Source organism: Xanthomonas cissicola (assembly GCF_008801575.1).
Taxonomy (GTDB): domain Bacteria; phylum Pseudomonadota; class Gammaproteobacteria; order Xanthomonadales; family Xanthomonadaceae; genus Xanthomonas; species Xanthomonas cissicola.
On sequence record NZ_VZPL01000032.1, the window covers coordinates 1 to 50,622 of the forward strand.

Genomic DNA, 50,622 nt, shown 5'->3' on the forward strand with positions numbered 1-50,622 from the left:
ACTGTTCCGTCGCTTGAAAGGCTACCGCCGGATTTTCTCGCGCTTCGAGAAGCTGGATGTCATGTTCCTTGGATTCCTCAGCTTCGTCCTAGTCGTTGATGGGCTTCGGATGTGTTAACAGGCCCTAGGTAGCCTGGCCTACCCAGCCAGCGCGTAGACCGGCTCAATGCGCCCGCGCGCGCTGGCTGTTCAATTCCACCAGGTGTTCATGCAGATTAGCCGCGTCCTGCGCGCCCGGGTTGAGCACCAGGTAGCGCGAGAGATCGTGGCGTGCGCCGTTGCGGTGGCCCAGATGCAGATAGGCCATGCCGCGGTCGCGCAGGGCCTCGGGTTGGTCGGGCACCAGCTTCAGGATGCGGTCGGCGCTGCGGGCGGCGCGGTCCCAGTGCTCGGCATCGGCATAGACGCCGTGCAGGTTGCGCAGGATGCGGATCAAGATCGCGCGGTGCGGGGCGGGGTCGAGAATCTGCGCCAGCGCGCGGTCGTCGGGAATTTCGCCGCCCAGATGCGGGCGGGCACGCTCGCGCAGCTCATCCACGCCCAGCGGACGGCCGCCATTGAACGGGTCCATCACCAGCACGCCGTCATCTACCGGCAGACGCACCAGGAAATGGCCGGGAAACGACACCCCCGCCAACGGGATGCCCAGCCGGCGCGCCACTTCGATCTGCACCATCGCCAGCGAAATCGGATTGCCCAGCCGGCGCTCGAACACCTGGTTGAGGTAGCTGTTGCGCGGGTCGTAATACTCGTCGTGATTGCCCGAATAGCCCAGCTCGTCGAACAGGTAGCGATTCACCGCCGCCATCTTCAGCGGCCAAAGATCGATTGCGTCCACTTCCCGGCGCAGATGCTCGACGTGGCTCTGCACCAGCGTGTCGTACAGCTCGGCATCCAGCTGCGGATACTCGTCGCGCGCGATCAGCAGCGCGGTGGACATCAACGGCACCGCATCGTCGTCCAGGCTGGCGAGCGCGGTCCAATGGGGAAGTGGGAGCATGTCGACCATGCTGCCAAGAGTGTCGGCAAGCGGCGCAGGGTTCAAGTCCGGTACTTCCTGACAGGGACATGGGCCGCATGAATGCGTAACGCTGACAGGCGGCGCTGCGTCCGACGGCCGCAGGCGCCGTTCGGGAAGGTGACGCGCAGGTCTCAACCATCGGCAGGCCGCCATGCCCCTGACTGGCATGGCCCCAGAGCCTGCGCGCAGCCGCTTACTTGATGAGCGTCGAGATGTCCGGGCTGAAGCGCAGCGTGGCGCCATCCTTGAGGCCGAGCTTGGCGGCCTGGCCGGCATTTAGCTCCAGCACGTAGCGCGCGGGCTGCTTGCTGGGGTAGGGCGGACAGGCGTCGCCGGCCGAACACGGCGGCACATCGCGCTGCTGGGAAACCAGCCGGCGCTGTTCATCGAAATACAGGATATCCAGCGCGATGTTGGTGTTCTTCATCCAGTACGCCATCGGCTCCTGGCGGTCGTGGATGAACAGCATGCCGCGGTCTTGGTCCATGGCATCGCGAAACATCAGCCCCTTGGCGCGATCGGCATCGTTGCGCGCCAGTTCTACCTTGTAGCGCGTGCCTGCCAGTTCCACCCAGCTGTCGCCGCTGCTGGCGCAGCCGCCAAGCAGGACCAGAAGCGCAAGGATCATAAAACGAACACAACGCATGCGGCATACCAACTGGCAAGGATGCCGCACCATCTGCCAAGCGGCCGCGTGCGTCAAGCTGCTGCGGTGCGTTGTGCGGTTGCTGCAAGCGCAATCTGTACGACCCGCCATCGCTTCGCAATGCGGGCCGTCACTGCGCATGCGAAGGCCCGCACGCGATCCTCAGATCACCCGCAGTGGCTCGCCGCCCACGATCACCACGTCGGCCGGGCGCCGCGCGAACAAACCCACGCAGACCACGCCAGGAATCTGGTTCAAGCTGTGCTCCAGGCCCACCGGGTCGGTGATTTGCAGGTGATGCACGTCCAGCACCACGTTGCCGTTGTCGGTCACCACGCCATCGCGCCACACCGGCTGGCCGCCGGTCAGCGCCAGGATCTGCCGGGCGACCAGGCTGCGCGCCATCGGAATCACTTCCACCGGCAGCGGGAACTTGCCCAGCACCGGCACCTGCTTGCTCGGGTCGACGATGCAGATGAAGCGCTCGCTGGCTTCGGCGATGATCTTCTCGCGCGTCAGCGCTGCGCCGCCTCCCTTGATCAGGCAGCGGTTCGGGTCGCACTCGTCGGCACCGTCCACGTACAGCGACAGATTGCCGGTGTGATTGAGGTCCAGCACCTCGATGCCATGCTGGCGCAGGCGCGCGGTGCTCTGTTCGGAGCTGGACACGGCGCCCTTGATGCGATGGCCGATGCGGCCCAGCGCGTCGATGAAGTAAGCCACCGTCGAGCCGGTGCCCACTCCGACGATCATGCCGTCTTCCACGTAATCGATCGCTTTCTCGGCGGCCAGGCGTTTTGCTTCGGACATGGGTAAGAGCTCGGGATTCGTGATTGGGGAGTCGAGATTCGTCAAGGCGGTGCAACGCGGGCGGGCAGTGGGTCAATCTCCAATGCCCAATCCCGAATCACGGCTATTCCATCGCCAGCAACACTTTCCACTGCGCGGCGGTGACCGGCAGGATCGACAGGCGGTTGCCGCGCGCGATCAGCGGGAAGCCTTCGCCCAGCGCATCGGCCTGTTGCTTGATTTCGTCCAGCGAAATCGTGCGTGTGAGTTTGCGCTCGAACGCCACGTCCACCAGCATCCAGCGCGGGTCTTCGCGCGTGGACTTGGGATCGTGGTAGTCGGAGGACGGGTCGAACTGGGTGTCGTCCGGATACGCCGCGCTCGCCACCTTGGCGATGCCGACGATGCCGGGCACCTTGCAGTTGGAATGATAGAAAAACACGCCATCGCCCACGTGCATGCCATCGCGCATGAAGTTGCGCGCCTGGTAATTACGCACGCCGTTCCACGGCTCGGTGCCGACACGTTCCAGATCATCGATGGAGAACGTGTCCGGTTCGGACTTCATCAACCAGTAGCGCTTGCGGGCAGTCATTCGGAAACGGTGTCGTCTTTCAGGAAGGTGGCGTGTTCGGTACAAATGGCGTCGACCGCCACATCCCATGCTTCGGAGGGCAGGGCGGGCACCTGCTGCGCAGCGAAGCCAACACCGACCAGCCAGGGAGGCGGCGCCTGGCGATGCCGGAACGCGAAGCTGCGATCATACCAGCCGCCTCCCATCCCCAGCCGACGGCACGCCGCATCGAAACCGGTCAGCGGCGTGACCACCAGTGCCATCTCTTCCGGTGCCAGTGTGTCGGCGCGTGCCACGTCCGGCTCCGGAATGCCGTAGCGATTGCTCACCAGCGGCTGGCCCGGCCGCCACGGCGCAAAGCGCAGCACGCGCCCATGCAGTACCGGCAGGCAGTAGCGCACTCCCGCCGGCAGGGCCAGCTGCCAGCGATGCAACCCAATTTCCCCATCCATCGCCCAGTAGCCGGCCACGGCGCCGCCATGCGGTGCGAACGGCAGCGCCAGCAAACGCTCCGCCAACGCATCGGCTGCGGCCAAGCGCTGCGCCGCCGGCAGGCTGCGGCGGTGTGCGCGCAACTGCTGGCGCAACGTATCTCGGTCCTCGGTCATCGGTGTCTCGCAGCGCAATCGGTGTCGCATTGTCGAATGCGCGCACGCGCCTGCCTAGCGTGGCGTGCGATGCGGGCCGCAGCTGCGCCTGCGCTGCGGGGTGCCGATAGAGCCGTACGGTGCGCGCACTGCCGGACATGTCCCCTGCATCTGCATCTGCACATGCAGGGGCGATGCAGCACGCGGCAACGCCACCGACACAGCACCAGCGCCGCGACCGCGACCGCAACACACCGGCAGTGCAGCTTCAGCCAGCGCACGTCAGACCGTCAGACGCGCAAAAAGAAACGACGCCCGAAGGCGTCGTTTCAGATTTGCATTCTCCGCCGTGACGATGCGGGCGAAACGACCTTGAACCCGGGGTTCAAGTGGGGACGTTGTGAGGCCATCGGGCTTCCCGCTACAAGGCGGACTTGCACACCCGGCTTCGTCGCGCCCCCGTGGTCGTAATTAAGGGACAAGGCGAATGTTTTGCACGCTGTCGTTTACAGCAGAGAACGCAGGGGAATTATAGACCTCTGTGCCGCGATGGCTAGCCCACTCGTCGGTCAGCGGGCTTGAGGATTCATATTTGCGATGGCAGTGCGAATTCCACTCAGCGCGGTGTGTCGGCAACGCTGTCGAGACGGCGATTCAAGGTGTCCAGCGTATTGGCCAGCTCGCGATCGTAGAGCGCCTGCTGTTCGCGCAATTGCTGCAACTCATGCGCCAGATTGAGCGCAGCCAGCACCGCGACACGATCCACTGCCGCCATGCGATTGCTGCCGCGGATCTCACGCATGCGTAGATCCAACAGCCGCGCGGCAGCGGTGAGACTTTCGCGCTCGTCTGCCGTCACGCCCACCGTGTATTCACGATCCAGAATACGCACGCTAACCGGTTCGTTGTTGCTCACGTGTGCTGCTCCAATGACTTCAGGCGGGCGATCATCGCTTCCACCCGCGAGCGCGCCTGCTCGTTCTTGGTCAACAGTTGCGAGCGCTCGCCGATGAGTTGCTCCTGTTGATGACGCAAGCTGCGATTCTCGTCGGTGAGCCGTTGGGTACGCTCCACCAACGCCTCCACGCGGGCGGCGAGTGCGCGGATCTGAGCGAGGGCGGCAACGTTGTCCATGCGCTCACGATAGGGGCGCGTGCGCGGGGTGGTCAAGCGCCCACGCCTGCCCCGATTCCCAGCGTCAGCACAAGCCCTGCAAGGCCTGGCGCAGGATCCAGGCAAGCCGGCATCGCAGGCGTGGATGCGCACTGACATGCGCAGATCGCGGCCCACGCAGGCCGCCTTGGTACACTGGGAAGTCACATCGTCGGCCGTGCGCCGGCACCTTTCGCTCTTCAGCCTGGATGACCCAATGGATCTGCCCGACGTAACCGCTGTGCAACACGAAAGCCGCCAGCTCGCGCTGGCGTCCTCTGCAGCGGAGTTGCATGGCGGGCTGTGCGGGTGGCTCTCCGGCGGCGGCGCCGACAGTGCCGACTGGCTGGCGCGCATTCTGGCCGACAGCGGTCAGGTGGCACCCAAGCAGGGTGGGGCGCTGGATCAGCTGCGGCAGGCCACCGTGGCGCAACTGGAAGACCGCGATTTCGCCTTCGAGTTGCTGCTGGTCGAAGACGGCGCCCCGTTGCCGGCGCGCACCGATGCGTTGTTCGACTGGTGCCGCGCCTTTCTGGGCGGCTTCGGCCTGGCTGCGCAGCAGCGTCCGGCGCTGAGCGAAGAAGGCGAGGAAGCGCTGCAGGATCTGGCGCGTCTGGCGCAGGCCTCCAGCGACGACTTCGATACGGCCGACGAGGACGACACCGCATTGGCCGAGATCGAAGAATTCGTGCGCGTGGCGGTGCTGTTGCTGCATGGCGACTGCGTGATGGGGCCGCGCTTTCGCCAGCGTCTGAACTGACTGCCGGCATGAAGAAGCTCACCGGGATTGGCGCGGCCGAGTACGCGCGCCGGCGCAAGCAGCTGATGCAAATGGCGGGCGAGCAGGCGATTCTGATCCTGCCGGCCGCGCCTGAGCGCGTGCGTAGCCACGACACGCATTACCCGTATCGACAAGATTCGGATTTCTGGTATCTGAGCGGGTTTCCGGAGCCCGAAGCGGTGCTGGTGCTGGTGCCCGGCCGCAAGCATGGCGAAGCGATTCTGTTCTGCCGCGAACGCGATGCCGGGCGCGAAGCCTGGGATGGCCCGCGCGAAGGTCAGGAAGGTGCGGTGGAACGCTACGGCATGGACGATGCGTACCCCATCGACGATGTCGACGAGATCCTGCCCGGCCTGCTGGAAGGGCGTAGCCGCGTGTACTACCACTTCGGGCGCGATGTCGATTTCGATCTGAAATTGATCGGCTGGCTCAAACGCGTGCGCGAGCAGGTGCGCCACGGGGCGCAGCCGCCGCACGAATTCCTCGAGCTCGGGCATCTATTGCACGAGCAGCGCCTGTTCAAATCACGCGACGAAATCGCGCTGATGCAGCAGGCTGCCGACATCAGCGTGCGCGCGCACCGTGCAGCGATGCGGCTGGCGCGGCCGGGTGTGCATGAATACGAACTGCAGGCCGAGGTCGAGCGCGAATTCCGCGCTGCCGATGCATGGCCGGCATACGGCAGCATCGTCGGCACCGGCAGCAACGCCTGCGTGCTGCACTACCGCGCCAACAATGCGCGCAGCCGCGATGGCGAGCTGGTGCTGATCGATGCCGGTGCCGAATATCGCGGCTATGCGGCCGATATCACCCGCACCTTTCCGGTCAACGGCCGCTTCACGCCAGCGCAGCGTGCACTGCACGATCTGGTCGGTGCTGCGCAGGCGGCTGCGCTTGCACAGGCGCGCCCCGGCGCGGCGTACGAAGCCGGGCATCTGGCGGCGGTGGAAACCCTGACCGAAGGCCTGCTGCGCCTGGGGCTGCTCAAGGGCAAGCTCGAGCGCAACATCGACGATGGACACTACAGGCGCTTTTATCGGCACAAGACCGGCCACTGGCTGGGCCTGGATGTGCACGATGTGGGCGACTACCGGCTGGCCGGCGATTCGCGGCTGCTCGAGCCCGGCATGGTGTTCACCATCGAGCCGGGGCTTTACGTATCGGCCGACGACACTTCGGTAGAGGCCAAGTGGCGCGGCATCGGCATTCGCACCGAAGACAATGTGCTGATCACTGCCGATGGCCATCGCGTACTGACCGATGCGCTGGCGCGCAGTGCCGACGAGATCGAAGCGGAGATGGCCGGCGGCGCGTGAGCGCCGGCGCGGGTAGGTGGCAAGGACCGACACGACGTGGCGGGCGTCATGACGTAAGCCGCAGGCGCAGCGCAATTGCGGCAGTCGTGCCGTGGTGCACGCCGATTCCCGGCATCGGCTGCACGTGCCTGGCGGCTGCGCAGGCCTATGTTGGCTGCAGTTATTGGCCCAGCTGCGGCGCCTGCGTGCGTTCGGGCTGTCGCACTGGCTCGCTCGGCCCGCCGAGTTGACGCGCGCGCTCGAACGATTGCTCTTCCGGCGTGGCCAGCGCCTGTTCGGTTTTCATGTGCGCGCGCAGATGCGCCGGGTTGGCCGGATCGCCCTGCACCACGAACACGTTCTCGCCGCCGTGCACGCCGCGATTGTTCGCTTCGCTCATCAGTACATGATCCACGCGCGACAGCCCACCTTCCTTGGCCAGTGGCAACAAGGCGGCGGTGAGGCGTGCGCTGGTCTGGTCGGGGGCGCGGCCGTGCGCCGCATCGATCGCATGCACGCCGCGTTGGATCTGTTGATACATCGGGTGGTCCGGGTGCGAGCTCTGGCGGGGGTCGTTCATGGCGGTGTTCCGTGTGGTGGTGTCCGAACGTTGCGGGGCGTGATCGGGTGGTGGATGGCGCGGCTGATAGCCCCTTCAGGCGTTGGCCATGCCGGCCCGGGACTCCAACCGTGGCGTGGTCAGGCGCGCCTGATGCTCATGCGGCGGCGAAGACCGGGCGGGTCAGATTTTCCGCGCTGCCGTCGGTGCACACCACCTCATCTTCGATGCGAATGCCGCCGTATGGCTTGAACGCTTCCACGCGCTGCCAGTCGACGCTGGCGGCGTGGCCGTTCTTCTTCACTTCGTCCAGCAGCATGTCGATGAAGTACACGCCAGGCTCGATCGTGACCACCATGCCGGGCTCCAGCACGCGGGTCAGGCGCAGATACGGGTGGCCGGGCGGGCGTTCGATGCGGCCGCCGCGGTCGCTGGCGGCAAAACCGGCCACATCGTGCACTTGCAGGCCGATCAGATGGCCCAGGCCGTGCGGGAAGAACGCAGCGCTGACGCCGGTGGCCAAGGCCGCTTCCGGCGAGACGGTCAGGATGCCGAACTCCTTGAGGATGCCCATCAACGCCAGATGCGCGTCGATGTGCAGCTGCTTGTAGTCCACGCCGGCGCGCACGTTCTGGCCCATGCGCAGCTGGGCGGCATCCACTGCATCGATCAGCGCCTGAAAGTCGCTGTCGGGGTCGGCCGCGTAGGTGCGGGTGATGTCGCTGGCGTAGCCGTATGCGGAAGCGCCGGCGTCGATCAGGAAGCTACGCAGCGGTTGCGGCGGCTGCTGGCCCAGTTCGGTGTAGTGCAGCACCGCGCCGTGTTCGTTGAGCGCGATGATGTTGCCGTACGGCAAGTCATTGGCGTCCTGGCCCACTGCCGCGCAATACGCCATGTGGATGCCGAATTCGCTCTGTCCGGCGCGGAACGCTGCTTCCGCAGCGCGATGGCCGCGCACCGCCAGTTGCTGGGCGATGCGCAGCAATGCCAGCTCGTAGGGCGTCTTGAACGCGCGCTGGTATTCCAGGTAATCGAGCACCGGCTGCGGGTTGTTCGGCACATACGCACCGAGCGTGCTGTGTGGCTCGCCGAGGATCGCGCAGCGCTCAGCGTGTTTGGGCAGCAGCGCCAGCGCCTGGTCCGGGGTGCGGATGACGTGGATGTCGCAGTGATCGACCCACCAGCCGCTGGGCGCGTCGGGCACCACATGCCAGTAGTCGAACGGCTGATAGAAGATCACCGTCGGGCGCTTGCCCGGCGTGTAGACCAGCCAGCTGTCGGGGACCCGTGTCAGCGGTACCCAGGCCTTGAACTGCGGGTTCACCGCGTAGGGGTAATCGCGGTCGTCGAACAGCTGGTAATGCGTGCTGCCGCTGGGAACCACCAGATGCTCGAAACCGCCGCGTTGCAGCGCTTCGTCGGCGCGCGCGGTGAGGGTGCGCAGGTGGTCGGAGTACAGGCTGCTCAGGGAGGGCTGGGGCATGCGGGGCTCGATCGGCAATGCAAAGGCGATGCGCAGTTTGCCGCAATCCCTGCAATGGCGCTGTGTCCTTGCATGGCCGACAACCAAGGTGCAATCGTCAATGGGCGGCGGCTGGCCCGAAGGAACAACAGTGGGCGCATCGTGCCTGCTGCGCCACGTATCGGCAGCGCCCGCTTGGCCATTGCGCAGCCGTGTGCCGGCCGCGCTTACCCGGCCAGATGTTCTTCGGCGATCCAGGCGCGCAGGCGCTGCCGGTGCGGCTCGGACATGGTCAGGAAGCGGAAGCCCGCCCAGGCCTGTCCGGGGGCGTGTGCGGCTTCGGACCACAGCAGATGCACGCCGACATCGATCTCGGTCGCGCGGCCAACCCGCTCGGGCAGCGAAAAGCGCAACTGGTACAAGGCATCGTCGTGCAGGGGCACCGAGGCCAACAACAGCATGCCGGTTTCGGACACATTGCCGACCCGGCCGATCTGCGCCTCGCTGAGCGTGTCGATGACCGGCAGCAGGTCGGTCGGCTGGCGGCGCGGTGCGCGGCGGGTGTCCTGGATCATGGCTGGGCCTCGGCGACAGGCGACTGGCCGGCCAGGCCGCGCAGCGTGCGCACGGTGGCATGCCAGGCGCGATCGATCAGACGCGATTTTTCTTCCACCACCAAACGTGCCTGCCCACCGGCCATCAGCCGTGCCAGGCTGTCCAGCGAGTGCTCGCCCACCTTCTGCCCACGCTGATTCACGAACAGCGCGTTGCCGGTCATCGGGCTGTACCAGGACAGGCGTTGCCGGCGCAGGTCACCTTGCTGGTTGACCACGAATTCGAACCAGGTGCCGAACGGCAAGCTGCGCACCTGCAGGTAGCACTCCTCTTCGGCAGGCGTGCGCGGCGTGGCCGCCTGCTTGCGCGGAGCGCTGTCGCCCTGGTCGCCAAGCCGCGCGCGTGCCTTGAGTTTGGCGGCGAGCTCGGTGCGCGAGGTCACCTCGTCCTCGCCACCGGGCGTGGACAAGCGCCGTGCGATCGCTGCTGCTTCATCGTGGTGATACCCCACCTGCAGCAACGCGGTTTCCACCTCGGTGCCCAGCGCGATGTCGATGGGCTGGCCCTTGCTGCGACAGGTGGCCTCGCCAATGCGTGCGGTCAGCGCCTGGCGTTCGTCCCATTCGGGCGACTGCTCGCCCTGCCGCAGCAAGGTCAGCGTGAGCACGTCCGACCAGGCCTGGCGCAGCAGCGATTGCACGAAGCGCGGCGGCGCGCTTTGTTCGCACAGCTGCTCGATGCGCGATTCGGCCTGCTGCTTGGCAGATTCCAGCCGCTCCTTTCCGCGCGCAGCATCCACATGCCGTCGCTCGGCCACCTCGGCCTTGCGCGCGAGGGTGCGCAGATGCGCCTGAATATCGTCGTTGGCCGCGGCGAAAACAGCCTCGTCGCCTTGATAGTCGTTGACGATCTTGTCGACCGCGCTGCCCAGCTTGTGCAGCAGGTGCGGGTCGGCATCGTCCTCGCCCAGCCACACGGCACCGGACTCGGCCACGGTGTTGAGCAATTCGCGCACCGGGTGCTGGTCGCGCACGAAAAAATGCGCGTCGGCCAGCGCCGCGCGCACCACCGGCACCTGCAACTTGGCCAGCAACGCCTGGGCGGGAGCTTGCTCGCGCACTTCGCGCTGCATTTGCGCATAGAGCAGGCCGAGCAGGTCGAAGGTGTCGTTGTCCTGCGGCGATAGCGCGGCATCGGGGCCGTGCTGGCGGCGCAGCACCTCCAGCACCTGCCGCTGCACCGCATCGATGCCGGATGCCTGTGGCGTTGCTGCCGCCTGCGTGGCCAGCGCACCTTGCAGGCTGGCCAAGGCATCGCCAAGCGCCGCCTTGGGTAACGCAGCGGCGGCGCTGTGCTGCGATGCCTGGGCGACAGCGGCAAGCGAGGTGGGAGAGGGCGCCGTGACCTCGTGATGGGCGAGCGCCCCCGCGCCTGCGTGGCTTGCGTGCACCGCTGCCTGCGACTGCCGTGCCGATGCCATCAAGCCGCCCAGCGCCTGCACTGCATCGCTGAGCGCCGGCGACAGCGCCTGCGCGGGTGGGGCGATTGCCAGTGCTGGTGGCGCGGCAGCGGGATCCAGCAAGGCGCTCTGCCACGCCGTGGGTGCGGCTTGGCCTGCCCAGCCGGTGGCCGGCCGCGGCGTGCGCGGGCCCGCACCGGGCTTGTTCATTGCGGCAGCGTCTTTCGACCCAGGCGCCGCTGCCGGCGGCGCACGCCGCGTCTGCACCTGCGTGGGTTTGACCAGATACGGGTGATAGACCAGCCCCGGCAGGATGCCTTCCTGGGCCAGCGCACTGTTTGCACTTTCGAACAGGTCGCCCAGTCGGTCCATCACCTGGCGCTCGAACACCTTGTACAGCGTCAGCTGTCCATCCAGGCTCAGCCCCAGCGTTTCCCCGCACTGACGCACGATGCGGCATAGCGCGTACGGGCCAAGCGGCAGTTCTTCCAGTTCGAATTCGGGTGCCGCACCGATCACCGCCAGGCGCTGCGCCAGCAAGAGCAGTGCATTGGCGCGCCGCGATGTCTCGCGACGTGCGATCTCGCTCAGCACGATGTCGCGGTCGATATCGGTGTCTTCGACCAGGGTCAGCATCTGTGTTTGCGCAGACGTATCGGTCGATGGTGTCAGTACCGGGCGTTCACGCAGGCTGGCCAGCGCTTGCGCCAATTCCTGCAGGAATGCCTGCGGGAAGCGATCGATGTGATCGCGCAGGCCGCGCATCTGCGCGTAGGTTTCAGCCTGGATCTGGCTATTGCGCGCATGCTCGGCCTGATGCAATAGCTCGCGTTCCAGCTCGACCACGGTCAGCCGCAGCGGTCCGCCCAGCGCCTGCACGCACTGCGCGTGCAGCATGCCGAGCAATCGCCGGCCGCGCGCGGACACCGGCGCATCGGCAATCGGGCCGCTAACTGCAGGTTGTATGGGAGACACGTGCATGGACATCCAGGGGGAGGCTGGCTCGGTTCAAAGTGTGAGCTATGTAGCATGTTTTTTCGCTGGCCGCGCGGCACCGGCGCGCGCTGGCGCATCCTGCCCGCGCTGTCTCAGCCGGCGGTCATGCGGGTATGCGCCCCGGCCGTACGGCCGATCCACCGGCGATGCCGGGGCGCCCAGACCGCTCGCACGTCGCGCACGGTCGTCAGCCAGGCGTGGATGGCGCACTGGACGCACTGTGCGCAGGCGGTACATGCCGATGCCAAGCGCCCGGCCACCCCGACCTGGCAGTGAGCGCAGTCGCTCGCTGCGCCTAGACCAGGAACAACTCGACCACATCATTGGTGAAACGCCGTCCCAGCTCGGTCGGCACCACGCGCCCGTCTTGCTGCCTCATCCAGCCCTGTGCCACTGCGCGCGCCAGCGGCGCCTCGATGGCGCAGGCCGCAAGGCCAGTCGACGCCTCGAAATCGCTTAGCCGGAAGCCCTCATGCAGGCGCAGCAGATTGAGCATGTATTCGAACGGCAGCCGTTCGCCCGGTACGATTTCATCGCCGCCGATGGATGCAGCAGTGCCGGCGCTGGCCAGATAGCTCTGCGGATGCTTGTGCTTCCAGCGCCGCAGCACGTGCGCTTCGGCACCGGAGCTGATCTTGCCGTGCGCGCCCGCGCCGATGCCCAGGTAATCGCCGAACCGCCAGTAGTTGAGGTTGTGCGCGCACTGCCGCCCCGGCTTGGCATATGCGCTGACTTCGTACTGGGCGTAGCCGGCGTCGGCCAGCAGGCCTTGGCAGTGTTCCTGGATATCCCAGGCGGCATCGTCGTCGGGAATGCCCTTGGGCGGCCGCGCGAAGAACACCGTGTTCGGCTCCAGCGTGAGCTGGTAATGCGACAGGTGCGCCGGCTGCAGCGCGAAGGCGCGCTCCAGATCGTGCTCGGCCTGCATCAGCGTCTGCTCGGGCAGTGCGTACATCAGGTCGATATTGAAATTATCGTAGCCGGCGTCCTGCGCCAGTTTGATCGCGCGCTCGGCTTCGGCGCTGTCGTGAATACGGCCGAGTCGCTGCAGCGCCACGTCGTCGAAGGTCTGCACACCGAAGCTCAGGCGGTTCACGCCAGCAGCGCGGTAATGCTCGAAACGGCCATGCTCGGCGGTACCGGGATTGGTTTCCAGGGTGATCTCAAGATTCGGGGCAAAACGCAGCCGCGCCGCCGCTGCCTGCAGAAAGCGGTCGATCGCCTGCGGCGGAAACAGGCTGGGCGTGCCGCCGCCGAAGAACACCGAATGCACCACGCGGCCCCAGACCAACGGCAGGTCCGCATCCAGGTCGCGGATCAGCGCGTCCACGTACGCCTCGAACGGCAATGCGCCCTTTGCCGCATGCGAGTTGAAATCGCAGTACGGGCATTTGCGCACGCACCAGGGCAGGTGCACGTAGAGCGACAGCGGCGGTGGAATCAGCTGGGGCATTGCGCGAGGCGTGCCTTACAGCGACATCGCATGCAGCTTGTGCTGCAGCGTGGCCAGGGCGACCGCACGATGGCTCAGGCGGTTCTTCAACGCGGTGTCCATCTCCGCCGCGGTCAGGCCATACACCGGATCCAGAAACACCGGGTTGTAGCCGAAGCCGCCATCGCCGCGCGGTTGCGTGGTGATCACCCCTTCCCAGCTGCCTTCGGCGATCAGCGGCTGCGGATCTTCCGGATGCCGCAGCAACACGATCACCGCATAAAACCGCGCGCTGCGGCGATCGCTCGGAACCTCGCGCATCGCGTCGAGCAACTTGGCGTTGTTGGCCAACGCGTTGGTCGGGCTGCCGGCATAGCGCGCGCTGTACAGACCGGGTGCGCCATCCAATGCATCCACGATCAGCCCCGAATCATCGGCCAGCGCCGGCAAGCCGGTCACTGCGCTGGCATGGCGCGCCTTGATCAGGGCGTTCTCGACGAAGGTCAGGCCGGTTTCCGGAACATCTTCCACGCCAAGCTCGCCTTGCGCGACGACGCGCAGCGGCAGGCCGGCCAGCATGGCGCGCAGTTCTTCCAGCTTGCCGGCGTTGCCGCTGGCCAGGACCAGTTGTTTCATTGCTTTGGCTCCAGTAGATCCCACTTGGTGCCGTACAGATCGCGGAAGATCACGACCGTGCCGTACGGCTCTTCGCGCGGGGTTTCCAGAAATTCCACGCCGAACGCCTGCATGGCCGCGTGGTCGCGCCAGAAGTTATCGGTGTAGAGGAAATGATCCACCCGTCCACCGGTCTGGTCGCCGATGCGTGCGCGTTGCGCGGCATTGGCCGGCTGCGCCAGCAGCAAGGCAGCATCGTCTGCGCCGCCCGGTCCGATCACGACCCAGCGCTTGCCGTCATCGAGCGGGCGATCCTGCAGCACGCCGAAACCCAGCGCGCCGGTGTACCAGGCAATGGCCGCATCGTAATCGGCAACCAGCAAGGTGGTCAGGGCGATACGACGGCTCATCCGGCCAGCGCAGCGCGTTGCAGTGCGAACAACTCGCCCATGCCTTTTTCGGCCAGGGCGAGCAGCGCGTTGAGTTCGTCGCGACGGAAGGCGTGGCCTTCGGCCGTGCCCTGCAGTTCGATGAAGCCGCCGCCGTCGTTCATCACCACATTCATGTCGGTATCGCAGTCGCTGTCTTCCGGGTAATCCAGATCCAGCACCGGCTCACCACGATAGATGCCGACCGACACCGCAGCCACCGCGCCGATCAGCGGGTGCTTCTTGATGTCGCCGCGCTTGATCAGCAGGTTCACCGCATCGGCCAGCGCCACGTACGCGCCGGTGATGGCCGCGGTGCGGGTGCCGCCATCGGCCTGCAGCACGTCGCAGTCCAGGGTGATGGTGCGCTCGCCAAGTGCATTGCGGTCCACGCAGGCGCGCAGCGCGCGGCCGATCAGACGCTGGATTTCCAGCGTGCGGCCGCCCTGCTTGCCGCGCGCGGCCTCGCGGTCGGAACGGGTGTGGGTGGAGCGCGGCAACATGCCGTATTCGGCGGTGACCCAGCCTTCGCCCTTGCCGCGCAGGAAACCCGGCACGCGGTTTTCCACGCTGGCGGTGCACAGCACGCGGGTGTCGCCGAAGCTGACCAGCACCGAGCCTTCGGCATGGCGGGTGAAGGAGCGTTCGATGCGCACCGGGCGCAGCTGGTCGGCCGTGCGGCCGCTGGGACGGGAAAAGGTCATGCGATGAGTCCGGAAGTCGGGAGGTGGGTCTGGCGCCACTGCGCAGCGTGCAGGCAGCCGGCGAGGGCGGCTAGGGTACCATTCGCGCTTTGACGGCACGGGATTGACGATGATCCGAAGCATGACTGCGTTTGCTGGCAGCGAACGCATCACACCCTGGGGCACGCTCGGTTGCGAGCTGCGCTCGGTCAACCACCGCTTTCTGGAAGTGGGTGTGCGTCTGCCCGAGGAATTGCGTGCGCTGGAACCGCTGCTGCGCGAGCGCGTGGCGGCAAAAAACAGCCGTGGCAAGCTGGATCTGACCCTGCGCCTGCGCGCGCCCGACAATGCGCAGACGCTGGCGGTCAACGAATCGCTGCTACAGCAATTGGGTGCGCTGGCCACGCGGCTGGATGGCGTGTTCCCCAAATTGCAGGTCGGCTTCACCGACCTGCTGCAGCTGCCCGGCGTGCTGCAGGTGCAGGACGTGGACGCCCCCGCGCTGCAGGCGCAGGCGGTGGCGTTGCTGGAGGAAGTGGTGGGCAGCTTCGTGATCGCGCGCGAGCGCGAAGGCGCCAAGCTGGCCGAGGCGATCAGCGAACGGGTGGATGCCATCGAACGCATCGTAGCGGAGGTGCGCATCCTGATTCCGGTGATTCGCGAAGGTCAGCGCGCCAAGCTGGCCGCCCGCCTGGCCGACCTGCCGCATCCGGTCGACCCGGGCCGTGCCGAGCAGGAACTGGTGCTGTGGCTGCAGAAGCTCGATGTGGACGAGGAGCTGGACCGCCTGTCCAGCCACATCGCCGAAATCCGCCGGGTGCTCAAGCAGCGCGAGCCGGTCGGTCGCCGCCTGGACTTCCTGCTGCAGGAGTTCAACCGCGAGGCCAATACGCTGGGCTCCAAGTCGGTGGACAGCCGCACCTCCAATGCCGCCGTGGATCTGAAGGTGTTGATCGACCAGATCCGCGAGCAGGTGCAGAACATCGAATAGCCGGGAATAGGCAATCGGGAATGGGGAATCGTCAAAGCGGGTACGATGCATCCCCTCGGCCTGCTTGCTTGGCGCGGTGCCCCATTCCCTATTCCCGACTCTCTATTCCCTAAAAAATGCGCGGCACTCTCTATATCGTTGCGGCCCCCTCGGGCGCCGGCAAGAGCAGCATCGTCAACGCTACCCTGGCACGCGACCCGAAGATCGCCCTGTCGATCTCGTTCACCTCGCGCGCGCCGCGGCCGGGCGAACGCCATGCCGAGCACTACCATTTCGTCTCCGCCGACGAGTTCCAGGGCATGATCGAAGCGGGCGATTTCTTCGAATACGCGCTGGTGCATGGCGACTGGAAGGGCACTGCGCGGCAGTCGGTGGAGCCGCAGCTGGCCGCCGGCCACGACGTCTTGCTAGAAATCGACTGGCAGGGCGCACGCCAGGTGCGCCAGAAGGTGCCCGATGCGGTCAGCGTCTTCATCCTGCCGCCCTCGCGCCAGGCGCTGGACGAGCGCATGCGCAAGCGCGGGCAGGATAGCGAGGTCGTCATGGCGCAACGCCTGGCCGCCGCCCGCGAAGAGATGCTGCATTTCGAAGAGTTCGATTACGTGATCATCAACGAGACCTTCGATACGGCGGTTTCGGAGATGTGCGCGATCTTCACCGCCAGCCGGCTACGTCGGCAGGCGCAACAGCAACGGCACGCCGGATTGATCCAGGCGCTGCTGGATTAAGCGCCGCTGGCAAGGCTGCGCTGATCACCGACGGGCGCAGCCGCCGCGCGAGGCGACATCTATCCGCTTGCACTGCGTTCAGAACGCGCCGGCCGCACCAGCGACGGCTCAGGACGATTTCCTGGTGGCTCAAAACGGCTCAAACTGCTGATTCCAAAGGAAACTGAATGGGTGGCGGTTGCTGCGACGCCGGCCGGAGCGTACACTCCACCCCCTTTCCCTCATTCGATGCGCGGCCGTTGCTGGTCGCCGGGAGCCCGCATGGCCCGCATTACCGTAGAAGATTGCCTGGAAGTCGTGAACAACCGTTTTGAGCTGGTCATGATGGCCTCCAAGCGCGCCCGTCAGCTCGCCAACGGCGTGCAGCCGCTGATCGAGAATGCCGACGCCAGCGACAAGCCCACCGTGATGGCACTGCGCGAGATCGCCGCACGCCGGATCGACAACGCGCTGATCGATGAAGTCGAGAAGGCCGAACGCGAGCGTGCCGAGCGCGAAGCGCTGGAATGGGCCGCTGCCGAAGTGGTCGCCGACGAAGACATGTCCAAGAACGACGATTGATTTCCGGCATCGCTGCGATCGATCAGAACAGCCCGCCTCGACGCGGGCTGTTTTCGTTTTCGGTCCCGGCAATACGCCTGCGTGTGCAAATGTTTGCCGAGACTGCACGGCTGGCATAGTCTTCCGGCATGAACCCAGGCCCCACTGCCCAGGCGACCGTCGTGACGTCTCCGTCTTCCGACCAGGCCATCCCCGACTACGTCCTGCATCTCGAACGCGCGGCCAGCTACCTGCCCAAGGAGCAGCTGCCGATCCTGCGGCGTGCCTGGGAAGTGGGTGCCACCGCGCATGCCGGGCAGACCCGCAAGTCGGGCGAGCCGTACATCACCCACCCGGTGGCGGTGGCTGGCGTGCTGGCCGAGCTGGGCCTGGACATGGAATCACTGATCGCCGCGATCCTGCACGACACCATTGAAGATACGCCGCTGACGCGCGAAGAACTGGCGTCCGAGTTCGGCGAAGCAGTGGCCGAGCTGGTCGATGGCGTCACCAAGCTGGACAAGCTCAAGTTCCGCGACCGTCAGGAAGCGGCGGCGGAAAGTTTCCGCAAGATGCTGCTGGCGATGTCGCGCGATCTGCGCGTGATCATGATCAAGCTGGCCGACCGCCTGCACAACATGCGCACGCTCGGCGCGCAGAGCACCGAGGCGCGCGGCCGCATCGCACGCGAGACGCTGGAGATCTACGCACCCATCGCGCAGCGCTTGGGCATGAGCCTGATCAAGTCCGAATTGCAGAATCTGGGCTTTCGCGCGTTGTATCCCTGGCGCCACGCCATCATCGAAAAGCACATCCGCAGCCAGCCGGTGGTGCGGCGCGAATCGATGGCGCAGGTGGAAGTGCAGCTGTCGCAGCGGCTGGTCAAGGAAGGGCTGGAGCATCGGCTGGTCAGCCGCATCAAGACGCCGTGGAGCATCTATTCCAAAATGCACGAAGAGAACAAATCCTTCGACCAGGTGATGGACGTGTTCGGTTTCCGGCTGGTAGTGCGTTCGGTGGCCGATTGCTATCACGCGCTGGGCGCAGTGCATGCCAGCTTCAAGCCACTGGATGGGCGCTTCCGCGATTTCATCGCAATCCCTAAGGCCAATGGCTACCAGTCGCTGCACACCGTGTTGTTCGGACCGTACGGCTCGCCGATCGAAGTACAGATCCGCACCGAAGAGATGGACCTGATCGCCGAACGCGGCGTGGCGGCGCACTGGACCTACAAGGTCGGCTCGGCTTCGCCCAACAGCGCGCAGAGTCGCGCGCACGACTGGATCGTGGAACTGATCGATTCGCAGCGCGCCGCCGGCTCGTCGCTGGAATTCCTGGACAACGTCAAGGTCGACCTGTTTCCGGACGAGGTCTATCTGTTCACGCCCAAGGGCAAGATCCTGGCGTTGCCGCGCAATTCCACCGCACTGGATTTTGCCTACGCGGTGCATACCGACGTGGGCAATCGCGCCGTGGCCTCGCGCGTGGACAAGAAGCTGGTGCCGTTGCGCACCAAGCTGGTCAGCGGGCAGGCGGTGGAGATCATCACCGCACGCTCGGCCACGCCCAAACCGCAGTGGCTGGAATTCGTGGTCAGCAGCAAGGCGCGCACGGCGATTCGTCACCAGCTCAAGCAACTTGAGCACGAAGATGCCGTGCAGTTGGGCCACCGCATGCTGGACCGCGCGCTGGAAGCGATGGACTCCTCCCTGGAGCGGCTGCCCAAGGGGCGCCTGGACGCCTTCCTCAACGAGCACCGCTACCCGCGTCTGGAAGCGCTGCTGGCCGATGTGGCGCTTGGCAACTGGATGCCCAATCAGGCCGCGCAGGCGCTGATGGCTTACGCGGAATTGCGTGGCGGCGGCCTGTCAAAGCATTCGCACGAAAAGATCCTGATCGACGGCAGCGAGCGCGGCGTGATCAGTTTCGCCAATTGCTGTCAGCCGATTCCCGGCGATGAGATCATGGGCTACCACACCGCCGGCAAGGGCATCGTGGTGCACCGCCTGGACTGCCCGAACCTGGCGGAACTGCGCAAATCGCCCGAGCGTTGGGTGCCGATCGACTGGGACTCCAACGTGACCGGCGATTACGACACCGCGCTGGTGGTCGAAGTGGAAAACCGCACCGGCGTGCTGGCGCAGTTGGCGGCAGCCATCGCGCAGAGTCAGTCCAATATCGAGCGCGTGGACTATCTGGATCGCGACTTCAACGCAGCCGTGCTGCGCTTCAACATCCAGGTGCGCGACCGCCGCCATCTGGCTGAAGTGATGCGCCGGCTGCGGCGCCTGCACGTGGTGCAGAGCGTCGGGCGCCAGTAGCGCCTGGCGCGCTCGCGCAACAGTCGAGCAAATCCGCACAAAGGCCTAAACTGCGGCAACCCTTTGCAGTGGAGTTGCCATGTCCCAGATCATCCATACCGACCAGGCGCCTGCCGCCATCGGCCCGTATTCGCAGGCCGTGCGTGCCGGCAACACCGTGTATTTCTCCGGCCAGATCCCGTTGGATCCCGCCACCGGCGAGATCGTGCCAGGCGACATCGGTGCGCAGGCGTGGCGTGCGTTCGACAACCTCAAGGCAGTGGCCGAAGCGGCCGGCGGCTCGCTCGACAAGATCGTGCGCCTGGGCCTGTATCTCACCGACCTGGGGCAGTTCGCTGCCGTCAACGCGGTGATGCAGGAGTATTTCCAGGCGCCGTTCCCGGCGCGTTCGACCATCGAAGTCTCCGGCCTGCCCAAGGGTGCCGGCTTCGAGGTCGATGCAGTGATGGTGATCGAGTGATCCTGCACCGCTGATCGGCCGTGTCGCGCACGCGCGTCGTCACACCGAGCCTGGCCGTCGCCGGCCAGGCTCGGCTGTCCAGTCTGCCCGGTGTCGGCCCGAAAGTGGCCGACAGGTTCGCTGCGCGCGGCATCCTGAGCGTGCAGGACCTGTGGCTGCATCTGCCGCTGCGTTACGAAGACCGCACGCGCTTGACCACCATCGCGCAGCTGCAAGGTGGCGTGCCGGCCCAGATCGAAGGGCGTGTGGACGCGGTGGAACGTGGCTTCCGTTTCCGGCCGGTGCTGCGCGTGGCAGTGTCCGACGCGTCGTATGGCACGCTGGTGCTGCGCTTCTTTCATTTCCGCGCCGCACAGGTGGCGCAGTTCGCCGTCGGCACACGTGTGCGGGTGTTCGGCACACCCAAGCCCGGCCAGCACGGCTGGGAGATCGTGCACCCCAGTTACCGCGTGCTCGCGCCGGACGAAGATGCCGGGTTGGGCGACAGTCTGGATCCGGTGTATCCGGTGCTCGAAGGCGTTGGCCCGGCGACGTTGCGCAAGCTCATCGGTCAGGCGCTGGAGCGTCTGCCGCCCGAAAGTGCGCTGGAATTGTTGCCACCGCATTGGCTGCAGGACGAGCGACTGCCCTCATTGCGCGCGGCGTTGCTCACCATGCATCGCCCGCCGGTCGGTACTGATCCACAGCAACTGCTCGCCGGAGGCCACCCAGCCCAGCAGCGCCTGGCGATCGAGGAATTGCTGGCACACCAACTCAGCCTGCGCCGGCAACGCATCGCATTGCAGCGTCTGCACGCGCCCAGCCTGCCCGGCAACGGCACATTGGTGCAGCAATTGCGCAAGGCGCTGCCGTTCCAGCTGACCGGTGCGCAACAACGGGTGTTCGAGCAGATTGCGCATGACCTTGCGCAACCCTCGCCGATGCTGCGGCTGGTACAGGGCGATGTCGGCAGCGGCAAGACCGTGGTCGCCGCACTGGCGGCAATGTTGGCGGTGGAGCAGGGCAAACAGGTCGCACTTGCCGCGCCCACCGAATTGCTGGCCGAGCAGCACCTCGCCAATCTGCGTGGCTGGTTGGAACCCTTGGGCATCCGCATCGTCTGGCTGGCTGGCAAGGTCACCGGCAAGGCGCGCGCTGCAGCGATGGCCGAGGTCGCCTCCGGTCAGGCGCAGGTCGTGGTCGGCACGCATGCGTTGATGCAGGAAGCGGTGGTCTTCCACGATCTGGCGTTGGCCATCATCGACGAGCAACACCGCTTCGGCGTGCATCAGCGCCTTGCGCTGCGCGACAAGGGGGCGGCGGCGGGCAGTGTGCCGCATCAACTGGTGATGACCGCCACGCCCATCCCGCGCACATTGGCGATGTCTGCTTACGCAGATCTGGATGTTTCGGCCATCGACGAATTGCCGCCTGGCCGCACGCCGGTGCAGACGATCGTGCTGAGCGCGGAGCGCCGGCCCGAGTTGGTCGAACGTATCCGCGCCGCCTGTGCCGAAGGGCGGCAGGCGTATTGGGTGTGCACGCTGATCGAAGAAAGCGAAGAGCCCGGGAAAGGCGCGCAAGGCCAGCAAGGCGGCCCGCCACGCATCGAAGCGCAGGCGGCCGAAGTCACCTTCGAGACCTTGTCGGCGCAATTGCCGGGCGTGCGGGTGGCGCTGGTGCACGGCCGCATGAAGTCGGCCGAGAAGCAGAAGGCCATGCTGGATTTCAAGCAAGGCCGTAGCGACCTGTTGGTGGCCACCACCGTGATCGAAGTCGGCATGGACGTGCCCAATGCATCGTTGATGATCATCGAAAATGCCGAGCGGCTTGGCCTGGCCCAGTTGCACCAGTTGCGCGGCCGGGTCGGTCGCGGTGCGGCCGCTTCCAGTTGCGTGTTGCTGTACCAGGTGCCGTTGTCGATGATGGCGCGTCAGCGTCTGGAGACCATGCGCCAGACCAACGACGGTTTCGTGATCGCGGAGAAGGATCTCCAATTGCGTGGCCCGGGCGAATTGCTGGGCACCCGGCAAACCGGTCTGGCCAGTTTCCGCATCGCCGATCTAGCGCGCGATGCAGGGCTGTTGCCGCGCGTGCAGTTACTGGCCGAGCGGCTGCTGGACGAAGCGCCAGACATTGCCGACCGCGTGGTCGAACGCTGGATCGGCGGCGCGGTGCGTTACGCGGCCGCGTGAGCGGCGGGAATCGGATTGGGGAATCGTAAAAGCAAAGGCTGCTGCCCCTGTGCAACCTGGGCGTTCGCGTGACCGGCCGATCCTTGCGAAGATGCGGCAACGAATCCCGAATGCCCGTTCCCGAATCCCATGACAAAAAAAATACCGCTGCTGATCGACACGGACCCCGGCGTGGACGACGCCTTGGCGCTGCTGATGGCCTTCAACGACAACCGCCATGAGGTCATCGGCCTGACCATCGCCGCCGGCAACGTGGGCTTGGAGCACACCGTGCGCAACGCCTTGAAGGTCTGCGAGATCGCTGGCCGTCCCGATGTGCCGGTCTACGCCGGCTGCCCGCAGCCATTGCTGCACCCGTCGGTGGATGCGGCACACGTGCACGGTCTCGACGGATTCGGCGATGTGGGCCTGGCACCGGCCAAGCGCACCGCCGAGGCCGAACACGCCGCGCTCGCCATCCTGCGTCTGTCGCACGAACACGCCGGCAAGCTGCTGCTGGTGGCGCTCGGTCCACTGACCAATCTTGCCCTGGCACTCACTCTGGACCCGACCCTCCCGCAACGCGTGGCGCGGCTGGTGGTGATGGGCGGGGCGTTGACCGGGCACGGCAATATCACCGCCGCGGCCGAGTTCAACATCGGGTTCGACCCGGAAGCGGCGCATATCGTGTTCCGAGGTTTTCCGCAGTTCGACGTGGCCGATTGGGAAGCCACCATTGCGCACGGGCTACTGCACCGGGACGTGGAGCAATGGCTGGCGGCCGATTCTGCCCGCGCCCGGTTCTACGAGGAGATCTCGCGCAAGACCCGGCTGTGGTCCGAAGACAGCCGCGGCGAGTACTGGTATGCCGCCGACGCGCTGGCGATGGCTTTCGCCTTGCACCCGGAAGGCGCGCAGCGGCTGGAGCAGCGCCCGGTACACATCGAACTGTCCGGTGCGCATACCCGTGGCATGACCCTGGTGGACTGGAACCGGCAGGGCGGGGCGCCCGACAATGCCAATCTGCTGCTGGCCTATGACATCCAGCAGTTCTATGGGCTGGTAGGGGCGGCGCTGGCGGCGAACTGAGGCGACCTTGCACCGGCTGCCTGGGCGCAGCTATAATGCCCGGCTTATCCAGGCAGCCCGGCGCCAAGTCCATGAAAGATAACGTTCATCCCAACTACAAAGACGTCGTCTTTCACGACGTGACGTCCGATTTCAAGATTCTGACCCGTTCCACCATGACCTCGAAAGAGACCGTGAAGTGGGAAGACGGCCAGGAATATCCGCTGATCAAGGTGGAAATTTCCTCGTCCTCGCACCCGTTCTATACCGGCAAGCACAAGGTGATCGACACCGGCGGCCGTATCGACAAGTTCCAGAAGCGCTACGCGCGCTGAACTTGCAGGACGGGCTGTACCGGCAGCGGCCGCGCATTGCGCGGCCGTTGTTTTTTACGGCACTGAACGCTTCGCCTATGCCTGGCGCGACGCGTCTACGACTTCTGTCCAAGCGACGGCCAAAATGCTGCTGTGCGATAATGGCCTGATCCGAGGCGATGCCTTGGACTTCCATCACGTGCCTGCCCATGTGGGATCAGGCGCCTTCCACTGAAGGAGCGTACACAGTGTCCGATCTTGATCAGGTCACGCTCAACGCCGGCGACAAGTCGGTCGTTCTGCCGGTTCTCAAGCCCACGCTTGGCAATGATTGCGTCGATATCTCCAAGCTGACCAAAGAAACCGGTCTGTTCACCTACGACTCGGGCTTCACCGCCACTGCCAGCTGCAAGTCGGCCATCACCTACATCGATGGCGACAATGGCGTGTTGCTGTATCGCGGCTACCCGATCGAGCAGCTGGCCGAAAAGTCCAGCTTCCTCGAGGTCTCGTACCTGCTGATGAACGGCGAACTGCCGACGGCGGACGAATTCAAGAAGTTCGACCACGAAGTGACGCATCACACCATGATGCACGAGTCGCTGAAGAACTTCCTCGGTGGTTTCCGTCATGACGCGCACCCGATGGCCATGCTGGCCGGCTCGGTCGCCTCGCTGTCTGCGTTCTACCATGACACCCTGGACCTCAACGATCCGGAGCAGCGCCGTCAGGCCGCCATCCGTCTGATCGCCAAGGTGCCGACCCTGGCGGCTGCCGCGTACCGTTATTCGATCGGCTGGCCGATCCGCTACCCGCGCAACAACCTGAACTACGTCGATCGCTTCCTGCACATGATGTTCGAAGTGCCGAGCGAGCCGCTGGAGATCAATCCGGTCGTTGCCAAGGCCCTGGATCTGCTGTTCATCCTGCACGCCGACCACGAGCAGAACGCCTCGACCTCGACCGTGCGTCTGGTCGGTTCGACCGGTGCCAACCCGTATGCGTCGGTCGCCGCCGGTATCACCGCGCTGTGGGGTCCGGCACACGGTGGCGCCAACGAAGCCGTGCTGAAGATGCTGGAAGAGATCGGCACCGCCGACAACGTCGAATCCGCCGTGGCCAAGGCCAAGGACAAGAATTCCTCGTTCCGTCTGATGGGCTTCGGTCACCGCGTCTACAAGAACTTCGACCCACGCGCCAAGATCATCCGTGAGATGACCCACAAGGTGCTGGGCGAGCTGGGCGTGAACGACCCGCTGCTGGAAGTGGCGCTGAAGCTGGAAGAGGCCGCGCTGAAGGACGACTACTTCGTGCAGCGCAAGCTGTACCCGAACGTCGACTTCTACTCGGGCATCATCTACAAGGCGCTCAATATCCCGGTGGAAATGTTCACCGTGATGTTCGCCATCGCACGCACCGCAGGCTGGGTGTCGCATTGGCTGGAACAGCAGGTCGACCCGGAAATGAAGATCGGCCGTCCGCGCCAGATCTACACCGGCTATGACAAGCGCGATTACACCGACAGCGCCAAGCGCTGATCGGCCCACGCGTATCTGCGTAAACGAACGCCCCGCATTGCGGGGCGTTTGCATTTGGACGGTTGCGTGGCAGTCGATCTTCCAACAAAGCGGGACGCTGTCGTGGCGAGTGCAAACCCGCGACCGGCGGCGCATGGCACGACGGTTCGTCCAGTAGTGCCGGGCCCGAATAAAACGAGCGCTGCCGCAGTGGCGTTGCGACGCCGGCTTAGAGAGGTGCGGAGCTCGTCCACATCGGCAAGCCGCATCATATGGTCGACCTCAGCGCAGCAGTGGTGAGCCGCCGGAACCGTCGCCGTCCGTCAGTAACTGTCGCACCTGCGCGGCCGATGCACGCGGCATCGGCTTTTCGTCCAGCTGCGAGAGTGGCGCCTGCCGCAGTGCGTCGTAGGGCAGCACGGTGAGATCGAAGGTCAGGTCTTCGGCGCTGAACAGCCAGACGGGAAACTCGCCGTTGCGCTCGCGATCCAGGCGCAGCCGGCGCGTGCGCGACTCGGCCGGAATGCGGTGTTCTTCCAGAAACCGCTGCACGGCATCGGCATCGTCGCTGTGCAACTGCAATTGCACCGGCGCGTTGGCATCGGCGGTGCCGTCCAGCACCGGGCCGGTCAACCGTGGCTGGAAGGGGCTGAGAAATTCAAGCGCCCGCAACGCGGCTTCGCGACGTTGGCGCAGACGCGCACCGTGCGCAGGTCCGGCGAACAGGCGCTGGTACTCGCGCAACGCATCTTCGATCTCGCGATTGCGTGGCAGCGAAGCATCGTCATGAATGCCGAGCCGGCTGGCAGCCTTGAGCTTGGCTTGATGGAAATCGCGGATGCCGCCTTCGGCCATCAGGCGTGCGGCTTCGTGTGCCAGGCGATGGCGACGTTCCCGGGTTCGTGTATCGGCGTGCGCGCGTGCGTGATGCATGACCGGGCTCCCCTAATGAACCTGATCTGGACTCTACAACAGCTGCATGAAGACATGGCGAATGCGTCATGCCATGGCAAAAGAACGATCACGCAGCAGTGACCTGGCGATGGTCCGGGTACGGCTATGCACGTGCAAGGCGCAATGCGCAATGCGCGTGCAATATCAGTGGCGGGCAGGCGAGCGCTGCGCCGAACCGGCAACGATCCCGCCAGCGATCCCGCCAGCGATCCGCCAGGCTGGCAACGGCCTGCGCTTATCCAATCGGGGGCCAAGAAATTGGGGAACCGAACAGCCACGCCGCGTTCGATTCCCCAATCCCGATTTCCGAATCCCAGCTCCTCAGAAAATATCGAACGCCTTCTCGTCCTGCTGTTCCTGCAGGCCGTAGTCGTAATCCTGCAGGCGGTCCAGATCTTCGTTCTTGACCCATTCGACGGCGCCATTGATGGTGGCCTGGGTCATGCCATCGGGCGGGTCGTTGGTGGCGATCGGCTTGTCCTTGAGCGCTACGCGCATGTAGTCGATCCAGATCGGCAGCGCCGCCTTGCCGCCGTATTCGCGATAGCCGAGCGAGCGGAAGTCGTCGCGGCCCACCCATACGGTGGTGACGTAGGGGCCGCCAAAGCCGGAGAACCAGGCGTCGCGGTGCTCGTTGGTGGAGCCGGTCTTGCCGCCCACGTCCTCGCGGCCGAGTACCTTGGCCGCGGTGCCGGTGCCGCGCTGGACCACGTCGCGCATCATCGACACCAGCTGGTAGGCGGTGCGCTCGTCGATCGCGCGTGGCGCGATTTTGGTCTCTGCGGTTGCCGCAGGGGCGGTCTGTGCCGGCACCGGCGTGGCCGTGGCAGGCGCAGCGGGCGGGGTTTCAGGTGCCTGGGCGCCGAAGTTGAAGCCATCCACGACCTGGCTCACGGGCGCGGCGGTGCCGCCCTGCAGGGCGCAGGTGCGGCAGGCCACGGCCGGCACTTCTTTGAAGATGACATTGCCCTCGCGGTCTTTGACCTCGTCCACGATCCAGGTGTCCACCCGTGAGCCGCCATTGGCGAACACCGCATAACCGCGTGCCACAGACAGCGGCGTCAGCGAAGCGGTGCCCAGCGACATCGACAGGTTAGGCGGCAACTCGGCCTCCTGGAAACCGAACTGGCTGATGTATTTGCGTGCGAAATCGACGCTGATCGCGTCCAGCAGGCGCACCGACACCAGGTTGCGCGACTGCACCAGCGCTTCGCGCAGGCGCATCGGCCCGCGGAAGCCGCCGCCGTCGTTCTGCGGCGACCAGGTCTTGCCGCGCCGGTCGCGGAACACCACCGGCGCGTCCAGCACGATCGAGGCCGGGTTGAAGCCCTTTTCGAACGCGGCCGCGTAGACGAACGGCTTGAAGCTCGATCCTGGCTGGCGCCGTGCCTGGGTGGCGCGGTTGAACTTGTTCCCCGCAAAGCTGAAGCCGCCGACCAGCGCACGCAGCGCGCCGCTATTGGCGTCCAGCGAGACCAACGCCGCCTGGCCGCGCGGCAACTGGTCGATGAGCCACTCGCCGTCCTTCTCGCCGGTGCGGATGCGGGTCAGGTCGCCGCGGGTCAGCAGCTTGGCCGGGGTCTTGCCGGTCCAGCGGCTGGCAGTGGCGGGCAGGGTCAGTTCGGTCTTGTCGCTCTGCACGACCGTGACCCCGCCATCGGGATTGGTGCGCGCCACGATCACCGCACGCAGTCCGCCCTGGGTGAATGCGCCTGCCAGGTGCTTGGCCAGTGCGGGCGCGTCCGCATCGGCGGCCACGTCGAAGTGCTGCTCTACGCCGTGCCAGCCATGGCGATGATCGTAGACCCGCAAGCCGTCGGCGACCGCCACATCCGCACCGGTCTGCAGGGTCGCATCGATGGTCGTGGTGACGTGGTAGCCCTTGTTGAGCACATCGCCGCCGTACTTGGCGATCATTTCCTGACGCACCAACTCGGCCACGTAAGGGGCGTACACCTCCACCGGCGGCTCATGCGGCTTGGCGTGCATCGGCACGGCCTTGGCGGCGTCGGCTTCGGCCTGGCTGACAAAGCCCAGGTCGGCCATGCGCTGCAGGACGTAATAGTCGCGACGCTCCTGCGCACGCTCAGGGTTGCTGATCGGGTTGCCGCTGGATGGGAACTTGGGGATGCCGGCCAGCGAGGCCATCTCGTCCAGGCTCAATTCGCTCATCTTCTTGCCGTAGTAGTACTCGGCAGCGGCCCCGACGCCGTAGGCGCGGTTGCCGAAGAAACTCTTGTTGAGATACAGCTCGAAGATCTCGTCCTTGCTCAGCTCACTTTCAATCTTGCGCGCCAGCAGGATCTCCGCCAGCTTGCGGGTGTAGCTGTATTCCGAACTCAGGAAGAACTGCCGCGCCACCTGCTGGGTGATGGTCGAACCACCCGGCACGCGCTTGGCATCGGTGGTTGTCAGCAACCATACCGCGCGGGCAATGCCCTTGTAGTCCACGCCGCCGTGCTCGTAGAAGCGCGCGTCCTCGGTGGCCAGGAAGGCCTGCTTCAGGCGCAGCGGCACGTCCTTCATCTGGATGGGATAGCGCCGCGTCTCGCCATAGACGGCCATGAGCCGGCCATCGCTGGAATAGACGTACATCGGCTCCTGCAGCTCTACCTGCTTGAGCGACTGAACGTCTGGCAACTTCGAGGAAATGGCGTAATACAGGCCGCCGGCAGCAATAGCGCCAAGCAGTGCGAGCACGACGGTCGTGGCCAGGATCCAGCCCAGCCAACGGCGAATACGGGGCATGTAAGAGAGATTCCGATTGCAGATTTCTTGGTCACAGAGTATAGATGACGCCGAGTTTGGCTGGGGCCGAACTCTGGGGATCGCAGAAGACGGCACTGGGGTAGCGTCGCCGGGTCATTGCCTAGCGCGTGAAGGGCTTGTCAACTGTTAAAATTTGATTATTAATACGAGGGCGCACATGCGTCCAAGTGCCCGTCGGCAGGGGAGTTACCGTGGGGCTTTTACCCAAGAGTCAGTCGCCACTGATTGGTGTCGACATTAGTTCGACTGCCGTGAAGCTCTTGCAGCTATCGCGCAGCGGGAGCCGTTTCCGCGTGGAACATTACGCGGTGGAACCATTGCCGCCGAATGCGGTCGTGGAAAAGAACATCGTCGAAGTGGAAGCGGTGGGCGAAGCCATTCGCCGCGCCATCAACCGTTCCGGCAGCAAGGCCAAGAACGCGGCAGCTGCCGTGGCAGGGTCGGCGGTGATCACCAAGTTGATTCCGATGCCGGCCGATCTGGACGATAGCGACCTGGAAGCCCAGGTCGAACTGGAAGCCACCAATTACATTCCGTACCCGATCGAGGAAGTGAATCTCGATTTCGAGGTGCTGGGCCCGATGCCCAATAGCCCGGACATGGTGCAGGTGCTGCTGGCCGCCTCGCGTTCGGAGAATGTGGAACTGCGCCAGTCGGCGCTGGAACTTGGTGGCCTGACCGCCAAGGTAATGGACGTGGAGGCCTTTGCGGTCGAAAACGCCTTCGCCCTGGTTGCCAGCGAATTGCCGGTAGCCGCCGATGCGGTGGTGGCGCTGGTGGATATCGGCGCGACCATGACCACGCTGAGCGTGCTGCGCTCCGGGCGCAGTCTGTATAGCCGCGAGCAGGTGTTCGGCGGCAAGCAGCTCACTGACGAAGTGATGCGCCGTTACGGGCTGACCTATGAAGAGGCTGGCCTTGCCAAGCGTCAGGGCGGCCTGCCGGAAAGCTACGAGGTCGAAGTGTTGGAGCCGTTCAAGGAAGCCACGGTGCAGCAGATCAGCCGTCTGCTGCAGTTCTTCTATGCGGGCAGTGAGTTCAACCGCGTCGACTGCATCGTGCTGGCCGGCGGTTGTGCCGCGCTGGCGCGCCTGCCGGAGATGGTGGAAGAGCAGCTCGGTGTGACCACGGTCGTTGCAAATCCGCTTGCCCAGATGACGCTTGGCCCGAAGGTTCAGGCCCATGCGCTGGCGCTGGATGCGCCTGCACTGATGATCGCCACCGGCCTGGCCCTGAGGAGCTTCGACTGATGGCAAGAATCAATCTATTGCCCTGGCGCGCGGAGCGCCGAAAGGCGCGCGAGCGCGAGTTCTACTCGATGCTGGGCTTCGCCGCATTGGGCGGCGTGCTGTTGTCGGCACTGATCTGGTTCTATTACGACGCGCAGATCAGCGGCCAGACCGAGCGCAATGCGTTTCTGACCACCGAGATCGACAAGGTCAAGGCGCAGAACGAGGAGATCAAGGAACTCGACAAGAAGAAGGATCGCCTGCTTGCGCGCAAGAAGGTGATCGAGGAGCTGCAAGCCAATCGCTCGCAGATGGTGCACCTGTTCGATTCGCTGGTGCGCACCATTCCCGATGGTGTGGCGCTGACCAACATCAAGCAGGATGGCGACATCCTCACGCTGGAAGGTCGCTCGCAATCGAATGCGCGGGTCAGTGCCTACATGCGCAACCTTGAAAGCTCGGGCTGGATGACCAATCCGGACCTGTCGATCATCGAGGCCAAGAGTCAGGACAAGGCGGGGCAACCTGCCGGGTCGTCGATGGACACCAAGACGCTGCCATACGTGTTCACGCTCAAGGTCAAGCTGGCCAATCCGAACGAGGCTGACAAGAACGGCATTGCGCCGGGCGCAGTGGATCCGGCCGCGCCGGGCACCGCAGCACCGGGTGCAACGCCTGCCGGTGCGACGCCTGCTGCTCCGGCAGCGGCGCCCGCGCCGGCAACGCCGCCAGCCGCTGCTCCTGCACCGACGCAGGCAGCACCGGCGCCAGCCAATCGGCCGCAGGAGGGGGCGGCGTCATGAGTAAGAAATCATTCAAGCTCAGCGATCTGGATTTCAACAATATCGGCGGTTGGCCGCAGCAAGCACGCATTGTGTTCTGCGTGGTGGTCGGCTTGTTCATCATGGTGCTGGCCTGGTTCCTGTTGATCAGCAGCAAGCGCGAAGAACTGGAAGGCCTGGAAAGCACCGAATCGCAGCTGCGCACCGAGTTCGAGACCCAACAGGGCCGCGCGGTGAACCTGGAGCCGCTCAAGCAGCAGCTCGCGCAGATGGAACAGGTGCTGCAGCAGATGCTGCGTCAGCTGCCCAGCAAGACCGAAATGCCGGATCTGATCATCGACATCTCGCAGACCGCGTTGTCCAGCGGCTTGTCCAACGAGCTGTTCCAGCCCGGTCCGGAATCGCCGAAGGAGTTCTACGCCGAAAAGCCAATCGCTCTGCGCATGGTGGGTAGCTACCACCAGTTCGGTGCCTTCGTCAGCGGTGTGGCCTCGCTGCCGCGCGTGGTGATCCTGACCATGCACGACATCAACCTCAAGCCCAAGGATCCCAAGGCCGGCATCGGCCCGCGCGGTGCGCTTGAGCTGTCCGGGACGGTCAAGACCTATCGTTATCTGGACGATGAGGAAATGGCCGAACAGGAAAAGGCTGCGGCCAACGCTGCGAAGAAGGGCGGCCAATGACCATGAAATTGCTCAAGATCCTGTCCTGTGCGGCGTTAATTGCAGTATTGCCGGCGTGCACGCGCGGTGTGACCAGCACGCCGGGCGATGCGCCGAATCTGGAAGCCTGGGTTGCCGAGGTGCGCGCGCGTCCTGCGCCGCCGCTGGAGCCGTTGCCGGTGATGCAGCAATTCGAGACCTTCGAATATGCAGCGCAGGCGATGCGCGACCCGTTCAGCGATGCCTGGGTCAGCGCGGAAGGTGGCAACGGCACGCGTCCGGATCCGAACCGGCGCAAGGAGCCGTTGGAAGCCTTTCCGCTCGACGCCCTCGACATGGTGGGGACCATTGGCGGCGGTTCGGGCCTGATCGCTCTGGTGATGGCGCCTGACAAGGTGACCTACCGGGTGCGGCCTGGTGTGTATCTGGGACAGAGCGATGGCCGGGTGACCGGGGTCTACGAAGACCGCATCGAGCTGATTGAACTTGTGCCGGACGGTGCGGGTGGATGGCTTGAACGGCCGGCCGCACTCGCATTGGATGATCAATAAAGTGATAGGGGATAGCACGATGACGTTTTCCAATGCCCAGCGGCTGCGTCCGGTACGACGCCACGCGATCTTCCAGGCCTGCGCGTTGGGGTTCGCGCTGGCACTGGCGAGCGGCAGCGCATTCGCCGCCGCGGCGCTGACTCAGCCCGCGCAGGATCCGGCCAAGGTCGCTCCGGCGAGCCTGGCGGTGTCCAAAATCGATTTCAAGCGCGGCGAAGACGGCGCTGGCCGTCTGATCCTGCAGTTCGACGGCCAGGGCGCCAGCCCGGACCTGCGGACGCAGGGCGACAACGTGCTGGTGGACATCAGCAATGCCAAGCTACCTGCCGAGCTGCAACGCCCGCTCAATGTCACCGACTTCGCCACGCCGGTGCAGCGCGTTGAAGTGAAGCCGTCCGGTTCCGGTTCGCAGCTGGTGCTATCGACCAAGGGTGCCTTCGATTCGCTGGCCTACCAGACCGGCAACGAATACGTGGTGGAAATCACCCCGCGCAAGGGCCAGCCGGCGGTTGGCGGTGTGAGCCCGGCGGCGGTCACGCAGGCTGCCGCGCAGATCGCCGCGCGCGGCTATAGCGGCCGCCCGGTGACGTTCAACTTCCAGGACGTGCCTGTGCGCACCGTGCTGCAGCTGATCGCCGAAGAGTCCAACCTCAACATCGTCGCGTCCGACACCGTGCAGGGCAATGTCACGCTGCGCCTGATGAATGTGCCGTGGGACCAGGCGTTGGACATCGTGCTGCGTGCCAAGGGCCTGGACAAGCGACGCGATGGCGGCGTGGTGTGGGTCGCCCCGCAACCGGAGCTGGCCAAGTTCGAGCAGGACAAGGAAGACGCCCGCATCGCGATCGAGAACCGCGAGGACTTGATCACCGATTATGTGCAGATCAACTACCACAACGCTGCGGTGATCTTCAAAGCGTTGACCGAAGCGAAAGGCATCGGCGGTGGTGGTGGCGGTCAGGGCGGTGGTCAAGGTGGCGCAGGGCAGCAGGACAACGGGTTCCTGTCGCCGCGCGGTCGCCTGGTGGCTGACGAACGCACCAACACCTTGATGATCAGCGATATCCCGAAGAAGGTCGCGCAGATGCGCGAACTGATCTCGCATATCGACCGCCCGGTGGATCAGGTGTTGATCGAGAGCCGTATCGTGATTGCGACCGATACGTTTGCCCGCGACTTGGGTGCGCGCTTCGGTATCGCAGGTCGGCGGCAGTACGGCGACAACACGGCGGTGATCAGCGGTAGTTCCACCAACAATGTTTCTGTCATAAACGATGGCTTGCATAACGTCCCGTCCGGACTGAACTTCAATCTTCCTGCCGGAACATTCACCACCAATACGGCAGGCTCGATTGCTTATACACTGCTTGGACGCAATTTCGCGTTGGACATGGAACTATCGGCAATGCAGGAAGAGGGACGTGGTGAGGTCGTCTCCAACCCGCGCATCGTTACTGCCAACCAGCGCGAAGGCGTGATCAAGCAGGGTCGTGAGATTGGATATGTGACGATAAGTGGCGGTGGTACTGGTGGCCAATCGCAGGCGAACGTACAGTTCAAGGAAGTGCTCTTGGAACTTAAGGTTACGCCCACTATTACAAATGACAATCGTGTTTTCTTGAACATGAATGTAAAGAAGGACGAGGTTGCACGATTTATTAATTTGCCACTGTATGGAACGGTGCCTGAAATCAATCGCCGCGAAGTCAATACCGCTGTGCTTGTCGGTGATGGCGAGACGGTGGTGATCGGCGGTGTCTACGAATTCAACGATCGCGAGAGCGTGGCCAAGGTTCCGTTCTTGGGCGACATTCCTTTCCTTGGCAATCTGTTCAAAAAGCGTGGGCGCAGCAAGGAGAAGGCTGAATTGCTGGTCTTCGTGACGCCGAAGGTGTTGCGTGTTGCTGGTGCTACTAAATAAATAGTCCTGAATTTTTGATGGGTAGTAACTTGATTCATATTTCATCAAAGAGGGAATTTTTGTGAAAGCATTCTTTAGTGTAAAAAATTATTTAGGTGCAGCAATAGTTTTAAGTGCGTTTTCTGCATTTGGCGTTTTTGCACAGACTGTTGTTTGCAGTAATGACGCTATACCTGCCGGATACGTTAAGACGGCTTTGACTAATCGGCCTGCTTGTAATAGCGGGCAAGGTTGGCAGATTGAGTTGCCGTATGAAAACCAACTTGTATGTAGAAGCTCTCCTGTGCCATCTCCGTATGTCGTGGTCCCTTTTGGTGATAACAACACAACCGCCTGCGGCGAGGTTAGGTTGCGGATCGGCAATGCTCGCGAAAATCTTCAAATATGTGCTGGATCGCCTATCCCCAGCGGCTATGTCATAACTAATATAGATTCAACTCCCCGGGGGTGCTTGGTTGGGCAGTACTACATAAGGCAAGCAACTAACGGCATATTGGCGTGCGGTAATAGCCCAGTGCCCCCGGGTTATGTCTTTACATGGAACGGCCAATCTTCCGTGTGCGGAAATACTTATGGACAACGCCGTTTCGAAATCGCTCGCAATGGCATGTTAGTTTGTGCCGATTCATCTATTCCTGACGGTTATGTAGTAACGCAAGCCTATGATAACAATGGGCAGACGTGTACTTTTGGTCAGCGTTACATTCAACTCCCCACACAGGGAATCGCTGTTTGCCCAATTTCCCCAATTCCAGCAGGATGGCGTAGTAGTGGTTCGGTAAGCACGAATTCTTGCGGAAACAATTTTCCACAGGCATTGATCCTTACTCGCAACTAACTTTTTGCGACCGAGGCCGAAGTTGGCCTCGGTCTTTGTACGTGAAGCATGAAATCCATCTTAGACGTATTGCATTTGAGATTTTGTATCCCGGACTGAACACCAGCCGCCGGCGAATGAACCAATCGCGTTCGAATCGGTCACACTGGACCTATGAACGCACCGCCACTGCTCCCCCCCGAAGCCGTTGCCGCGCCCGCCGAGGACCGGCTGCACCGTCAATTCACCTCGCTGCGCGAATCGCTTGCGCAGCGCATCGTTGGCCAGGCAGCGCTCGTGGAGCGACTGTTGATTGCCTTGCTGGCCGATGGTCATCTGCTGGTCGAGGGCGCCCCCGGGTTGGCCAAGACCACCGCCATCCGTGCGCTGGCTTCGCGGCTGGAAGCGGATTTTGCACGGGTGCAGTTCACCCCGGACCTGCTGCCTGCCGACCTGACCGGTACCGAGATCTGGCGCCCGCAGGACAGCCGGTTCGAGTTCATGCCCGGGCCGATCTTCCACCCGATCCTGCTGGCCGATGAAATCAACCGCGCACCCGCCAAGGTGCAATCCGCGCTGCTGGAGGCGATGGGCGAGCGGCAGGTGACGGTTGGCCGGCACACCTATGCGCTGCCGCAGTTGTTCCTGGTGATGGCGACGCAGAACCCGATCGAGCAGGAGGGCACGTTCCCGCTGCCCGAAGCCCAGCTGGACCGTTTCCTGATGCATGTGCGCATCGGCTATCCGCAGGCGGACGCCGAGGCGGAAATCCTGCGCCTGGCACGCGAGGCCGCCCGCGATACGCTGGAAAAGCACGAGACCGTGCCCGACAAGATTCCGTTGGAAGATGTCTTCGCCGCGCGCCGTGTGGTGCTGGATGTGCATCTGGCGCCGCAGCTGGAACGCTATCTGATCGAAATCGTGCTGGCCTCGCGCGATGCCAAGCGTTACGACCCGGCATTGGCGCGACGGATCGCCTGGGGCGCCAGCCCGCGTGGCTCGATTGCGCTGGAACGGTGCGCACGCGCACGCGCGTGGCTGGCCGGGCGCGACTACGTGACGCCGGACGATATCCGCGCCATTGCCCCGGACGTGTTGCGGCATCGCGTGCTGCCCAGCTACGAGGCCACCGCCGAAGGCTGGGACGGCGAACGCCTGGTCGCTGCGTTGCTCGAAAAGATTCCGCTGCCCTGATCGGGCAGCGTCGCTGAGGTATGCCGCACTCTCGCCAGACGCCGATGTCTTCGATGCCGTTCTCGTCCCCTGCAACCACCCCCTCGCCAGCCGCTGGCGATGGGGTGTGCCCAACGCTTGCAGAACTGATCGCGCTGCGCGGTACCGCGATCCATCGCGGTCAACCGGGACGTGGCCGGTATGGGGTGGTGGGGCCGGTGCCTGCCGCCACGCGCGGGCGCGGCATGGAATATGCCGAGTCGCGTGAGTACGTGGCTGGCGACGATGCGCGGCATATCGACTGGCGCGTCACCGCGCGAACCGGACGGGCGCACACCAAGTTGTTTCAGGCTGAGCGCGAGCGTTTGAGTCTGATCGTGGCCGATACCTCGCCTGCGCTCTTCTTCGGTACGCGCGTGCGCTACAAATCGGTGCAGGCCGCACGCGCTGGCGCCGTTGCCGCATGGCTGGCGCAGCGCCAGGGCGACCGAATTGCAGCATTGCGCGGCACCGCGAGCGAGGCGCCGATTGCGCCGCGGTCCGGCCAGCGTGGTGTGCTGCCGGTGCTGGATGCCTTGGCGCGTTGGTATGCCCAGCCGCCGCCCGGCGACGCGGGGCTGGAGGTGGCGCTGGATCATGCGGCGCGCCTGTTGCGCCCTGGCGCGCGCCTGACCGTGCTGGCCGATGCGCGCGGCGCCGGCCGGATTTCTGCCACGCGCTGGTCGGGCTTGGCCTTGCATCACGAGGTGGTGGTGATCGTGCTGGTCGATCCGCTGGAATTGGCGCCACCGGCACGTGCAGTCACCTTCGACGTGCGTGGCGAGCGCATCGCGATCGATCTGTCTACGCAGGCCGGGCGGGCGCGCTGGCAGGCCGAATTCGTCGCGCCGCTGGAGCACTTGGGCTCGCTCCTGCAGGCACGCGGCGTGCGCTTGCATCGCCTGTCCACCGACGATGCCAGCGATGCCTGGCTGGGCGGCAGCCCCGCCGCGCGGAGTCGCTGAGAATGTCCCCGCAGTCGCTGCTGCTGCGTGATGTGCATCTGCCGCCGCCGCCGTCGTGGTGGCCGCTGGCACCGGGCTGGTGGCTGGTGATCGCGGTGGTCGTGCTGGTGGTGGGGAGCGCATGGGTCTGGTGGTGGCGCCGGCGCCGGCGTCAGCGCCGCTGGCTGGCTGCTTTCGATGCGGAACTGGCGCGCGCCACGACGCCTGCGCAGCGCCTGGCGGCCGTGTCGGTGCTGCTGCGACGTGCGGCGCGGCGCGTCGATCCGCAGGCCGACCGCTTGCAGGGCGAGGCGTGGTTGCAGTTCCTGGACGGGCGCAAGCGCAAGGAACCCGTGTTTTCGCAGGGGCCGGGCAGGGCTGTGCTGGAAGGCGGTTTCCAGCGCGCACCCACAGTCAGCGATCTGCCGGCGGTAGAAGCGTTGGCGCGGCAGCGCTTTGTGGCGCTGATGCGGGGCCGGCGGTGAACTGGTTGCAGTGGTCGCAATGGCAGGATGGGTTGGCGCACTGCGCCTGGCCATGGGCGTGGTGGTTGATGCCCTTGCCGTTGCTGATGTGGTTCTGGCCGCAACGTCGCGCCGATACGGCCGCACTCCGTGTGCCTTACGCGGAGCAGTTGCAGGCAGTGGCACAGGCGACAAGCGCGCCGGTGCTGCGGATGCCGCGTTGGCTGGCGTGGCTGGCTTGGTTTTTGCTGTGCGCCGCGCTGGCACGTCCGCAGCAACTGGGCGAGGTGATTCAACCGCCGCGCGAGGCGCGCCAGATGATGTTGGCGGTGGATCTGTCGGGCAGCATGAGCGAACCCGACATGGTGCTCGGCGGCAAGGTGGTGGACCGGCTCACCGCCGCCAAGGCCGTGCTGTCGGACTTTCTGGATCGGCGCGACGGCGACCGCGTCGGCTTGCTGGTGTTCGGCCAACGCGCGTATGCGCTGACACCGTTGACCGCGGATCTGACTTCCGTGCGCGATCAGTTGCGCGATAGCGTGGTGGGCTTGGCCGGGCGCGAAACCGCGATTGGCGATGCGATCGCCTTGTCGGTCAAACGCCTGCGCGAACAGAAGCAGGGCCAGCGCGTGGTGGTGTTGCTTACCGATGGCGTCAACACCGCTGGCGTGCTCAATCCGTTGAAGGCTGCGGAACTGGCCAAGGCCGAAGGCGTGCGCGTGCACACCATTGCGTTCGGCGGCAGTGGCGGCTATTCCTTGTTCGGGGTGCCGATTCCGGCCGGCGGCGACGACGACATCGACGAAGACGGGCTGCGCAAGATTGCCCAGCAGACCGGCGGACGCTTCTTCCGCGCCCGCGATACCGACGAGCTTGCCGGCATCTATGCCGAGCTGGATCGGCTGGAGCCAGTCAAGGGGCTCGGGCCTTCGGTGCAGCCGCGCGTGGAGCGTTACTACTGGCCATTGGGTGCGGCAATCGTCATTGCCCTGCTGGCCTATGTACTGCCGCGGAGGTGGCGATGAACGCGCTGGCCGAACTGGCAGAGCCGCTGCAGTCGCTACATCTGTTGCGCCCGATGGTGTTGTGGGCGCTACTGGCGATCGTACCGGCGGCAGCGCTGTGGCACTGGCGTCGCCGCGATGCCGATGTCTGGCGGCAGAGTGTGGATGCGCATCTGTTGCCGGAGCTATTGGCCGCCGGCGGTCGGCGCGGATGGCTGGGATTCGTGCTGGCTGCGCTGACCTATGCGTTGGCAGTGATTGCGATGAGCGGGCCGAGTTGGCGGCAGACCGAGCGTCCGGTGTTTCAATCGAGCATGCCGCTGGTGGTGGTGCTGGATCTGTCGTCCAGTGCCAATGCAACCGACCTGCCGCCTTCGCGCCTGCTGCAGGCGCGCGCCAAGCTGGCGACGCTGCTGCGCAAACGTGCCGGTGGTGAGGTGGCATTGCTGGTCTATGCAGGCGAGAGTTTCACGGTTGCGCCATTGACCGAAGACAGCGCCAACGTGGCCTTGTTTCTGGATGCGCTGTCGCCGTCGGTGATGCCGGTCGATGGCAAGCGTGCAGACCGGGCGATCGATGCGGCCGCGCAGCTGTTGCAGCAGGCCGGCTTCAAGCAAGGCGAGATCCTGCTTGTCAGCGATGGCGCAGATAGCTCCGCCGAGAGTTCGGCACGGGTGGCACGTTCGCGCGGTTTCAGTGTCTCTGCGCTTGGCGTGGGCAGCGAACGCGGCGCAGCGTATCGCATGGCCAGCGGCGAGATTGCGCAGGCCAAGCTCGACGAAGGCAGTCTGCGCACCCTGACTGCGCAGGGCGGCGGGCGGTATGCACGCATCGCGCCGGACGATGTGGACCTGCGCGCCTTGGGCGTGCTCGATCCGTCGCAACAGCCGTTGGCCGATGAAACCGCCGAGTCCGATGGCGGCAAGAGCTGGCTCGATGAAGGCTATTGGCTGGTGCTGCCGGTGATGCTGCTGTCCCTGCTGGCGTTTCGCCGCCGCGCGGTGGTAGCCGTACTGGCGATGGTCTGCGTGCTGCCGCTGGCGCAGCCCGCGCACGCGGCCGATGGCACCTTGTGGCAGCGGGCCGATCAGGTGCAACAACAGCGCCTGGACGCCGGCGTGCAGGCATATCGCAAGGGCGATTTCGCGGCGGCACAGAAGGCGTTCGAAGCGGTGCCAACCGATGAGGGGCTGTACAACCTCGGCAATGCGCTGGCGCGACAAGGCCAGTACGACGCCGCGATCGCGGCCTACGACCGTGCGCTCAAGCAACACCCGAATCAGCAGGATGCCATCGCTAATCGCGCGGCGGTCGATGCGGCGCGCAAGCGTCAGCAGCACAACAACAAGGATGGCAAGGGCCAGGACGGCAAAGGCCAGTCCAAGGACCAGAAGCCATCCGGTCAGGATGGGAAGGGGCAACAGCAGGCCGGCCAGGATGGGCAGAACCAGCAGGACAGCAAGAACCAGCCCTCCCAGGCGCAGCCGCCACAGGACGGCAAGTCGCAAGATGCGCAGGCCAAGGACGGGCAGGGCGAGCAACGCAAGCAAGACACGCCGCCCCAATCTGCCGATGCCAAGGCGCAGCAGCAGGCTGATGAGGCACAGCGTCGCAAGATGCAGCAGGCCATGGCGCAGGCGGGTGACAAGCAGGCCGATGCCAGCGGCAAGCAGGAGGCCGCCGTCGCCGGCGAGACGCCGGAACAACGCGAGCAACGTCAGGCGGTGGACGCATGGCTGCGGCGGGTGCCGGACGATCCGGGCAGCCTGCTGCGTACCAAATTCAGGCTGGAATACGAACGCAGGCAACGGGACGGACGATGATCGGCAGACAGCACTTACGTCGCGCGGCAATCGGCATGCTGGCCAGCGTGGCACTGTTGGCGTGCGCGCCGGTGGGTGCAGTCACGCGCGCGTGGCTGGACCGCGACAGCGTCAATGCCGGCGATGTGGCGATGTTGAATATCGAAACCGACCAACGCGGCGTCGACCCGGATTACACGCCACTGCGCACCGACTTCTTGTTGGGCGCCAAGAGCGCCAATCAGCAGATGCAGGTGGCCAATGGTTCGGTGACGGTGCGTGCCTTGTTCGGTGTGGTGCTGACGCCGCGCAAGAGCGGCGAACTGATCGTGCCGGCGATACGCGTAGGCAATGAACGCACCGAACCGCTGCGCCTGCAGGTGGTTGGGGCGGCGAACGATCCCGCAAGCAGCTCCGGCAACGCTGCCGGCGTGCCGAGCGCAGCGCAGGGCAATGAAGAAGCCTTCGTCCAAACCCAGGTGGACGACCCGCAACCCTACGTGCAGCAAAGCGTGGGCGTGGTGGTGCGGTTGTACTTCGCCACCCAGCTGGCATCGGGCGAGTTGGATCTTGAGGCCCCGGATGGGGCATCGATGCAGCGCGTCGGCGACGACGTCAGCTCGGTCAAGGTCGTGAACGGACGCCAATACAACGTGGTGGAGCGGCGCTACCTGCTGGTCCCCGAGCGCAGCGGTCGCCTGCTACTGCCGCCGGCACGTTTCAACGGGCGTTCGGTGGGCGGGTTTTTCGACGACTACTTCGGGCGCGGAAACGGTGAGCTGAGTGCGCGCAGTGCGAGCATTCCGTTGCAGGTGCGCGCGCAGCCGGCCAATGCGCCGCAGCCGTGGTTGCCGTTGCGCAGCCTGCAGTTGCGCTACACGACCACGCCACAGCGGGCGACCGCCGGTGAGGCGGCCCAATTCGTGGTGGAAGCCAGTGCGCGCGGTGCGACCCAGGCGCAGTTTCCCGAATTGCCGACGCCCAGCGTGCCCGACGCGCAGGTGTTCGCCGAGCCGCCGCAATTCGAGGAGCGCTTCGTGGACGGCTCGCCGCAACTGCGACTGACCCGGCGCTATTCGATCGTGCCCAACCGCGCCGGTCCGTTGGTGGTGCCCGGGCTGCAGATGGCGTGGTGGGATGTGGGGGCAGGGGCAGCCAAGACGGCTTCACTGCCCGATCTGACGCTCGATGTCGCGGCAGGTAGCGGCGCGTTTGCGACGCCTGCGCAGGCACCCACGCCGCATCCGACACCCGATCAATCGGCGTCGACACCCGATCGCACGCTCACCCTGCAAGCACCATCGCCCGCGCAACCGCCGTGGGGGTGGATCGCGGCGGCGATCGGATTTGCGCTTTTGTGGATCGCCACGCTGGTGTGGGCGTTAGTGCGTCGGCGCGGTGCTCAGCGCGGTGCATCAGGCGGCACCGGTGGTGACGGCAGCAATGGACCTGCTGAGGTTGGGCGCGCGACCCACGGCGTGGCCGAGTTGCGCCGCGCGCTCGACACCGGCGGCATGGACGATGTGGCGGCGGTGCTCTGCGGCATGGCCGGCGTTGCCGATATCGACGCAGTGGTGGCGGCGTTGGCAGACCCGGCGCAGCAGGCAGCGGTGGCGCGCATGCAGCGCGCACGCTGGGGCGGCGATGGCGATGTGACCGGCGCGCGCGCCGCCTTGCGCGAGGCATTCGCCAAGGGGCCACGGTGGCACCATGCAAGCGCAGCCGAACCGGAGGTGCTGGCGCCGTTGTATCCGCCTGCGCCTTGATCGACGGCGTCGCATTGGTGGCGGCTTGGAACGACTGAGATATTGGCTGCGCAGTTTCCGCGCGGTTGCAGTCGGTGCGACGGATGGGCTGCAACAACGGTACTTCGATTCCTGGTGGGGAATCTGCGCTCACGCAACAGTGGCTCGTTAGATTTCGTTGGCCGCTATTACTCGCTTTGAGCGGCGACGCTGCCTTGCAGCGCTGATAAGGCATTGATTCTGGATGCGCGTGATCTGCCGACTGTGCGGAAGAGAGCGAAGAGCGTTGGCGCTTCGGCGTTGCTGCAGGGCCCTTGCTCGCCCACCCTCGCAGGACACGCTGCAAGTACGTCCTTGTAAGCTCCTTGGCGGCATCCATGTCGCCAAGGGTCCCGCGACGGTGAGCGGGCAAGGAACAGTCGCGGTAGTCGGTATGTATGGTGCAAGCACTGCATTACGTGTTGCTGGTTCGCTAGTGCGCATGCCCTTCTGCGACCCGCACCACTAAGCCCTGCGCTTACCAGACGCTAGGCCTTCTATTGAGTCAGCGAACAGCGTGCTGGTGCGGCGTCCTCGCCGCTTGCGGGACCGTTGGCGACATGGATGCCGCCAACGGTCCCCCAGGGACGGCTTCACGGCGTGTCCCGCGAGCGGCGAGGCACCGCGCACCCGCCGCGCCAGGCTTTCGACCTGAGGCATCTGACGACGTATAAGCGCCGCTACGAGATTCCGTTGCCGCACACAGGTGCCGAACAGCCAGGCGGATTGTCAGTTCCAAGGCCTGCATCACCCAACATCGAAAGACCCCCACCCGCAGGCAGATGCCTAGGCGACTCCCGGGTAGGTGGCCGCATCCATGGCGTTTGTTAAGCTCCGGTCTTTGTGTCCACCAAGGCCTGACCAGATGACAGCATCCCCAGCCACGCGCCGCCCGGGCCTGCCCCTGCATTGGAAGATGGGCATTGGCTTTGCCGTTGGCCTGTTGTTGGGTCTGGCTGTCTACTACCTGGCCGGCAGCGACGCCGAGTGGGTGCGTCTGGCGACCAAGTACGTCACCACGCCGTTTTCGCAGGTCTTCCTCAATCTGATCTTCATGCTGATCGTGCCACTGCTGTTCTCGGCGCTGGTAATGGGCATTTCCGAAATGGGCGACATCCGCGCGCTGGGGCGGGTGGGGTGGCGCACCCTGGGCTATACCGTGGTGCTGTCCGGTGTGGCGGTGTTGCTGGGGTTGGTGCTGGTCAACGTGCTCAAGCCCGGCGCGGGCGTGGACCCGCAACTGGCCAACCAGCTGATCCAGGAAAACGCCGAGCGCACCCGCGAGATCATTTCCAGCTCCGGCACGCAGCCGCAGGGCATGGACATGCTGCTGTCGATCGTGCCCAGCAACGTGATTGCCGCGGCGTCGAGCAACGGCGCGATTCTGTCGCTGATGTTTTTTGCGGTGATGTTCGGCGTGGGCATGGTGCTGACCGAAGACGAAAAGGTCGCCACGTTGCGGCGCGGCATCGAGGGGGTCTTCGAGATTTCGATGACCTTGATCGGGCTGGTGATCCGTCTGGCGCCGTATGCGGTGGCGTGTTTCATGTTCAACCTGGCCGCGCTGTTCGGCTTCGATCTGCTGATTCGTCTGGGCGCCTATGTGGGCGTGGTGGTGCTGGCGCTGGGCCTGCACATGGTGGTCAGTTACGGCATTGCGGTGAAATTCGCCGGACGCTCGCCGCTGGGCTTTTTCCGCCAGACCCAGGAAGCGACGGTGATGGCGTTCTCGACCGCCTCCAGCAACGCGACCCTGCCAACGGCGCTACGCGTGGCCGACGAGATGGGCCTGCCGCCGCGCGTGTCGCGTTTCGTGCTGACCGTGGGCGCCACCGCCAACCAGAACGGCACCGCACTCTTCGAAGGCGTCACGGTGATCTTTCTGGCGCAGTTCTTCAACGTGGACCTGAGCCTGGGCCAGCAGTTCATGGTGATGCTGGTCTGCATCCTGGGCGGGATCGGCACGGCCGGCGTGCCGTCCGGCTCGCTGCCGGTGGTGGCGCTGATCTGCGCGATGGTCGGGGTCAACCCGGTGGGTATCGGCATGATCCTGGGGGTCAACCACTTCCTGGACATGTGCCGCACGGCGCTGAACGTGACCGGGGATTTGGCGCTGACGACCTTGGTGGCCAAGGGCGAGGAATAGGGACTAGGGAATAGGGAATGGGTAAAGCGGGCTGGTGCGAGCATGGGGTGTGACGGTGAGCTCCACGTCTGGCGACGGTGATTAGGCGCACGGGTGATTGCATCGACCAAACGGCAACGCTGCATCCGACTCTCCATTCCCGATTCTCGATTCCCCTAACGCGCTGTGTGGGAGAATAGGGGTCTCCGCTTCCAGCGGTGTTTCCCTCCGCTTCCATAGACGCCCATGACCCAGCCCACCCGCCGCCAGCTGGCCAACGCCATCCGTTTTCTTGCCGCAGATGCGGTCGAAGCCGCCAAGTCCGGTCATCCCGGCATGCCGATGGGCATGGCCGATATCGCCGAAGTGCTGTGGAACGACTTCTACCGGCACAACCCGAACAATCCGCAGTGGTTCAACCGCGACCGTTTCGTGCTGTCCAACGGGCATGGGTCGATGCTGCAGTACGCGCTACTGCACCTGTCCGGCTACGACCTGCCGATCGAACAGCTCAAGCAGTTCCGCCAGCTGCACAGCAAGACCGCCGGTCACCCCGAGCGCAGCGAAACTCCCGGCGTTGAGACCACCACCGGCCCCCTCGGGCAGGGCTTTGCCAATGCGGTGGGCTTTGCACTGGCCGAGAAGTTGCTGGCGCAGCGCTACAACCGCCCGGAGCTGGAAATCGTCGATCACCGCACCTGGGTGTTCATGGGCGACGGCTGCCTGATGGAAGGCATTTCGCACGAAGCGGCGTCGCTGGCCGGTACCTGGGGCCTGGGCAAGCTGGTGGCGTTCTGGGACAACAACCAGATTTCCATCGACGGCAATACGGCCGGCTGGTTCAGCGACGACACCCCGGCGCGTTTCGAGGCCTATGGCTGGCACGTGATCCGCGATGTGGACGGGCATGACGCCGACAAGATCAAGGCCGCCATCGAGACAGCGCTGGAAAACACCGACAAGCCCACGCTGATCTGCTGCCGTACCAAGATCGGTTTCGGTGCGCCGACCAAGGCCGGCAAGGAGTCCTCGCATGGCGCTCCGTTGGGCAAGGACGAGCTGGAAGGCGCGCGCAAGGCGTTGGAGTGGCCGTACGGCCCGTTCGAAATTCCCGAAGAGATCTACGCCGGCTGGCGTGCCGGCGGCACCGGTACCTTGCGTCAGGCCGAATGGGAGCAGCTGTTCGACAAGTACGCCAAGCAGTACGGCGCGCAGGCCGACGAGCTGACCCGTCGTTCGCATGGCGAACTGCCGGCCGACTTCATCGCCAAGGCCGATGCCTACATCGCCAAGGCGCAGGAAGAGGGCCAGACCATTGCCTCGCGCAAGGCCTCGCAGCTGGCGATCGAAGCGTTCGCGCCGCTGTTGCCGGAATTGATCGGTGGCTCGGCCGACCTGGCGCACTCCAACCTGACCTTGTGGAAGGCCAGCAAGTCGGTCGCCACCGACGACCCGGACGCCAACTACGTGTATTACGGCGTGCGCGAGTTCGGCATGACCGCCATTGCCAACGGTCTGGCGCTGCATGGCGGGTTCATTCCGTTCGACGCCACCTTCCTGGTGTTCAGCGACTACGCACGCAACGGCGTGCGCATGAGCGCGTTGAACCCGGCGCATGCGATTCATGTGTACACGCATGACTCGATCGGCCTGGGCGAAGACGGCCCGACCCATCAGCCGGTGGAACATCTGGCCTCGCTGCGCTACATCCCCAACAACGATGTGTGGCGCCCGGGCGATGCGGTGGAATCGGCAGTGAGCTGGAAGGCGGCCATTACCCGCAAGGACGGCCCAAGCTGCCTGATCTTCAGCCGCCAGAACTTGCAGCACCAGCCGCGCAGCGCCGAGCAGCTCAAGCTGATCGAACGCGGTGGCTACGTGCTGGCCGATGCCGAAGGCGGTACGCCGGACGTGATCCTGATCGCCACCGGCTCGGAAGTCGGTCTGGCAGTGGAAGCCAAAAAGACGCTGGATGCGGCCGGCCTCAAGACGCGTGTGGTGTCGATGCCGTCGACCGATGTGTTCGATCGCCAGGACGCGGCGTACCGTGAGTCGGTGCTGCCGAACGCCGTGCGCAAGCGCGTGGCGGTGGAAGCGGGGGTGACCGGCTTCTGGCGCAAGTACGTGGGCCTGGATGGCGATGTCGTCGGCATCGACACCTTCGGTGCCTCGGCGCCGGCCGACCAGTTGTATGCGTACTTCAAGATCACCGCAGAGCACGTGGTGGCCGCAGCCAAGGCGCTGTAACGCCTTGCGTGGTGCTTGAAAGAAAAAGCCGGCGAAAGCTGGCTTTTTTGTTGGATTTCGTGAGCGATGCGCGGTCCGTCATCGTTCAACGGACGCCTTGCGTGTTTCAGTGCGCGTCGTTGGCCAGCGCCGCCGCACGGATCCTGGTCAGCACCTTCAGCTGTGCGGCCATCATTGGCGGATTGGGATCGTGTCCTGTGCGTGGCAGCAGGAGAAATTCCTTGCTCGGTGCAGAAAGACCATCGAAATAGGCTTTGCTGATTTGCGCCGGAGTCACCAGATCCTGTTCGCCCTGAATCAGATAGACCGGCATGGCGAACTGCGGCCCGAGCGTGCGCAGATCGATCTGCGGGCCCATGCCGTCGCCTGCCAGCCCGACGAACTGCAGGAAGGAATAGTCTTCCCCGGCTTCATAGGCTGCGCGGTAGTCTGGCGTGTCGTACTCCGCCGCGAAGGTAAACCAGTCTTCCGGCGCCGGGTCGGTACTCAAGGCTTCGTATTTGCGCGTCAGGCGTCTCAGGACTCCGAAGTTGCGTGGGTTTGTCCATGGCGGCGGGCCGATCTTCTCCAGCTTGCCGAGCGCATCCGCATCGCTGGCTGCGCGGGCCAGGCTCAGCGTCTTGGCGTAGCTCGACGCCATGTCGTCCTGGTAATTGACCAGTTGCGCCGTGCCGACATAAGCGTGGAACAGGTTCGGATTCGCCTTGGCGATAGTGACGGACAGTGCCGAGCCCCACGATCCGCCCATCAGGATGAGCTTGGATTTGCCCAGCCGTTGCGAGGCATAGCGTGCGACCTCGCTGCCGTCCAGGGTCAGCCGCCGCATGGTCAGCCGCTCTCCGTCGGCAGGCTTGCTTGCCGCGTAGGTCTTGCCGGAGCCGCGTTGGTCCCACTGCACGATGGTGAAATCGCGCGTCCAGCTGCCGAACAGGCGATGCGCGAACGGCGTGTTGGGGTTGCCCGGCCCGCCATGGACGATCAGCACCACTGGATTGCGGCAGTCCTGGCCCTCGATCGTGACCCATTGCTGGATGCCTCCGATCTGCACAAGACCTGCCTCGTGTACGGCCCTGCCGGGTACCCGGCAAGCGTCATTCAAGGGCGTTTTTCCAGACGCCGCAGCACTCACTGCCGGCGCGCACACCAGCAGTAGAGCGATAGCTACCCAGCATTTTGTCATGTGATTCGCGTCGTAGCGCGTTCCGTCATTGCATCAGCCACCTGTTCAGCAGCAGCTCCCGCTCCGAGTGTGGCGCCTATGCGAGTTCGGCTGCAATGGCTGCGGTTGGACCGGGAGTTGCAAAAATGCGCTTCCACCTGAGGTAGCGCTCGCTTGGATCGAGCAATGCCAAATAAATGCCAATCCGGCTATTTAAAATGTGAATCATTCCCATTAAAATGGTGCGCTGCCGCGGTTGCGCGGCGCGTCCTCCCCTTTGTTCGCCGTCCGGCACTGCCGTGATGGGTGCCCTCGACTGTCTGTGCCGGAGCTGTGATGAATCGTCCTACCGTAATGCGTCTCCTTCCCATTGCGCTGCGCCCGCGCGCGCTGTCGCATGCGGTGTTTGCCGCGCTGTGCACCCTGTCGGCAGGGCAGGCGTTGGCCGAAACGCCGGCCGGCGACGCGGAGGTCACCACCCTGGATCGGCTCAATGTGCAGGGCGAGCAGGTCAAGGGCTACACGGTGGAAAAGACCACCGCCGGCACTCGGATGAACCTGTCGCTGCGCGAGATTCCGCAGTCGGTCACGGTGGTCACACGCGATCGCATGGACGACCAGAACCTGCAGAGCATCACCGATGTGCTCAACAACGTTACCGGCATTTCGGTTGCGCAGAGCGATAGCGAGCGGCTTGAGTTCTATGCGCGCGGGTTCTACATCGACAACTACCAGTTCGACGGCATTCCGGCCTACATGGAGCAGGCCTGGAGCTACGGCGATTCGGCGCTGGACGTGGCGCTGTACGACCGCGTGGAAGTGGTGCGCGGCGCGACCGGCCTGTTGACCGGTTCGGGTAATCCGTCGGCCTCGATCAACCTGGTGCGCAAGCATGCGGTCAGCCGCGATTTCACCGGCACCGTATCGGTAGGCGGCGGCGACTTCAACAAGACCCGCAGCGTGGCCGACGTCACGGTGCCGTTGAGCCCTGAAGGTACCGTGCGCGCGCGTGTGGTGGGCGTATACCAGGACGGGGAATCGGACATGGACCGCTACAGCCTGCGCAAGAAGATCGGCTCGGCGATCATCGATGCCGACCTCACCGACAGCACGTTGCTGAGCGTGGGCTACGAATACCAGAAGAAGGAATCGGATGATGTCACCTGGGGTGGCTTCCCGCTGTTCTACAGCGACGGCACGCGTACCGACTACAAGCGTTCGTTCAATCCGGCGGCCGACTGGACGTTCTGGGACACGCGTCTGCAGCGCACCTTCGCCAGCCTGCAGCAGAGCTTCGACAACGGTTGGACCCTCAAGGCCAATGTGAGCCACGAAAAGACCGAAGCGGCGAATCATCTGTTTTATCCGTACTACACCATTTTCGGATTCGATCGCAATACCGGTGCCGGCGTGGTGCCGTATTCGGGCAACTACCAGACCGAGCGCAAGGCCGATGGCGCCGACGTCTATGCGGAGGGCCCGTTCCAGCTGTTCGGTCGCGAACATCAGTTGGTCGCCGGCGCCAGCTACAACCGACGCGAGTACGTCAACAACGGCACCTACGATTTCCCCGCGCCGCTGGACAGCTACCTCGGCTGGAACGGCGCGTATCCGGAGCCCAATTGGAGCCCGCGCACGGTACAGAGCGAAGGCACCATCACGCAGAAAGCCGCCTATGTGGCTGCGCGTTTCTCGCTGGCCGAGCCGCTGACCCTGCTGGTGGGGGCCCGCTATACCGACTGGCAGATCGATGGCCGCAACTTTGATTTCACCACCCAGCAGCTGCTGCCGTTCGCCGACACCCAGACCGAAGTCACTCCGTACGCCGGACTGGTGTACGACATCGACGATGTGTGGTCGACCTACGTCAGCTACACCGAGATCTTCAACCCGCAGACCTTGCGCGATGCCAACGGCGGCTACCTGGATCCGCTGAGCGGCAAGGGCTACGAAGCCGGCGTCAAGGCAGCGTGGTTCGACGATCAGCTCAACGCTTCGCTTGCGTTGTTCCGTATCGAGCAGGACAACCTCGGGGTGGCGACCGGCGGCTTCGTTCCGGGCAGCAGCGAATCGGCGTACGAAGCGGCCAACGGCGTCGTCAGCGAAGGCTTCGATTTCGAGCTGTCCGGCCGCCTCACCCAGGGCTGGAATGCCACCTTCGGCGCTTCCCACTACACTGCGCGTGACGACAGCGGCACCTCGATCAATACGCACCTGCCACGCACCACCATCAAGTTGTTCAGCAGCTACACCCCGCAGGGCGCATGGAGCGATCTGACCGTAGGCGGTGGCGTCAACTGGCAGAACCGTTCGTACTACGTGGACCCGGTGTACGGCAACTTCCAGCAGAGTGCCTACGCCCTGGTCAGCGCGTTCGCGCGCTATCGCCTGTCGCCGCAGTTCTCGGTGCAGCTCAACGTGGACAACTTGCTCGACAAGCGCTATTACGCGCAGTTCAACGGCGGTTATGGCGCATGGGGCGCATCGCGTAACGGCATGCTGACTTTCAATTACACGTTCTGATCACAGGCGGCGCCGGGCACGATCTCAGTGCCCGGATCGTTGCCGTCAAACCGCACAGGCACCTTGCGAAAGGTGCCTGTGTTTTTTGTAGCGGCTGGATTTCTGGCAACTTGCAAGTTTGGTCCGGTTGTCTGACTAAGAGGGTTACGCGCTGGTGATCCTCGATCAATACACTGCACCGTTCACGGTTTGTCCGGCGATGCCGCCCGCTTGGTGGACACGCTGCCGATGCGCGGCACTGGTTGGATCTATGTGCAGGGGATCAGGGAGCTTTGGCGGACTGTGGGTATTGTAGATGTATCTTCAAGAAATCAGTATTGCCATGCCAGAAAGTAAAGGGAGATACGCCTGGAAATTCTGGATGGGTACCTGATGTCATGCGTCTCGAAGGAGGGCTTTGCACTCTTGTACCGACGTCCACCCAATTTTGAGTAGCGCCTCAGTTTGGAGTCCAATTCCCTACCCCGAGGAGATTGGACGTGAAGAAACGTTTTACTGACGAGCAGGTCATCGGCTTTCTGCGCGAAGCCGAAAGCGGCGTGGCGAT

43 protein-coding genes, 1 other RNA gene and 3 pseudogenes are annotated in these 50,622 nt (G+C 64.7%); 28 read left to right on the forward strand and 19 right to left on the reverse strand.

Annotated elements, in window-relative coordinates; translation table 11 throughout:
- A pseudogene (locus tag F7R02_RS14265) lies at positions 1-118 on the forward strand (IS5-like element ISCARN85 family transposase); the annotation flags it as partial.
- Between the two features lie 45 nt (positions 119-163).
- Here the strand turns inward: F7R02_RS14265 and F7R02_RS14270 are convergent.
- From F7R02_RS14270 to F7R02_RS14305, 8 genes are all read right to left on the reverse strand, one after another.
- Entirely contained in the window at positions 164-1,045 is an 882-nt protein-coding gene (locus F7R02_RS14270; RefSeq protein ID WP_005911950.1) for a SirB1 family protein, read from the reverse strand.
- 169 nt (positions 1,046-1,214) lie between these two features.
- A complete protein-coding gene (locus tag F7R02_RS14275) occupies positions 1,215-1,667 on the reverse strand; it encodes a DUF192 domain-containing protein (RefSeq protein ID WP_078589115.1) in 453 nt (150 codons plus the stop codon).
- Between the two features lie 162 nt (positions 1,668-1,829).
- Positions 1,830-2,477, reverse strand: a complete 648-nt coding sequence (gene rpiA, locus F7R02_RS14280; RefSeq protein ID WP_078589117.1) for a ribose-5-phosphate isomerase RpiA — start codon at positions 2,475-2,477, stop codon at positions 1,830-1,832.
- A 103-nt stretch (positions 2,478-2,580) separates the two neighbouring features.
- Entirely contained in the window at positions 2,581-3,051 is a 471-nt protein-coding gene (locus tag F7R02_RS14285; RefSeq protein WP_005911942.1) for an EVE domain-containing protein, read from the reverse strand.
- Complete coding sequence (locus tag F7R02_RS14290; protein ID WP_005921717.1) at positions 3,048-3,638, reverse strand: 5-formyltetrahydrofolate cyclo-ligase; 591 nt, start codon at positions 3,636-3,638, stop codon at positions 3,048-3,050. The genes F7R02_RS14285 and F7R02_RS14290 overlap by 4 nt, the downstream gene beginning before the upstream one ends.
- 316 nt (positions 3,639-3,954) lie before the next feature.
- Positions 3,955-4,138: non-coding RNA, 6S RNA (ssrS, locus tag F7R02_RS14295), on the reverse strand.
- A gap of 95 nt (positions 4,139-4,233) precedes the next feature.
- Positions 4,234-4,533 (reverse strand): cell division protein ZapA, encoded by a 300-nt coding sequence (locus F7R02_RS14300; RefSeq protein ID WP_003486119.1) that lies wholly within the window; start codon positions 4,531-4,533, stop codon positions 4,234-4,236.
- Entirely contained in the window at positions 4,530-4,751 is a 222-nt protein-coding gene (locus tag F7R02_RS14305) for a TIGR02449 family protein (RefSeq protein ID WP_078589119.1), read from the reverse strand. The genes F7R02_RS14300 and F7R02_RS14305 overlap by 4 nt, the downstream gene beginning before the upstream one ends.
- A gap of 235 nt (positions 4,752-4,986) precedes the next feature.
- On the opposite strand from F7R02_RS14305, the gene F7R02_RS14310 reads away from it, so the two are divergent.
- Positions 4,987-5,529, forward strand: coding sequence for a YecA/YgfB family protein (locus F7R02_RS14310; RefSeq protein ID WP_005911933.1), 543 nt, complete (start codon positions 4,987-4,989; stop codon positions 5,527-5,529).
- 8 nt (positions 5,530-5,537) lie between these two features.
- Entirely contained in the window at positions 5,538-6,866 is a 1,329-nt protein-coding gene (locus F7R02_RS14315; RefSeq protein ID WP_003486126.1) for an aminopeptidase P N-terminal domain-containing protein, read from the forward strand.
- 160 nt (positions 6,867-7,026) lie between these two features.
- Here F7R02_RS14315 and F7R02_RS14320 read toward each other — a convergent pair whose 3' ends face one another.
- The 8 genes from F7R02_RS14320 to rph form a co-directional block, all read right to left on the reverse strand.
- Positions 7,027-7,425, reverse strand: a complete 399-nt coding sequence (locus tag F7R02_RS14320; RefSeq protein ID WP_011052251.1) for an XVIPCD domain-containing protein — start codon at positions 7,423-7,425, stop codon at positions 7,027-7,029.
- A 136-nt stretch (positions 7,426-7,561) separates the two neighbouring features.
- Positions 7,562-8,887 (reverse strand): Xaa-Pro dipeptidase, encoded by a 1,326-nt coding sequence (pepQ, locus tag F7R02_RS14325; protein WP_078589121.1) that lies wholly within the window; start codon positions 8,885-8,887, stop codon positions 7,562-7,564.
- Between the two features lie 206 nt (positions 8,888-9,093).
- On the reverse strand, positions 9,094-9,441 hold the full coding sequence (locus tag F7R02_RS14330; protein ID WP_003486131.1) for a PilZ domain-containing protein: 348 nt from the start codon (positions 9,439-9,441) through the stop codon (positions 9,094-9,096).
- Positions 9,438-11,867, reverse strand: coding sequence for a DUF1631 domain-containing protein (locus tag F7R02_RS14335; protein WP_078589122.1), 2,430 nt, complete (start codon positions 11,865-11,867; stop codon positions 9,438-9,440). The genes F7R02_RS14330 and F7R02_RS14335 overlap by 4 nt, the downstream gene beginning before the upstream one ends.
- A 304-nt stretch (positions 11,868-12,171) precedes the next feature.
- A complete protein-coding gene (gene hemW / locus F7R02_RS14340) occupies positions 12,172-13,329 on the reverse strand; it encodes a radical SAM family heme chaperone HemW (RefSeq protein ID WP_003486136.1) in 1,158 nt (385 codons plus the stop codon).
- Positions 13,330-13,344: 15 nt separating this feature from the next.
- Positions 13,345-13,944, reverse strand: coding sequence for an RdgB/HAM1 family non-canonical purine NTP pyrophosphatase (gene rdgB / locus F7R02_RS14345; protein WP_003486138.1), 600 nt, complete (start codon positions 13,942-13,944; stop codon positions 13,345-13,347).
- Positions 13,941-14,333, reverse strand: coding sequence for a VOC family protein (locus tag F7R02_RS14350; RefSeq protein ID WP_039585479.1), 393 nt, complete (start codon positions 14,331-14,333; stop codon positions 13,941-13,943). The genes rdgB and F7R02_RS14350 overlap by 4 nt, the downstream gene beginning before the upstream one ends.
- Positions 14,330-15,055, reverse strand: a complete 726-nt coding sequence (rph, locus tag F7R02_RS14355) for a ribonuclease PH (protein WP_005926909.1) — start codon at positions 15,053-15,055, stop codon at positions 14,330-14,332. Before rph ends, F7R02_RS14350 begins: the two co-directional genes overlap by 4 nt.
- A 109-nt stretch (positions 15,056-15,164) precedes the next feature.
- Here rph and F7R02_RS14360 point away from each other — a divergent pair, with 109 nt between their 5' ends.
- From F7R02_RS14360 to F7R02_RS14400, 9 genes are all read left to right on the forward strand, one after another.
- Positions 15,165-16,025 (forward strand): YicC/YloC family endoribonuclease, encoded by an 861-nt coding sequence (locus tag F7R02_RS14360; RefSeq protein WP_078589126.1) that lies wholly within the window; start codon positions 15,165-15,167, stop codon positions 16,023-16,025.
- Between the two features lie 116 nt (positions 16,026-16,141).
- Complete coding sequence (gene gmk, locus F7R02_RS14365) at positions 16,142-16,753, forward strand: guanylate kinase (protein WP_005921718.1); 612 nt, start codon at positions 16,142-16,144, stop codon at positions 16,751-16,753.
- 261 nt (positions 16,754-17,014) lie between these two features.
- On the forward strand, positions 17,015-17,314 hold the full coding sequence (gene rpoZ / locus F7R02_RS14370) for a DNA-directed RNA polymerase subunit omega (RefSeq protein WP_002812428.1): 300 nt from the start codon (positions 17,015-17,017) through the stop codon (positions 17,312-17,314).
- A 128-nt stretch (positions 17,315-17,442) separates the two neighbouring features.
- Positions 17,443-19,614: a RelA/SpoT family protein gene (locus F7R02_RS14375; RefSeq protein ID WP_078589128.1), complete on the forward strand. Its 2,172-nt coding sequence runs from the start codon at positions 17,443-17,445 to the stop codon at positions 19,612-19,614.
- 79 nt (positions 19,615-19,693) lie between these two features.
- Complete coding sequence (locus tag F7R02_RS14380; RefSeq protein WP_078589130.1) at positions 19,694-20,074, forward strand: RidA family protein; 381 nt, start codon at positions 19,694-19,696, stop codon at positions 20,072-20,074.
- Positions 20,075-20,094: 20 nt separating this feature from the next.
- Complete coding sequence (recG, locus tag F7R02_RS14385; protein WP_078589132.1) at positions 20,095-22,248, forward strand: ATP-dependent DNA helicase RecG; 2,154 nt, start codon at positions 20,095-20,097, stop codon at positions 22,246-22,248.
- Between the two features lie 129 nt (positions 22,249-22,377).
- Positions 22,378-23,316 (forward strand): nucleoside hydrolase, encoded by a 939-nt coding sequence (locus F7R02_RS14390; RefSeq protein WP_078589134.1) that lies wholly within the window; start codon positions 22,378-22,380, stop codon positions 23,314-23,316.
- A gap of 71 nt (positions 23,317-23,387) precedes the next feature.
- Positions 23,388-23,630 carry a type B 50S ribosomal protein L31 gene (locus tag F7R02_RS14395; RefSeq protein WP_005911911.1) on the forward strand — a complete coding sequence of 81 codons (243 nt, stop codon included), beginning with the start codon at positions 23,388-23,390 and terminating at the stop codon, positions 23,628-23,630.
- 227 nt (positions 23,631-23,857) lie between these two features.
- Complete coding sequence (locus tag F7R02_RS14400) at positions 23,858-25,147, forward strand: citrate synthase (RefSeq protein ID WP_003486167.1); 1,290 nt, start codon at positions 23,858-23,860, stop codon at positions 25,145-25,147.
- A gap of 261 nt (positions 25,148-25,408) precedes the next feature.
- On the opposite strand, the gene F7R02_RS14405 is transcribed toward F7R02_RS14400, so the two are convergent.
- Positions 25,409-26,059 (reverse strand): hypothetical protein, encoded by a 651-nt coding sequence (locus F7R02_RS14405; protein WP_005926962.1) that lies wholly within the window; start codon positions 26,057-26,059, stop codon positions 25,409-25,411.
- Positions 26,060-26,401: 342 nt separating this feature from the next.
- Positions 26,402-28,828: a penicillin-binding protein 1A gene (locus F7R02_RS14415; RefSeq protein ID WP_005911894.1), complete on the reverse strand. Its 2,427-nt coding sequence runs from the start codon at positions 28,826-28,828 to the stop codon at positions 26,402-26,404.
- A 212-nt stretch (positions 28,829-29,040) separates the two neighbouring features.
- On the opposite strand from F7R02_RS14415, the gene F7R02_RS14420 reads away from it, so the two are divergent.
- The 14 genes from F7R02_RS14420 to tkt all read left to right on the forward strand — a co-directional run bounded on the left by F7R02_RS14420 (position 29,041) and on the right by tkt (position 46,393).
- A complete protein-coding gene (locus F7R02_RS14420) occupies positions 29,041-30,099 on the forward strand; it encodes a pilus assembly protein PilM (RefSeq protein ID WP_005911892.1) in 1,059 nt (352 codons plus the stop codon).
- Positions 30,099-30,881 carry a PilN domain-containing protein gene (locus F7R02_RS14425; protein WP_005911890.1) on the forward strand — a complete coding sequence of 261 codons (783 nt, stop codon included), beginning with the start codon at positions 30,099-30,101 and terminating at the stop codon, positions 30,879-30,881. The genes F7R02_RS14420 and F7R02_RS14425 overlap by 1 nt, the downstream gene beginning before the upstream one ends.
- On the forward strand, positions 30,878-31,543 hold the full coding sequence (locus F7R02_RS14430; RefSeq protein ID WP_003486177.1) for a type IV pilus inner membrane component PilO: 666 nt from the start codon (positions 30,878-30,880) through the stop codon (positions 31,541-31,543). Before F7R02_RS14425 ends, F7R02_RS14430 begins: the two co-directional genes overlap by 4 nt.
- Entirely contained in the window at positions 31,540-32,073 is a 534-nt protein-coding gene (locus F7R02_RS14435; RefSeq protein ID WP_003486179.1) for a pilus assembly protein PilP, read from the forward strand. Before F7R02_RS14430 ends, F7R02_RS14435 begins: the two co-directional genes overlap by 4 nt.
- A gap of 19 nt (positions 32,074-32,092) precedes the next feature.
- Positions 32,093-33,994 carry a type IV pilus secretin PilQ gene (locus F7R02_RS14440; RefSeq protein ID WP_005911884.1) on the forward strand — a complete coding sequence of 634 codons (1,902 nt, stop codon included), beginning with the start codon at positions 32,093-32,095 and terminating at the stop codon, positions 33,992-33,994.
- 61 nt (positions 33,995-34,055) lie between these two features.
- Positions 34,056-34,832, forward strand: coding sequence for a hypothetical protein (locus F7R02_RS14445; RefSeq protein ID WP_078566289.1), 777 nt, complete (start codon positions 34,056-34,058; stop codon positions 34,830-34,832).
- Positions 34,833-34,985: 153 nt separating this feature from the next.
- Positions 34,986-36,005 (forward strand): AAA family ATPase, encoded by a 1,020-nt coding sequence (locus F7R02_RS14450; RefSeq protein ID WP_005911878.1) that lies wholly within the window; start codon positions 34,986-34,988, stop codon positions 36,003-36,005.
- A 20-nt stretch (positions 36,006-36,025) separates the two neighbouring features.
- Complete coding sequence (locus F7R02_RS14455; protein ID WP_033836792.1) at positions 36,026-36,988, forward strand: DUF58 domain-containing protein; 963 nt, start codon at positions 36,026-36,028, stop codon at positions 36,986-36,988.
- A 2-nt stretch (positions 36,989-36,990) separates the two neighbouring features.
- Positions 36,991-37,452 (forward strand): DUF4381 family protein, encoded by a 462-nt coding sequence (locus tag F7R02_RS14460; protein WP_078589136.1) that lies wholly within the window; start codon positions 36,991-36,993, stop codon positions 37,450-37,452.
- Positions 37,449-38,456, forward strand: coding sequence for a vWA domain-containing protein (locus tag F7R02_RS14465; protein ID WP_078589138.1), 1,008 nt, complete (start codon positions 37,449-37,451; stop codon positions 38,454-38,456). Before F7R02_RS14460 ends, F7R02_RS14465 begins: the two co-directional genes overlap by 4 nt.
- Positions 38,453-40,258 carry a VWA domain-containing protein gene (locus F7R02_RS14470; protein WP_078589140.1) on the forward strand — a complete coding sequence of 602 codons (1,806 nt, stop codon included), beginning with the start codon at positions 38,453-38,455 and terminating at the stop codon, positions 40,256-40,258. Before F7R02_RS14465 ends, F7R02_RS14470 begins: the two co-directional genes overlap by 4 nt.
- Entirely contained in the window at positions 40,255-42,003 is a 1,749-nt protein-coding gene (locus F7R02_RS14475; RefSeq protein WP_078589142.1) for a BatD family protein, read from the forward strand. The genes F7R02_RS14470 and F7R02_RS14475 overlap by 4 nt, the downstream gene beginning before the upstream one ends.
- Positions 42,004-42,886: 883 nt before the next feature.
- On the forward strand, positions 42,887-44,167 hold the full coding sequence (locus F7R02_RS14480) for a dicarboxylate/amino acid:cation symporter (RefSeq protein WP_078589144.1): 1,281 nt from the start codon (positions 42,887-42,889) through the stop codon (positions 44,165-44,167).
- A 225-nt stretch (positions 44,168-44,392) separates the two neighbouring features.
- Positions 44,393-46,393, forward strand: coding sequence for a transketolase (gene tkt / locus F7R02_RS14485; protein ID WP_078589146.1), 2,001 nt, complete (start codon positions 44,393-44,395; stop codon positions 46,391-46,393).
- A 247-nt stretch (positions 46,394-46,640) separates the two neighbouring features.
- On the opposite strand, the pseudogene F7R02_RS14490 reads toward tkt, so the two are convergent.
- A pseudogene (locus tag F7R02_RS14490) lies at positions 46,641-47,573 on the reverse strand (alpha/beta fold hydrolase); the annotation flags it as partial.
- 315 nt (positions 47,574-47,888) lie between these two features.
- Here F7R02_RS14490 and fhuE point away from each other — a divergent pair.
- Both fhuE and F7R02_RS27545 read left to right on the forward strand, forming a co-directional pair.
- Positions 47,889-50,075: a ferric-rhodotorulic acid/ferric-coprogen receptor FhuE gene (fhuE, locus tag F7R02_RS14495; RefSeq protein ID WP_078587495.1), complete on the forward strand. Its 2,187-nt coding sequence runs from the start codon at positions 47,889-47,891 to the stop codon at positions 50,073-50,075.
- 479 nt (positions 50,076-50,554) lie between these two features.
- Positions 50,555-50,622: pseudogene (locus F7R02_RS27545) on the forward strand (transposase); the annotation flags it as partial.

Bases quoted from the DNA above. Each gene is read 5' to 3' on its own strand.
- F7R02_RS14375 (WP_078589128.1), top strand. From the start codon at position 17,443: ATGAACCCAGGCCCCACTGCCCAGGCGACCGTCGTGACGTCTCCGTCT.
- F7R02_RS14285 (WP_005911942.1), bottom strand. From the start codon at position 3,051: ATGACTGCCCGCAAGCGCTACTGGTTGATGAAGTCCGAACCGGACACG.
- F7R02_RS14470 (WP_078589140.1), top strand. From the start codon at position 38,453: ATGAACGCGCTGGCCGAACTGGCAGAGCCGCTGCAGTCGCTACATCTG.
- F7R02_RS14455 (WP_033836792.1), top strand. From the start codon at position 36,026: ATGCCGCACTCTCGCCAGACGCCGATGTCTTCGATGCCGTTCTCGTCC.
- F7R02_RS14380 (WP_078589130.1), top strand. From the start codon at position 19,694: ATGTCCCAGATCATCCATACCGACCAGGCGCCTGCCGCCATCGGCCCG.
- hemW (WP_003486136.1), bottom strand. From the start codon at position 13,329: ATGCCCCAGCTGATTCCACCGCCGCTGTCGCTCTACGTGCACCTGCCC.
- rph (WP_005926909.1), bottom strand. From the start codon at position 15,055: ATGACCTTTTCCCGTCCCAGCGGCCGCACGGCCGACCAGCTGCGCCCG.
- F7R02_RS14315 (WP_003486126.1), top strand. From the start codon at position 5,538: ATGAAGAAGCTCACCGGGATTGGCGCGGCCGAGTACGCGCGCCGGCGC.
- pepQ (WP_078589121.1), bottom strand. From the start codon at position 8,887: ATGCCCCAGCCCTCCCTGAGCAGCCTGTACTCCGACCACCTGCGCACC.
- F7R02_RS14450 (WP_005911878.1), top strand. From the start codon at position 34,986: ATGAACGCACCGCCACTGCTCCCCCCCGAAGCCGTTGCCGCGCCCGCC.
- F7R02_RS14480 (WP_078589144.1), top strand. From the start codon at position 42,887: ATGACAGCATCCCCAGCCACGCGCCGCCCGGGCCTGCCCCTGCATTGG.
- F7R02_RS14395 (WP_005911911.1), top strand. From the start codon at position 23,388: ATGAAAGATAACGTTCATCCCAACTACAAAGACGTCGTCTTTCACGAC.
- F7R02_RS14330 (WP_003486131.1), bottom strand. From the start codon at position 9,441: ATGATCCAGGACACCCGCCGCGCACCGCGCCGCCAGCCGACCGACCTG.
- F7R02_RS14425 (WP_005911890.1), top strand. From the start codon at position 30,099: ATGGCAAGAATCAATCTATTGCCCTGGCGCGCGGAGCGCCGAAAGGCG.
- F7R02_RS14310 (WP_005911933.1), top strand. From the start codon at position 4,987: ATGGATCTGCCCGACGTAACCGCTGTGCAACACGAAAGCCGCCAGCTC.
- fhuE (WP_078587495.1), top strand. From the start codon at position 47,889: ATGAATCGTCCTACCGTAATGCGTCTCCTTCCCATTGCGCTGCGCCCG.
- F7R02_RS14390 (WP_078589134.1), top strand. From the start codon at position 22,378: ATGACAAAAAAAATACCGCTGCTGATCGACACGGACCCCGGCGTGGAC.
- F7R02_RS14275 (WP_078589115.1), bottom strand. From the start codon at position 1,667: ATGCGTTGTGTTCGTTTTATGATCCTTGCGCTTCTGGTCCTGCTTGGC.
- F7R02_RS14305 (WP_078589119.1), bottom strand. From the start codon at position 4,751: ATGGACAACGTTGCCGCCCTCGCTCAGATCCGCGCACTCGCCGCCCGC.
- rdgB (WP_003486138.1), bottom strand. From the start codon at position 13,944: ATGAAACAACTGGTCCTGGCCAGCGGCAACGCCGGCAAGCTGGAAGAA.
- tkt (WP_078589146.1), top strand. From the start codon at position 44,393: ATGACCCAGCCCACCCGCCGCCAGCTGGCCAACGCCATCCGTTTTCTT.
- gmk (WP_005921718.1), top strand. From the start codon at position 16,142: ATGCGCGGCACTCTCTATATCGTTGCGGCCCCCTCGGGCGCCGGCAAG.
- F7R02_RS14430 (WP_003486177.1), top strand. From the start codon at position 30,878: ATGAGTAAGAAATCATTCAAGCTCAGCGATCTGGATTTCAACAATATC.
- F7R02_RS14440 (WP_005911884.1), top strand. From the start codon at position 32,093: ATGACGTTTTCCAATGCCCAGCGGCTGCGTCCGGTACGACGCCACGCG.
- F7R02_RS14460 (WP_078589136.1), top strand. From the start codon at position 36,991: ATGTCCCCGCAGTCGCTGCTGCTGCGTGATGTGCATCTGCCGCCGCCG.
- F7R02_RS14360 (WP_078589126.1), top strand. From the start codon at position 15,165: ATGATCCGAAGCATGACTGCGTTTGCTGGCAGCGAACGCATCACACCC.
- F7R02_RS14350 (WP_039585479.1), bottom strand. From the start codon at position 14,333: ATGAGCCGTCGTATCGCCCTGACCACCTTGCTGGTTGCCGATTACGAT.
- F7R02_RS14320 (WP_011052251.1), bottom strand. From the start codon at position 7,425: ATGAACGACCCCCGCCAGAGCTCGCACCCGGACCACCCGATGTATCAA.
- F7R02_RS14335 (WP_078589122.1), bottom strand. From the start codon at position 11,867: ATGTCCATGCACGTGTCTCCCATACAACCTGCAGTTAGCGGCCCGATT.
- F7R02_RS14290 (WP_005921717.1), bottom strand. From the start codon at position 3,638: ATGACCGAGGACCGAGATACGTTGCGCCAGCAGTTGCGCGCACACCGC.
- F7R02_RS14435 (WP_003486179.1), top strand. From the start codon at position 31,540: ATGACCATGAAATTGCTCAAGATCCTGTCCTGTGCGGCGTTAATTGCA.
- rpoZ (WP_002812428.1), top strand. From the start codon at position 17,015: ATGGCCCGCATTACCGTAGAAGATTGCCTGGAAGTCGTGAACAACCGT.
- F7R02_RS14405 (WP_005926962.1), bottom strand. From the start codon at position 26,059: ATGCATCACGCACGCGCGCACGCCGATACACGAACCCGGGAACGTCGC.
- rpiA (WP_078589117.1), bottom strand. From the start codon at position 2,477: ATGTCCGAAGCAAAACGCCTGGCCGCCGAGAAAGCGATCGATTACGTG.
- F7R02_RS14415 (WP_005911894.1), bottom strand. From the start codon at position 28,828: ATGCCCCGTATTCGCCGTTGGCTGGGCTGGATCCTGGCCACGACCGTC.
- F7R02_RS14475 (WP_078589142.1), top strand. From the start codon at position 40,255: ATGATCGGCAGACAGCACTTACGTCGCGCGGCAATCGGCATGCTGGCC.